This is a genomic window from Pseudoduganella buxea, assembly GCF_009720835.1.
In the GTDB taxonomy this organism is placed as follows: domain Bacteria; phylum Pseudomonadota; class Gammaproteobacteria; order Burkholderiales; family Burkholderiaceae_D; genus Rugamonas; species Rugamonas buxea.
The window spans coordinates 57,312-103,882 of sequence record NZ_WNKZ01000009.1; the positions used below are offsets into that span (position 1 = coordinate 57,312).

General features: G+C 66.2%; 39 protein-coding genes (1 of these 39 only partly in view). 11 read left to right on the forward strand and 28 right to left on the reverse strand.

Translation table 11 applies throughout. From position 1 onward, the window contains the following. The 3 genes from GM672_RS05505 to GM672_RS05515 form a co-directional block, all read right to left on the reverse strand. On the reverse strand, positions 1-146 hold the 5' portion of the coding sequence (locus tag GM672_RS05505; protein WP_155469525.1) for an aspartate aminotransferase family protein. It extends 1,264 nt beyond the left edge of the window; 146 of the gene's 1,410 nt are visible here — the first part of the coding sequence; it begins with the start codon at positions 144-146; its stop codon lies beyond the left edge, outside the window. Positions 147-237: 91 nt separating this feature from the next. Further along, on the reverse strand, positions 238-1,608 hold the full coding sequence (locus tag GM672_RS05510; protein WP_155469526.1) for a glutamine synthetase family protein: 1,371 nt from the start codon (positions 1,606-1,608) through the stop codon (positions 238-240). Positions 1,609-1,728: 120 nt separating this feature from the next. Next, positions 1,729-2,493, reverse strand: a complete 765-nt coding sequence (locus GM672_RS05515; protein WP_155469527.1) for a gamma-glutamyl-gamma-aminobutyrate hydrolase family protein — start codon at positions 2,491-2,493, stop codon at positions 1,729-1,731. Between the two features lie 225 nt (positions 2,494-2,718). Here GM672_RS05515 and GM672_RS05520 point away from each other — a divergent pair, with 225 nt between their 5' ends. Then, a complete protein-coding gene (locus tag GM672_RS05520) occupies positions 2,719-3,858 on the forward strand; it encodes an MFS transporter (RefSeq protein WP_155469528.1) in 1,140 nt (379 codons plus the stop codon). A 58-nt stretch (positions 3,859-3,916) separates the two neighbouring features. Here GM672_RS05520 and GM672_RS05525 read toward each other — a convergent pair whose 3' ends face one another. From GM672_RS05525 to GM672_RS05535, 3 genes are read right to left on the reverse strand one after another with little or no spacing between them, the layout of a single operon-like run. Beyond that, positions 3,917-5,392: an ATP-binding protein gene (locus GM672_RS05525; RefSeq protein ID WP_155469529.1), complete on the reverse strand. Its 1,476-nt coding sequence runs from the start codon at positions 5,390-5,392 to the stop codon at positions 3,917-3,919. After that, positions 5,385-6,095 carry a response regulator gene (locus GM672_RS05530; protein ID WP_155469530.1) on the reverse strand — a complete coding sequence of 237 codons (711 nt, stop codon included), beginning with the start codon at positions 6,093-6,095 and terminating at the stop codon, positions 5,385-5,387. The genes GM672_RS05525 and GM672_RS05530 overlap by 8 nt, the downstream gene beginning before the upstream one ends. Before the next feature lie 53 nt (positions 6,096-6,148). Next, entirely contained in the window at positions 6,149-7,402 is a 1,254-nt protein-coding gene (locus GM672_RS05535; protein ID WP_155469531.1) for an ABC transporter substrate-binding protein, read from the reverse strand. A gap of 362 nt (positions 7,403-7,764) precedes the next feature. Between GM672_RS05535 and GM672_RS05540 the strand changes: the two genes are divergently transcribed. The 6 genes from GM672_RS05540 (at position 7,765) to GM672_RS05565 (ending at position 13,886) form a co-directional block, all read left to right on the forward strand. Further along, positions 7,765-9,036, forward strand: a complete 1,272-nt coding sequence (locus GM672_RS05540; RefSeq protein WP_155469532.1) for a maltoporin — start codon at positions 7,765-7,767, stop codon at positions 9,034-9,036. Between the two features lie 43 nt (positions 9,037-9,079). Next, the gene (locus tag GM672_RS05545; protein WP_155469533.1) at positions 9,080-10,330 is read left to right on the forward strand and encodes an ABC transporter substrate-binding protein; all 1,251 of its coding nucleotides are present in this window, start codon (positions 9,080-9,082) and stop codon (positions 10,328-10,330) included. 127 nt (positions 10,331-10,457) lie between these two features. Beyond that, positions 10,458-11,456 carry a carbohydrate ABC transporter permease gene (locus GM672_RS05550; protein ID WP_229417564.1) on the forward strand — a complete coding sequence of 333 codons (999 nt, stop codon included), beginning with the start codon at positions 10,458-10,460 and terminating at the stop codon, positions 11,454-11,456. After that, the gene (locus tag GM672_RS05555; protein WP_155469534.1) at positions 11,446-12,324 is read left to right on the forward strand and encodes a carbohydrate ABC transporter permease; all 879 of its coding nucleotides are present in this window, start codon (positions 11,446-11,448) and stop codon (positions 12,322-12,324) included. The genes GM672_RS05550 and GM672_RS05555 overlap by 11 nt, the downstream gene beginning before the upstream one ends. A gap of 22 nt (positions 12,325-12,346) precedes the next feature. After that, complete coding sequence (locus GM672_RS05560; protein WP_155469535.1) at positions 12,347-13,483, forward strand: ABC transporter ATP-binding protein; 1,137 nt, start codon at positions 12,347-12,349, stop codon at positions 13,481-13,483. 100 nt (positions 13,484-13,583) lie between these two features. After that, positions 13,584-13,886 carry a hypothetical protein gene (locus GM672_RS05565; RefSeq protein ID WP_211517333.1) on the forward strand — a complete coding sequence of 101 codons (303 nt, stop codon included), beginning with the start codon at positions 13,584-13,586 and terminating at the stop codon, positions 13,884-13,886. Positions 13,887-13,934: 48 nt separating this feature from the next. Here the strand turns inward: GM672_RS05565 and GM672_RS05570 are convergent, their stop codons facing one another. The 18 genes from GM672_RS05570 to hemH form a co-directional block, all read right to left on the reverse strand. Next, entirely contained in the window at positions 13,935-16,622 is a 2,688-nt protein-coding gene (locus tag GM672_RS05570; RefSeq protein ID WP_155469566.1) for a nitrate reductase, read from the reverse strand. 17 nt (positions 16,623-16,639) lie between these two features. Continuing rightward, positions 16,640-17,848, reverse strand: a complete 1,209-nt coding sequence (locus GM672_RS05575; protein WP_155469536.1) for an NAD(P)/FAD-dependent oxidoreductase — start codon at positions 17,846-17,848, stop codon at positions 16,640-16,642. A 10-nt stretch (positions 17,849-17,858) separates the two neighbouring features. Further along, the gene (nirD, locus tag GM672_RS05580) at positions 17,859-18,209 is read right to left on the reverse strand and encodes a nitrite reductase small subunit NirD (RefSeq protein ID WP_155469537.1); all 351 of its coding nucleotides are present in this window, start codon (positions 18,207-18,209) and stop codon (positions 17,859-17,861) included. Between the two features lie 10 nt (positions 18,210-18,219). Beyond that, positions 18,220-20,739, reverse strand: coding sequence for a nitrite reductase large subunit NirB (nirB, locus tag GM672_RS05585; protein ID WP_155469538.1), 2,520 nt, complete (start codon positions 20,737-20,739; stop codon positions 18,220-18,222). A 35-nt stretch (positions 20,740-20,774) separates the two neighbouring features. Next, positions 20,775-22,076, reverse strand: coding sequence for an MFS transporter (locus GM672_RS05590; protein WP_155469539.1), 1,302 nt, complete (start codon positions 22,074-22,076; stop codon positions 20,775-20,777). A 307-nt stretch (positions 22,077-22,383) separates the two neighbouring features. After that, positions 22,384-23,517, reverse strand: coding sequence for a CmpA/NrtA family ABC transporter substrate-binding protein (locus GM672_RS05595; RefSeq protein ID WP_155469540.1), 1,134 nt, complete (start codon positions 23,515-23,517; stop codon positions 22,384-22,386). A gap of 33 nt (positions 23,518-23,550) precedes the next feature. Then, a complete protein-coding gene (locus GM672_RS05600; RefSeq protein WP_155469541.1) occupies positions 23,551-24,150 on the reverse strand; it encodes an ANTAR domain-containing response regulator in 600 nt (199 codons plus the stop codon). Between the two features lie 84 nt (positions 24,151-24,234). Beyond that, a complete protein-coding gene (locus GM672_RS05605; protein ID WP_371867035.1) occupies positions 24,235-25,131 on the reverse strand; it encodes an ABC transporter permease in 897 nt (298 codons plus the stop codon). Then, complete coding sequence (locus tag GM672_RS05610) at positions 25,128-25,958, reverse strand: ABC transporter ATP-binding protein (RefSeq protein ID WP_155469542.1); 831 nt, start codon at positions 25,956-25,958, stop codon at positions 25,128-25,130. The genes GM672_RS05605 and GM672_RS05610 overlap by 4 nt, the downstream gene beginning before the upstream one ends. A 1-nt stretch (position 25,959) precedes the next feature. Continuing rightward, the gene (locus GM672_RS05615) at positions 25,960-26,964 is read right to left on the reverse strand and encodes an ABC transporter substrate-binding protein (protein WP_155469543.1); all 1,005 of its coding nucleotides are present in this window, start codon (positions 26,962-26,964) and stop codon (positions 25,960-25,962) included. Between the two features lie 16 nt (positions 26,965-26,980). Then, complete coding sequence (locus GM672_RS05620; protein WP_155469544.1) at positions 26,981-27,925, reverse strand: TauD/TfdA dioxygenase family protein; 945 nt, start codon at positions 27,923-27,925, stop codon at positions 26,981-26,983. A gap of 91 nt (positions 27,926-28,016) precedes the next feature. Beyond that, on the reverse strand, positions 28,017-29,534 hold the full coding sequence (locus tag GM672_RS05625) for a UdgX family uracil-DNA binding protein (protein WP_155469545.1): 1,518 nt from the start codon (positions 29,532-29,534) through the stop codon (positions 28,017-28,019). Further along, complete coding sequence (locus tag GM672_RS05630; RefSeq protein WP_155469546.1) at positions 29,531-30,760, reverse strand: putative DNA modification/repair radical SAM protein; 1,230 nt, start codon at positions 30,758-30,760, stop codon at positions 29,531-29,533. The genes GM672_RS05625 and GM672_RS05630 overlap by 4 nt, the downstream gene beginning before the upstream one ends. Positions 30,761-30,946: 186 nt before the next feature. Continuing rightward, positions 30,947-31,627 (reverse strand): carbonate dehydratase, encoded by a 681-nt coding sequence (gene can, locus GM672_RS05635; protein ID WP_155469547.1) that lies wholly within the window; start codon positions 31,625-31,627, stop codon positions 30,947-30,949. Between the two features lie 303 nt (positions 31,628-31,930). Further along, complete coding sequence (dnaJ, locus tag GM672_RS05640; protein ID WP_155469548.1) at positions 31,931-33,061, reverse strand: molecular chaperone DnaJ; 1,131 nt, start codon at positions 33,059-33,061, stop codon at positions 31,931-31,933. A gap of 108 nt (positions 33,062-33,169) precedes the next feature. Beyond that, the gene (gene dnaK / locus GM672_RS05645; protein WP_260098585.1) at positions 33,170-35,185 is read right to left on the reverse strand and encodes a molecular chaperone DnaK; all 2,016 of its coding nucleotides are present in this window, start codon (positions 35,183-35,185) and stop codon (positions 33,170-33,172) included. Between the two features lie 41 nt (positions 35,186-35,226). Further along, complete coding sequence (grpE, locus tag GM672_RS05650; RefSeq protein ID WP_155469550.1) at positions 35,227-35,781, reverse strand: nucleotide exchange factor GrpE; 555 nt, start codon at positions 35,779-35,781, stop codon at positions 35,227-35,229. A gap of 271 nt (positions 35,782-36,052) precedes the next feature. Next, on the reverse strand, positions 36,053-37,162 hold the full coding sequence (gene hemH, locus GM672_RS05655) for a ferrochelatase (RefSeq protein WP_155469551.1): 1,110 nt from the start codon (positions 37,160-37,162) through the stop codon (positions 36,053-36,055). 156 nt (positions 37,163-37,318) lie between these two features. Here hemH and GM672_RS05660 point away from each other — a divergent pair, with 156 nt between their 5' ends. Further along, positions 37,319-38,095 (forward strand): hypothetical protein, encoded by a 777-nt coding sequence (locus tag GM672_RS05660; RefSeq protein WP_155469552.1) that lies wholly within the window; start codon positions 37,319-37,321, stop codon positions 38,093-38,095. Between the two features lie 131 nt (positions 38,096-38,226). Here GM672_RS05660 and GM672_RS05665 read toward each other — a convergent pair whose 3' ends face one another. The 4 genes from GM672_RS05665 to GM672_RS28890 form a co-directional block, all read right to left on the reverse strand. Beyond that, the gene (locus tag GM672_RS05665) at positions 38,227-38,652 is read right to left on the reverse strand and encodes an RcnB family protein (protein ID WP_170299938.1); all 426 of its coding nucleotides are present in this window, start codon (positions 38,650-38,652) and stop codon (positions 38,227-38,229) included. Positions 38,653-38,790: 138 nt separating this feature from the next. Beyond that, complete coding sequence (gene recN / locus GM672_RS05670; protein WP_155469554.1) at positions 38,791-40,437, reverse strand: DNA repair protein RecN; 1,647 nt, start codon at positions 40,435-40,437, stop codon at positions 38,791-38,793. Between the two features lie 14 nt (positions 40,438-40,451). Then, entirely contained in the window at positions 40,452-41,363 is a 912-nt protein-coding gene (locus GM672_RS05675) for an NAD kinase (protein WP_155469555.1), read from the reverse strand. A 199-nt stretch (positions 41,364-41,562) separates the two neighbouring features. Continuing rightward, on the reverse strand, positions 41,563-42,480 hold the full coding sequence (locus GM672_RS28890; RefSeq protein ID WP_229417565.1) for a DUF3667 domain-containing protein: 918 nt from the start codon (positions 42,478-42,480) through the stop codon (positions 41,563-41,565). A gap of 159 nt (positions 42,481-42,639) precedes the next feature. Here GM672_RS28890 and GM672_RS05685 point away from each other — a divergent pair, with 159 nt between their 5' ends. The 3 genes from GM672_RS05685 to GM672_RS05695 all read left to right on the forward strand — a co-directional run. Then, the gene (locus GM672_RS05685; RefSeq protein WP_155469557.1) at positions 42,640-42,927 is read left to right on the forward strand and encodes a hypothetical protein; all 288 of its coding nucleotides are present in this window, start codon (positions 42,640-42,642) and stop codon (positions 42,925-42,927) included. Positions 42,928-42,951: 24 nt separating this feature from the next. Beyond that, a complete protein-coding gene (locus tag GM672_RS05690; RefSeq protein ID WP_155469558.1) occupies positions 42,952-44,265 on the forward strand; it encodes a PQQ-dependent sugar dehydrogenase in 1,314 nt (437 codons plus the stop codon). A 160-nt stretch (positions 44,266-44,425) separates the two neighbouring features. Beyond that, positions 44,426-46,571: ankyrin repeat domain-containing protein (locus GM672_RS05695; protein WP_503826357.1), on the forward strand; the 2,146-nt coding region annotated here is incomplete at its 3' end.

Here is a 46,571-nt window from a genome sequence, read left to right on the forward strand (position 1 = left end):
TAGATGCCGTCGCCGCGCACCATCACGCGTACGCCCTTCTCGGCCAGCGCCTGGTGATCGGTAAACGGGTGCAGGAAATGGGCGGCATCGAGCCGCTGCAGGGCTTGCGTATCGGGCAGCTCCGGCACTTGCGGGATGGTCGTCATGATCGACTCCTGGGGTGACTGCGGTGGGTGTTCGGCTGTGCAGTAATGCACTGCCGCGGCGCCGCCCGGCGCCGCTGACCTGCCTGGGCTTCTAGACGTGCAGCAGCAGGTGCTCGCGCTCCCACGGGCTGATGACGGTCATGAATTCCTGGTGTTCGAGGTCCTTGATGGCAGAGTACACGTCAATGAAGCGTTCGCCCAGTACTTCGCGCAGCCGGTCCTCGCCGCGCAGGCGCTGCAGCGCCTCGGGCAGGCCTTGCGGCAGCTCGTATTCCATCTCGTAGGCGCTGCCGGTGGTGATGGCGGTCGGTTCCAGCTGTTCCGTCATGCCCAGGTAGCCGCAGGCCAGCGTGACGGCCAGCGCCAGGTAGGGATTGGCATCCGAGCCGATGATGCGGTTTTCCACGCGGCGGTCCTGCACACCCGATTCCGGCACGCGGAAGCCGACGGTACGGTTGTCCACGCCCCACTGGATATTGATCGGCGCGGCCGTGTGGCGCACCAGGCGGCGGTAGGAGTTCACGTAGGGCGCGACGATCGCCAGCGCGGCCGGCATGTAGCGCTGCAGGCCACCGATATAGTTCTTGAACAGGGGCGACGGCGAGCCGTCCTGGTTGCTGAAGATGTTCCAGCCCGTCTTGGCATCGACCACGCTCTGATGGATGTGCATCGCCGATCCCGGCTCGCCCGCCATCGGCTTGGCCATGAAGGTGGCGTACATCTCGTGCTTCAGGGCCGCCTCGCGCAAGGTGCGCTTGAAGAAGAACACCTTGTCGGCCAGGCCGAGGGGCTCGCCGTGCAGGAAGTTGATCTCCATCTGGCCGGCGCCGATCTCGTGGATCAGGGTATCCACGTCCAGCCCCATCATGTCGCAGTAATCGTAGATGTCCTCGAACAGGGGGTCGAATTCGTTGACGGCGTCGATACTGTAGACCTGGCGCGACGTTTCGGCGCGGCCGCTGCGGCCCACCGGTGCGCGCAGCGGCAGGTCCGGGTCGGAGATCTTCGCCGTCAGGTAGAACTCCAGTTCCGGCGCCACCACCGGTTTCCAGCCCTTGTCAGCGTACATCTTCAGCACGCGGCGCAGCACGGAACGGGGCGCGAAATCGACCAGGCGGCCGTCGGAAAAATAGCAGTCGTGGATGACCTGGGCGGTGGGGTCGGTTGCCCACGGCACCATCGTGATGGTGGTGGGGTCGGCCTTCAGGATCATGTCGCGGTCGGTGCGGGAAATGGCCCGGTCGTAGGCCGGATCGTCGGTGGGCGAATTACCCGTGACGGTCATGCCCAGCACGGCCTCGGGGATGCGCATGCCGCGATCCTCGGTGAATTTCACACGCGGCAGGATCTTGCCGCGGGCCACGCCGGTGAGGTCGGGCACCAGGCATTCGATTTCCGTGACTCGCTTTGCATTGAGCCACTCATCCATATCGGTATAGGTAAAATTTTCGCGAATAGCCATTTCTTGCTCCAAAAAAGTCATTGATCGCGGCCGTCATCACCTGCTCGGCCGCGTACCCGTGAACTGACTCTGGCAAGAACAGCTAAGGGATACCGCCGGACGGAATGAGGAACGTCTTCATCAGGCCCGCTCCTGTCGCCTTGCCTGGTATTCGCGGCACGCGTTGCCGAATGCCAGGAACATCTTCATGGAGTCGGGGTTTTCCGTGATGCGCCACTCGGGGTGCCACTGAACCGCCAGCGAGAAACCCTGTGCCGCATCGATCGTGTAAGCCTCCACCAGCCCGTCGTGCGCCACCGCTTCCACGGTGAGGCCCTGGGCCAGCACATCGACACCCTGCCCATGCAGGGAATTGACGATGATTTCTTCCGGATCGCCCAGCATCCGGGCGAACTTGCCGCCCGGCGTCAGCCGGATCGGGTGGGCCGGCCCGTACTGCACGTCGAGTGCATCGTCCTCGCGGTCGCGGTGATCCATCATGCCCGGCACTTCCTGCACGGCCTGGTGCAGGGTGCCGCCCAGCGCCACATTGATTTCCTGGAAGCCGCGGCAGATGCCCAGCAGGGGGATGCCCCGCTTCACGGCCGCGCGGATCAGCGGCAGGGTGGTGGCATCGCGGGCCGCATCGAGCGGCAGCGCCGGATTGTGGATCGGCTGGCCGTACAGGTCGGAATGCACATTCGAGGCCGAGCCGGTCAGCATGACGCCATCGGCCACCGCCAGCACCGCTTCCATGTCCGTCAGCTCGGCCAGCGCGGGCAGGATCAGCGGCATGCAACGGCCGCCCAGCACGACGGCATTGACATACTTGTTTTGCGCGGCGTGATTGGGAAAGTGACCAATCTGCCGGGTGCACGCAGGCACGAGGACGATGGGACGGCGCATGGATGTCAGCTCTGCTTTCAAATGGCCCGACGCGAAATGCACGCTACGCTTTACGCAACCGTGTGCCGGGCAAAAGCGCCCCGGCGGCACGCAGCACGTGCTCCGCGTTCTCGAACGACCGATGACTTAATTTATCACAAATTCACTTTTGTTATCATTACAGCTACGCACAATCGAATCGCCCCCATTGACCTCCCTCACCTTCTTCACCTTCCGCGCCGCGCCATGAAGGACCTGCCCTGGCGCGATTTTTCCGCCCTCGTCATCAGTATCGGCATCGTCGGCCTCGGCCTCGGCGCCACCATTCCCCTGACCGCGCTGGCGCTGGACGGGCGTGGCGCGGGCACCTTTGTCATCGGCCTCGTCACGGCTGCCAGCGCGCTCGGCATCCTCGGCGTGGCACCCTTCGTGACGGGCTGGGTGGCCCGCTTCGGCGCGCGCGCGACGATGATGGGCGCCGTCTGCATCGCCGGCGGCGCCACGGTCGCCATGCAGCTGCACGGCGACGTCTGGCTGTGGTGCCTGTTGCGGGCCCTGTTCGGCGCCGCCATGGGGGTGCTGTTCACCATCGGCGAAGCGTGGGTCAACCGCATCGCGCCGGACCGGTCGCGCGGCAGAGTCGTCGCCCTTTACACCACCAGCTTCACCTTGTTCCAGCTGGCCGGCCCCACCCTCGTCGCCCTATTGAACGGCAAGCTGGCCTGGCCCTTTGCCGCCTGCGGCCTGCTGTTCGTGGCCGCCCTGCCCGGCCTGATGCTGCTGGACGGCACGCGCCTGCCGGCCGACGATGAAATCCACGCGCGCTGGCAGGACGTGCTGCCGCACATGCCGATGATCGCCATGGGCGCGGCCTTCTTCGCGCTGTTCGATACCTTGATCCTTGCGCTGCTGCCGGTCTACGCGATGCGCCAGGGGATCGTGACGGAACTGGCGCTCATTTCCGCCACCGTCGTGCTGGTCGGCGACACGGCGCTGCAGTTCGCGATGGGCGCGCTGGCCGATCGTTACGGGCGCTGGCGCGTGCACGTGGGCTGCGGCGTCGCCGTCTGCCTGCTGCTGCCGCTGCTGCCGCTGGCGGCCGGCATTCCGTGGTTGTGGTGGACCCTGCTGCTGGCGCTGGGCGCGGTGGCCGGCGCCATCTACATGCTGGCCCTGGTGGCCTGCGGCGAGCGTTTCAGCGACGCCTCGCTGACCACCGCCTCGGCCATCGTCAATGCCTCCTGGGGCATCGCCAGCGCCGCCGGCCCGCTGGCCACGGGCGCGATGATGCACAGCGTCGGCATCAACGCGCTGCCGGCCGTGCTGTTCGGGATGTGCGCCCTGTTCCTGGCCAGCGCGTGGTGGGAGCGGCGCACCGTGAAATAGTTGCCGCAAAAATGGGGACAGACCCCATTTTTCGAGCAACTTTATCGAACGCGCGGCGTCAGCCCGGGTTGAACAAGCCGCCCGGCAGCACGATCGTCGCCTGGAAGCCGCCATCTGGCGCATTGGCCAGCAGCAGCTCGCCGCCGTGGGCCTGCACGATGCCGCGCGCGATACTGAGGCCCAGGCCCATGCCGCCGCTGTTCCTGCTGCGGCCGTGTTCGAGACGCACATACGGCTGGCCCAGGCCGGCCAGGGCTTCCTCGGGCACGCCGGGGCCGTGGTCGCGCACGACGATTTCGATATTGCCGGCGTTTTCGCCCACCGCCAGCTCGACCCGCGCGCCGTAGTAGAGGGCGTTGTTGAGGAGGTTGCCGATGGCACGCTTCAACGCCAGCGGCTTGGCCGTGACCATCTGGCCGGAAGCGGTGAACGACACTTCGTGGCCGGCCAGCTGGGCGTCGCGCACCATCCGGCCCAGCAGCGCGTCGAGCCGCACCTCGGTGGCGTTCTCGTGGATGTCGCTGTCCTTCACCGTCTGCAATGCGCCCTTGACCATCATGTCCAGCTCATCGAGGTCGTCGTGGAATTCGTCGCGCATCGCTTCCTCGTCGAGCAGCTCGGTGCGCAGCTTCAGGCGCATGATGGGCGTGCGCAGGTCGTGCGAGATCGACACGAACAGGCGCTCGCGGTCTTCCATGTAGCGCTGGATGCGCTTGCGCATGTCCTCGAAGGCGCGCGCCGTCGTGACGAATTCGCGGCTGCCCGTCTCCGGCAGCGCGGGCGGGTTCTCGCCCTTGCCGAAGGCCGTCGCCGCCTCCGACAGCGCGGCCAGCGGGCGTATGATCCAGCGCACCACGAGGATCGACACCAGCAGCACCGCCGCCAGCGACAGGGCCTGCAGCAGCAGCCGGTCGCGCGTCAGCGGATTGCCCGTTTCGAGGAAATACGGGTTCGGCATCAGGGTGGCCAGGTACATCCACGTGCCCGGTTCCAGCTCGACCTGGATCAGCAGCACCGGCGCCGGTTTCGGCAGCATGATGTGCTGGGTCCACGTCTCCGGCATCTCAGCCAGCAGGATGCCCTCGTCGTCCACCGGCAGCCGGTCCGGCCACGCGAACGCGATCTGCAGCTTGCGCGCGTTGGGCAGGTCTTCCTTCAACGTGGCCCGCACCTGCGCGAGCGCCGTGTCGGTCAGCTCCTGGCCGCCCAGCGAACGCACCGGCACCGGCGCACGGTTGATATTGACGAGAAAGCGCGTGCCGCCCATCTCGCGGAACTGCTGGATGATCAGGGGCCGGTAGTTCGGCGGCAGGCTGAGGAAAAATCGCACGGCGCTGGACGCACTGTGCGCCAGGTGCTGCGCGGCCGTGCGAACTTCCTCGCGCGCCTCGGCGCGACGTTGCGCGGCCCAGATGATGTTCCCGGCCAGTTGCGTCAGCAGCACGCCGATCACCATGACGAGGGTCAGCCTGCCTTGCAGCGACGACGGCAGGATGTGCCCGGGCAGCCGCAGCCGCCGCAGCCTGTCAAGCATGGGAAGTCGTCACGTCCGCCGAGAACACGTAGCCGACGCCGCGCACCGTCTTGATCAACAGGGGATTGCCGCCGCCGTCGTTCAGGCGCAGGCGCAGGCGGCTGATCTGCACGTCCAGGAAGCGGTCCATCGGTCCCGCGCCGCGTCCGCGCGTGCCTTCGCACAGGGCGCTGCGGTCCAGGATCGTGCCGGCATGCTCGACGAAGTATTTCAGCAGCTGGAAGTCCAGCCCCGTCAGCGGCACGGGGGCGCCAGCGGGGTCGGTGACGGTACGCGCCACCGTGTCGAGCGTGAAGCCGACAAAGTGGAAGTAGCGCGGCGCGGCCGTGTTGTCCATCCCGGTGCGGCGGTGGATGGCCTTGATGCGCGCCACCAGCTCGCGCGGGCTGTAGGGCTTGGAGACATAGTCGTCCGCGCCCAGTTCCAGGCCCACCACGCGGTCGGTCTCGTCGGAACTGGCCGTCAGCATGATGATGGGGACGTTCGAGCGCTGGCGCACCGTGCGGCACAGCGCGAAGCCGTCCGTATCGGGCAGCATGACGTCCAGGATCACCAGCGACAGCTCGTCCGCACTGCGGTTGAACTCGGCCAGGAAGGTGGCACCGTCGTGCGCCAGGTCGACGGCATACTGGTTCTTCTCCAGGTAGGTCTTCAGCAGGGTCCGGGTTTTCTGGTCGTCGTCGACGATTAATATCCTGCGCATGGTAATACTGAACTCACTTATCTGGCTTGTTTGGCTTGTTTGGCTTACTTGGCTTATTTGGTCTTCGTGAAGGTGCTGGCAATGGTGCCCAGCCGGCGCTGGGCATCGGCCACCGTCACGCTGTCGTCGAGGAAGAAGCGGTGGACCTCGGCCACGATGGCATCGCGCACGATCTCGTCGGTGGCCATGCGGTGCACCAGGCTCGGTACCTGCGCCTCGGCGCTGCTGGCGAACAGCTTCCACGAAGCGCGCGCGCAGGCATCCATTTTCGCCAGGGCCGGATTGCGCAGCACGGGAATCGAACCCTTGATGTGATTGTAGTCCGCCTGCACCGCCGGCGACAGGGCCAGCGCCGCCAGCTTTTCCTGGGCCGGGCGCAGCTCCGGGTGCGTGCCCAGCATGCTGAGCGTGTCGATGTTGTACAGGTGGTAGCGCGCCGTGCCGGGCGAGGCCGCGCAGCCGAAGTCCTCGTCCACCGCCAGGCCGCGCACTACCAGCTCGCCCTTGGCCCAGTCGCCCATCACCATCATCGCGGCGCGGTTCTCGGCCACCTCGCGCACGCTGCCCTCCCACCGGCGTTCCTGGATCGGGCTGCCCATCCACCGCTTGGTGGAGCGCAGCCGCGCCAGCGCCGCGGCCAAGCGCGGGTCCGCGTAGGCCGCCGCGCTGCGCTTCTGGAACAGGTTGCGGTACAGGTCCACGCCTTCGGCCAGCACCAGCGTCTCGAACAAGGTGGCGACCTGCCACGGCTCGCTGCTCTGTGCCAGCGGCACGATGCCGGCCTGCTGCAGCCTGGCGGCGACGCGCTCGAATTCCTGCCACGTGGTGGGCACCGGCTGGCCCACGCGCGCCAGCAGCTTGCGATTGTAGAACAGCGTGTTGATGCGGTGGATGCCCAGCGGCGCGGCGTAGACGTGGCCGTCGTACTGGATGGTGCTGGCCACGGTGGGCAGCAGCAGCTTGTTCCAGTGGCCGGCGGCGGCTACGGTGTCCAGTTCCAGCAGCAGGTTCAGGCGCGCCCAGTCGCGGATCACGATGCCGTTCAGTTGCGCCACTTCCGGCGCATCCTTGGCCAGCATGCGGCTGCGCAGCACGATGCCGGCGCCCACGCCCGAGCCGCTGGGGATCATGCCGTCGCGCCAACCGATGTCCTGTTCGCCCAGGCGCTGCGCGATCAGGTCGACCGCCTTGCGTTCGCTGGTGGACTTCCACCAATGCAGCACCTGCAGCGACTGCTCGCGCGCCATCGCCGCCCCGCCGCAGCAGACAGTGAGGCACAGGGCCGCCAAGGCCTTGCGCAAGGGCATGTGTTTGGTCTCCTTCATCGCTCCGGGCCGCCTGCTGGGGCAGCTTATAGTTTGAACAACGTGTGCCGAGTGTGGACTATAACCCAAAGTTTTCGTTAAACGCAGGTAACTATTCGACACATTTTGAAAGGAAACGTCAGGAATTGTTGCGAAATGTTGCGGCGCGCGCAGCCATATCACTTTGGCATGTAAGTTTATGTGAGCAAACTTCACGCGTGACGATTAAAAAAACCATAATAATCATGCACTTAAATCGACGCAACGGGTCTTGACGAGCCCGGTGGTATCACAATTTGGCCGATGTTAATGTCCGCTCCGGCAGCACAAACCAATAACTAAACAAACTAAACACCGGAGACAGCATGATCAAACAGTTCGCCCTCAAACCCCTTGGCGCGTCCCTGGCCCTCGTATTGGCGTGTGGTTCGGCCGTTGCCGCCGAACGCGACGTGGAAGGCTTCCATGGCTACGTGCGCGCCGGCGTCGGCAACAGCAACCACGGCGGTTCGCAAAGCTGCTACGGCCTGGGCGGCGTCTCGATGACCTACCGCCTCGGTAACGAATGCGACAGCTTCACGGAACTGGGCTACACGAAGGAAGTGGCAAAGGCCGACAACGGCGTCAGTTTCGTCGCCACCGTCTGGGCCACGGCCTACAAGAACAGCTCCGACTTCGGCGACGCCGACCTGGAAGTGACGAAGGCCTATGTGGAAGCGCGCAACCTGCCCTTCCTGAAGGGCGGCACGGCCTGGGCCGGCAAGCGCCACTACCTGCGTCCCGACATCCATATCCTGGATCTGCAGTACATCAACATGAACGGCACCGGCGCCGGTATCGACCGGTTCCCGCTGGGCCCGGGCAAGATCAGCTACGCCTTCTTCAAGGACAACGATCTGAATAACACCGACCCCGTGACGGGCCGCGTGACCGATTCGACCTCCGCCACGCGCCAGAACATCCTGTACGAAGACCTGCCGGTCAACACCAACGGCACCATCGACCTGGCCGCATCGATCATCACGGCCGAGGGCCAGGACAAGACCACCCACGACGGCTGGCAGCTGTCGATGTTCCACCACCAAAAAAACCTGCCGGGCAACGGCACCAACAAGTTCGGCCTGCAGTACGGCGTGGGGCCCGGCACCGGCATCGGCGGCGCCTGCTGCTCGCGCATGGGCCCTTCGGGCAGCACGCTGCTGGGATCGGACTACACCCGCGTGCGCGTCTTCGACGAAATTTTCCTGCAGCCGACGCGCGACTTCGGCGTCTCCCTCGTCGCCTTGTACCAGCGCGACAAGAACGGCGCCAACGGCTCGACCACCTGGGCCACCATCGGCGGCCGTCCATCGTATGCCTTCACCGACAACTTCAAGCTGCAGGGCGAACTGGGCGTGAGCACGCTGAAGTCCGACTCTACGCCGGGCACGGCACGCCTGACCAAGCTGACCATCGCGCCGACGATCGCCCTGTCGCGCGATTTCTGGTCGCGCCCCGAGCTGCGCCTGTTCGCCACCTACGGCAAATGGAATGACGCCGCCATCCCTGCGCTGAACGCCTTCAACAATTCCGGCGCCGTGTACGGCAACGACACCAGCGGCTTCTCCTACGGCGTCCAACTGGAAGCGTGGTGGTAACAGCAAGGCCGCAGCACCACCGAACAACACAAGGAGACAAGACATGAAACTGAAAACGACCGTACAAGCCATCCTGGCATCGACCGCCCTGCTGGGCGCCGCCGCGCAGGCCGCACCCCAGGTGGAAGTGCTGCACTACTGGACTTCGGGCGGCGAGGCCAAGTCGGCCGCCGAACTGAAGAAGATCATGGAATCGAAGGGCGTGGCGTGGAAGGACTTCGCCGTGGCCGGCGGCGCCGGCGAGAATGCCGCCACCGCGCTGAAGGCGCGCGTGATGGCCGGCAGCCCGCCGACGGCCGCCCAGATCAAGGGCCCGTCGATCCAGGAATGGGGCCAGGAAGGCGTGCTGGCCAATATCGACCAGGCCGCAGTGGAAGGCAAGTGGGATGCCAGCCTGCCGCCGGTTGTCACGAACATCATGAAGTACAAGGGCCATTACGTGGCCGTGCCCGTCAACGTGCACCGCGTGAACTGGCTGTGGGTGAACCCTGCCGTGCTGGCCAAGGCCGGCGCCAAGGCACCCACCAGCTTCGCCGAGTTCTTCGACGCGGCCGACAAGATCAAGAAGGCCGGCATGGTGGCCCTGGCCCACGGCGGCCAGCCATGGCAGGACGCCACCTTGTTCGAGTCCGTCGTTCTGGGCACGGGCGGCGCGGAGTTCTACAAGAAGGCCCTGGTGCAGCTGGACCCGGCCAGCCTGACCAGCCCCACCATGGTCAAGAGCTTCGAGACCCTGGCGCGCATGAAGACCTATATCGACAAGGACGCGGCGGGCCGCGACTGGAACCTGGCCACGGCCATGGTCATCAACGGCAAGGCCGGCATGCAGTTCATGGGCGACTGGGCCAAGGGCGAATTCACCGCCGCCGGCAAGGTCGCGGGCAAGGACTTCCTGTGCGTGGCCGCGCCGGGCACGGACAAGGCGTTCACCTTCAATATCGACTCGCTGGCCATGTTCAAGGTGAAGAACCCCGAACAGCAGAAGGCCCAGCTGGTACTGGCGAACGCCGTGATGAGCCCTGGCTTCCAGGAGACGTTCAACCTGAACAAGGGTTCGATCCCCGTGCGGGCCGGCGCCGCGCGCGACAAGTTCGACAGCTGCGCCACCAAGTCGATGGATGACATGGCCGCCACCAGCAAGACGGGCGGCCTGGTGCCCTCGCTGGCGCACGGCATGGCCATCGACACGGCCAAGGCCGGCGCGATCCAGGACGTGATCGCCCGCTTCATGAACAGCACCATGACGCCGCAGGCCGCGGCGCAGGCACTGGCCAAGGCCGCGAAGACCATGTAAGCCTGCCGGTTCCGGGTCCACCCCCATGGTGGCTGCGCCGCACGTGCCGCAGCCACCGTTTCCGCTCGCGCGGACGGGCCCGGGCCAAAGCCGTCCCCCGCAGTCTTGCCGCTTCTGGAGAACTCCCATGTCCGTCATACCGCTTCACACCGCCGGCAGTCCGCCCGCGCCGGCCGCGCCGCCCCCTGGCAAGCGCCCCGCCGCCAACGACAGCGCCGCCCGCCCGCCCCAGCGTTCCGGCAGCCGCTTCGGCGCGCTGGCCGACGCCTGGCTGCCCCGCCTTGTGCTGTCTCCCACCATCATCGCGTCACTTGTCTTTGTCTACGGCTTCATCGCGCTGACGGCCTACCTGTCGCTGACCGAGTCGCGCATGATGCCGAACTTCGAGTTCGCCGGCTTCGCACAATACGAACGACTGTTCGAGATCGAACGGTGGTGGGTTGCCGCCACCAACCTGGGCATCTTCGGCGGCCTGTTCATCCTGTTCTGCCTCGCCATCGGCCTGGGCATGGCCATCCTGCTGGACCAGCGCATCCGCCACGAGGGCGCACTGCGCGCCATCTACCTGTATCCGATGGCGCTGTCCTTCATCGTCACGGGCGCGGCCTGGAAGTGGATCCTGAATCCCGGCCTGGGCCTGGAAAAGATGATGCACGACTGGGGCTTCACCAACTTCACCTTCGACTGGCTGGTCAACTCCGACATGGCCATCTACACGGTGGTGATCGCCGGCGTGTGGCAATCCTCCGGTTTCGTCATGGCCCTGTTCCTGGCCGGCCTGCGCAGCGTGGACGACAGCATCATCAAGGCCGCCATGGTCGATGGCGCCAGCCTGCCAACGATCTACCGGCGCATCGTCATCCCGTCGCTGCGCCCCGTCTTCTTCAGCGTGCTGCTGGTGCTGGCCCATATCGCCATCAAGAGCTTCGACCTGGTAATGGCGCTGACTGCCGGCGGACCCGGCACCTCGTCGGACGTGCCGGCCATCTTCATGTACCAGTTCTCCTTCACCCGCGGCCAGCTGGGCCTGGGCGCGGCATCCGCCATGATGATGCTGGCCACCGTGCTGGCCGTGCTGGTGCCCTTGATGTACCTGGAAACGAAAGGAGCGCGCCATGGCCGCTGAATTCCACGGCGAAGGCGGGCGCATCACGCCGGGCCGCATCGCCATCTACGCGCTGCTGGTGCTGGTGGCGCTGTACTACCTGGCGCCGCTTTACGTGATGCTGACTACGTCCGTCAAAACGCTGGACCAGATCCGCCAGGGCAACCTGCTGGACTTCCCGCTGGCGCCCACGACGGCCGCCTGGTCGAAAGCCTGGTCCGGCGCCTGCACAGGCGTGCGCTGCGAGGGCCTGGCGCCCTACTTCTGGAACTCGATGCAGATGGTGATTCCGGCCGTGCTGATTTCCAGCCTGATCGGATCGCTGAACGGCTATGTGCTGGCGCACTGGCGCTTCCCCGGCCATAACGTCGTCTTCACGGCGCTGATGGTGGGCTGCTTCATTCCCTTCCAGGTGGTGATCCTGCCGATGGCGCGCGTGCTGGGCATGGCCGAACTGGCCAATACGACGACGGGCCTGGTACTGGTCCACATCATCTACGGCATCGCATTTACCACGCTGTTCTTCCGCAACTACTATGTGACGGTGCCGGACGAACTGGTGAACGCGGCCCGCATCGACGGCGCCGGCTTCTTCATGATCTACCGCCGCATCATCTTCCCGCTGTCGCTGCCCATCTTCATGGTCTGCTTCATCTGGCAGTTCACGCAGATCTGGAACGACTTCCTGTTCGGCGTCGTGTTCGGCGGCGCCGATGCGCAGCCCGTCACGGTGGCACTGAACAACCTGGTCAACACGTCCACCGGCGTGACCGAATACAACGTGAACATGGCGGCAGCCATCATCGCGGCCCTGCCGACCCTGGTGATCTACCTCATCGCAGGCAAATACTTCGTGCGCGGCCTGACGGCCGGCGCGGTCAAAGGCTGAAACAAGCCGACTGGAGACAAAGATGGCAAGTTTAACGATCCGTAATGTGCGCAAGGTGTATCCGAACGGCGCCGAAATCCTGAAGGGCATCGACCTCGATATCGAGGACGGCCAGTTCCTGATCCTGGTGGGCGGCTCCGGCTGCGGCAAATCCACCCTGCTCAACATGATCGCCGGCCTGGAAAGCGTGTCCGAAGGCCAGATCTGCATCGGCGACAGGGTGGTCAACAACGTCCCGCCGAAAGAGCGCGACATCGCGATGGTGTTCCAGTCCTATGCGCTGTACCCGACCATGACGGTGCGCGAGAACATCTCCTTTGGCCTGGGCATCCGCAAGGTGCCGAAACCCGAGCAGGAAAAGATCGTCGCGCGCGTGGCCGAGACCTTGCAGATGACGCACCTGCTGGACCGCAAGCCGGCCATGCTGTCGGGCGGCCAGCGCCAGCGCGTGGCCATGGGCCGCGCGATTGCCCGCGACCCGTCGCTGTTCCTGTTCGACGAACCGCTGTCGAACCTGGACGCCAAGCTGCGCGTGGAAATGCGCGCCGAGATCAAGCTGCTGCACCAGCGCCTGGGCGCCACCATCGTCTACGTCACGCACGACCAGATCGAGGCGATGACGCTGGGCGACCGTATCGCCGTCATGCGCGACGGCGTGGTCCAGCAGTTCGGCAGCCCGCAGGAGATCTACGACCATCCGACCAATCTGTACGTGGCCGGCTTTATCGGCTCGCCGTCGATGAACTTCCTGCGAGGTAAACTCGTCGACCAGAACGGCCCGGCCTTCGCGCTGGAACACGGTGGCCGCACGGCGCTGCTGCCGGTACCGACGCCTTCGGCCGCGCTGCTGAAGTGGCTGGGCAAGGAAGTCATCCTGGGCATCCGCCCCGAGCACGTGACGGACGCCGACAGCGCACGCCGTGCCTGCACGTCGGCCGACTACCACCCGACGGAAGTGGATTGCCGCGTCGAGATGACGGAGCCGACCGGCCCGGACACGCTCGTCTTCAGCTGGTTCAACGGCGTACGCACCACCTGCCGCACCCACCCGCGCGCCAACGCCCTGCCGGGCGGCGACGTCAAGCTGGCGTTCGACTTGTCGAAGGCGGTGTTTTTCGATCCGGAGACGGAGTTGCGGATCGGCTTAACTTCGGGCTGAAGCCGGGCTGAAAACTTAAGCCGGCGTTAGCGCCGCGGTCGGGCGATTGCGGCGTATCGATGACAGGTGTATAACTCCGAACAACCCACCCGGAGGCACCATGACGACGATCACCGCACCGACCCGCTCGAAACAGGCCAGCCGCCGCATGCAGGCCGCCATCCTGCTCGGCACGGCCTTGCTGCTGCAGGTTCCGCTATTGGGGATGCTGCTGACGGGCTACGTGAACTGGGGCCTAGGCGACTTCGTCGCCGCCGGCGTGCTGCTGGCCGGGACCGGGCTGGCCTACGAACTGGGCACGCGCCGGTTGAGCCGGCGCAGCCACCGGTTGCTGGTCGGTGCCACGCTGGGCAGCTTGCTGCTGGTGGTGTGGGCCGAGCTGGCGGTAGGGCTGTTCCACTGACAAAAGTTGCTCGAAAAATGGGGTCTGTCCCCATTTTTTAAGCAATAATCAGCTGGCGGCCGTTTCCGCCGCCTCCGCCCGTACCACCGCGATCAGCTGCCGGATCTCCGGCACGCAGGAGCCGCAGTTGCCGCCTGCCTTGACGCAGGCGGTGACTTGCGCCGGCGTCGTCAGCTCGCCTTCGCGGATGGCGTTGCAGATGGTGTTCCTGCCCACGCCGAAGCAGGAGCAGACCGTCGGCCCCGCGTCGGCACCCTGGCGCAGGGGCCGCCCGGCCAGCAGGCCGGAACGCTCGGTGTCCGTCAGGACGTCGTTGGCGAACAGGCCGGCCAGCCAGGCCCGTTCCGGCAGGTCCGGGCGGGGCGACACGAACACGCATTGGACGATGCGGTCGTCGACCAGGTGCACGGCGCGGTAGACGCCGGCGCTGCGGTCGCTGTATTCCAGCCAGTCCGCATCTTCGTCCTTCACTCCCAGCAGTTCGCGCGCCCAGGCGCTGAAGTCGCCGATGCGGTTGCGGCCCGCCAGTTCATAGCGGGCAAAGCCGGCGCCCTGGGCTTTCGTCCAGTAGGCCACCTGGTCCAGCGCCAGCGCATCGCGGCTCAATACGAAGCCGTGCCACTGCACGGGGAAGCGGTCCACCATCACCGGCGTGTGCTTGAATTCCGGTTCGCCCGACACGGGATCGACCACCGGGTTGACCAGGCCGCCGACGCGGGCGTCGGATGCGGTCTGGCCGTTCCAGTGGATCGGGATGAAGACGCTGCCGCGGGCGATGCCGCCGCCGTGGCGTACCCGTGCCACCATGCTGCCCCAGGCCGAGCCGATGCGGGCCAGTTCGCCCTCGCGCACGCCGCACAGCAGCGCATCCTGCGGGTGCAGGTCGACGAAGGATTCCGGCGTGTGTTCGGCCAGCTTCGGGGCCCGGCCGGTGCGCGTCATCGTGTGCCACTGATCGCGCATGCGGCCCGTGTTCAGCACCAGCGGGTATTCGCTGTCCGTGCGGTTCACGGGCAGCCGGGGCGGCGTGGGCACGAAGCGGGCGCGCCCGTCCGGATGGGCAAAGCGGCCGTCGGCGAAGACGTCCTTGCCGACCGGCCAGCGCACCGGCTCCAGCGCGTCGTAGGCGGCGCGGTCCATGCCGGCCAGGTTGCCGATGTCGAAGACGCGCGGCAGCTCGTCCGGCGTATTACGCCAGGCCGACAGGCGTGCGTGCTCGTCGAAGATCTCGTGCACGCCCGTGTAGTCGAAGCCGGCGTAGCCCAGCCGACGGGCGAACTGCGCCAGGATCTGCCAGTCAGCGCGCGCCTCGCCCGGGGCCACCAGGAAGCGGCGCTGGCGCGAGATGCGGCGCTCGGAATTGGTGACGGTGCCATCCTTCTCGCCCCACGCCAGCGCCGGCAGCAGCACATGCGCCAGCGCGTTGGTGTCGGTGTCCTGCACCACGTCGGACACCACCACCAGCTCGCACCTGGCCAGTGCGCGGCGCACCTGGTCCGCGTCGGGCAGGCTGACGGCCGGATTGGTGGCGATGATCCACACGGCCTTCACCTTGCCCGATTCGATCGCGTGGAACAGCTCCACGGCTTTCAGGCCCGCCTTGTCGGCAATGGCGGGCGACTGCCAGAACTCGCGCACCGCGGCACGGTGCGCCGGCTTGTCCAGGTCCATGTGCGCGGCCAGCATATTGGCCAGCCCCCCCACTTCACGCCCGCCCATCGCATTGGGCTGGCCCGTGATGGAAAACGGCCCCGTGCCCGGCTGGCCGATGCGCCCGCCGACCAGGTGGCAGTTGATGATGGCGTTGACCTTGTCGGTGCCGGACGAGGACTGGTTCACACCCATCGAGAAGCCTGTCACCACCTTCGCGTTGGCGGCGAAGGCCTCGTAGAAGGCCAGCACGTCCTCCACATTCAGGCGGCAGGCCTGTGCCACCTCTTCCGGCGTGAGGGCGGCAGCTGCCAGCGCCTCTTCATAGCCGTTGGTATGGGCCGCAACGAAGCGGGGATCGACGGCGCCGATGCCGGCCAGGTAAGTGAGCAGGCCGTTGAACAGCCACACGTCCGTGCCCGGCTTGACCGGCAGGTGCAGGTCGGCCAGCTCGCAGGTGGCGGTGCGGCGCGGATCGACGACGACGATCTTCATGCCCGGCCGCGCTTCCTTGGCTTTCGACAGGCGCTGGTACAGGATCGGATGGCACCACGCCAGGTTCGAGCCCACCAGCACCACCATGTCGGCCAGTTCCAGGTCGTCGTAGGCGACGGGCACGATGTCCTCGCCGAAGGCGCGCTTGTGGCCGGCCACGGCCGACGACATGCACAGGCGCGAATTGGTGTCGATATTGGCGCTGCCGATATAGCCCTTCATCAGCTTGTTGGCGACGTAGTAGTCTTCCGTCAGCAGCTGGCCGGAGACGTAGAACGCCACGGCGTCCGGTCCGTGTTCGGCGACGATGTCGCGCCACTGGTTGGCGACCTTGTCCAGCGCCGTATCCCAGTCGACCTGGCGCAGCACGTCTTCCTCGCGCACCTGCGGGTGCAGCAGGCGCCCTTCCAGGCCCAAGGTCTCGCCCAGGGCCGAGCCCTTCACGCACAGCCTGCCGGCGTTCGACGGGTGCGCCGTGTCGCCGGCGATGCCGGCCTTCTGCACGCCCTCGGGCGTGGCGCGCACGCCGCAGCCGACGCCGCAATAGGGACAGGTGGTACGGACAGTCAGGTGTTCCTGGGACAGGTTCATCATCTTCTTTCAGCCAGTCAGGCCGCTTGAGGCACGGGCCCGAACAGCAAATGGTGGCGCAGCGTCGTCACGTCCGCGCCTTTCTGGATCAATTCGAAATACCACGGGCCGTCCTGCACGTCGCCATACAGCACGGCGCCGACCAGCCGTCCGCCGTCGAGCACGAGGCGCTTGTAGACGCCGCGCCGGGCATCGCGCAACACCAGGTCCTCGCTGCCTTCGCCGCCGATGAAGTCGCCCACCGAGTACAGGTCGATGCCGGTGACCTTCAGCCGCGTGGGCGCGGCCTGCTGCACGTAGCGGCGGTGGCCCGTGCCGGCCAGGTGGCCGGCGCAGACCTTGGCCTGTTCCCAGATCGGCGCCACCAGCCCGAACAGGGCGCGGCGGTGCTGCACGCATTCTCCCACCGCGTACACGCGCGGATCGAACGTCTGCAAGGTGTCGTCGACAACGATGGCCCGTTCGCAGTGCAGGCCGGCGCCCTGCGCCAGCGCGATATTCGGGCGCACGCCGGCCGTCATGACGACGAGATCGGCAGCGATCTCCGTACCGTCCTTGAAGCGGATGCCGGTGACGCGGTCCACGCCCGTGATCTCGCTGGTCTGGGCGTCCAGCAGGAAGCGCATGCCGCGCTTTTCCAGCGCCGATTGCAGCAGGCGCGCGGCCGGCTTGTCGAGCTGCTGGTTCATCAGCGAGTCGGTCACGTGCACGACGGTGACGTCCATCCCCTGGCGCATCAGGCCATTGGCCGCTTCCAGGCCGAGCAGGCCGCCGCCGATGACGACGGCGCGGCGGTGGTCGCGCGCGGCTGCGAGCATACCCTCGACGTCCTGGATGTCGCGGAAGGCCAGCACGCCGGGCAACTGGTGGCCCGGCACGGGAATGATGAAGGGCTTCGAGCCGGTCGCCAGCAGCAGGCGGTCGTAGCGCACTTCCAGGCCGGAGCGGGCGCGCACGACGCGGCGGTGGCGGTCGATATGCTCGACCGGGTCACCCGCGTGCAAGGTGATGCCGTTCTGCGCATACCATTCGCGCGTGTTGAGCATGATGTCGTCGACCGTCTTCTCGCCGGCCAGCACGGGCGAGAGCAGGATGCGGTTGTAGTTACCGTGCGGCTCGGCGCCGAACACGGTAATGTCGTACAGGTCCGGCGCCAGCGCCAGCAGCTCTTCCACCGTGCGCATGCCGGCCATGCCGTTGCCGATGACGACCAGGGCGGGTTTCATCGGGCAACCCTCACGCACCGACCCAGACCTTGCCGCCGTCGATGCGGGCCGGCCAGCTGGGCACGGAGTTCTCCGGCGCTTCCAGGCACTCGCCCGTGCGCAGGTCGAAGTGATGCTTGTACAGGGGCGAGGCGACGACGATGCGCTCGCCCAGGTTGCCCACCAGGCCGCGCGACAGCACGGCGGCATTCGCGTTCGGGTCGAAGTTGCCGATGGCGTAGACACGGGGTTCGGCGCCGTCGTTCAGGCGGAACACGGCGACCTGCTCGCCGTTCAGCAGCGCGGCCACGCCCGTGTTGGGCACGATGTCGTCGATGCCGCAGACGGCGATCCAGCTGGCGGCTTGATTATCACGTTTCATGGTCTTCTCCTCAGGCGACTTTGATGGGAATGCGTTTGCGTTCTTCGATCGTGGCCGGACGGATCTGGCCCCGCTCTTCCATGAAGACGACGTTGTCGTCCTTGGCATCGCTGTTGACAAAGGTGCGGAAGCGCGCGCGCGTCTCCGGATTGTTGACAGCTTCCTTCCACTCGCAGGCGTAGGTATCGACGACTCTCTGCATGTCCGCTTCCAGTTCGGCGTTGACACCCAGCTTGTCCTCGATGACGACCTGCTTCAGGTAATCCAGGCCGCCTTCCAGGTTCTCGCGCCACGTGCTGGTGCGCTGCAGGCGGTCGGCCGTGCGGCTGTAGAACATCAGGAAGCGGTCGATGTAGGCGATCATCGTGGCCTTGTCCAGGTCCGATGCGAGCAGCTCGGCGTGGCGCGGCTTCATGCCGCCGTTGCCGCACACGTAGAGGTTCCAGCCTTTTTCGGTGGCGATGATGCCGACGTCCTTGCCCTGCGCCTCGGCGCACTCGCGGGTGCAGCCGGACACGCCGAACTTGATCTTGTGCGGTGTGCGCAGGCCCTTGTAGCGGTTCTCCAGCTCGATGGCCAGGCCCACGCTGTCGTCCACGCCATAGCGGCACCAGGTCGAGCCGACACAGGATTTCACCGTGCGCAGCGACTTGCCGTAGGCGTGGCCCGTCTCGAAGCCGGCATCGATCAGCTCTTCCCAGATCGACGGCAGCTGCTCGACACGGGCGCCGAACAGGTCGACGCGCTGGCCGCCCGTGATCTTGGTGTAAAGGCCGTATTTCTTTGCCACCTGGCCGACGGCGATCAGGCCGTCCGGCGTGACTTCACCGCCCGGCATGCGCGGCACGACGGAATAGGTGCCGTCCTTCTGGATATTGCCCAGGAAGTAGTCGTTCGAATCCTGCAGGCCCGCGTGCTCCTTCTTCAACACGAAGTCGTTCCAGCAGGTGGCGAAGATGTTCGCCGCCAGCGGCTTGCAAACGTCGCAACCGAGGCCCTTGCCGTGGCGCGCCAGCAGGTCGTCGAAGGACTTGATCTGGCCTACCTTCACCAGGTGGAACAGCTCCTGGCGCGAATGGGCGAAGTGTTCGCAGACATGGTTGTTGACGTCCATGCCCAGCTTCTTCATTTCCGCCTTCATGATCTGCGTCACCAGCGGCACGCAACCGCCGCACGCGGTGCCGGCGCCGGTGCACTTCTTCAGCGCGCCGATCGACGTGGCGCCGCCGCCGACGGCCGCGCACAGCGTGCCTTTCGAGACGTCGTTGCATGAGCAGATCTGGGCGCCGTCCGGCAGCGCGTCCACGCCCAGACCGACCTTGGCCTTGCCGTCCGACTGCGGCAGGATCAGGAACTCGGGCGAGGCCGGCAGCTCCATCCGGTTCAGCATCATCTGCAGCAGGGTGCCGTATTCGGAGGCGTCGCCCACCATCACGCCGCCCAGCAGGTACTTGCCGCAGCTGGAGACGACCAGCTTCTTGTAGACCTGCTTGCGCTCGTCCGTGAACTGGTAGCTGATGCTGCCCTCTTCCTTGCCGTGCGGGTCGCCCAGGCTGGCCACGTCCACGCCCATCAGTTTCAACTTCGTGCTCATGTCGGCGCCCGTGAATTCGGCGTCCTGGCCCAGCAGGTGTTTGGCGGTGACGCGGGCCATGTCGTAGCCCGGGGCGACCAGGCCGAAGACCTGGCCGTTCCACAGCGCGCATTCGCCGATGGCATACACGTCCGGGTCGGAGGTGAGGCAGTGGTTGTCGATGGCGATGCCGCCGCGCGGGCCGACGGCGAGGCCCGCTTCACGGGCAAGCTGGTCGCGCGGACGGATACCGGCCGAGAACACGATCATGTCGACGTCCAGGTGGCTGCCGTCGGCGAATTCCATCCGGTGCGCGCCCTGTTCGCCGTCGACGATCTGCAAGGTGTTCTTGCCGGTATGGACCGTCACGCCCAACTGCTCGATCTTGTTGCGCAGCACGCGCCCGCCGCCGTCGTCGACCTGCACCGCCATCAGGCGCGGCGAGAATTCGACGACGTGGGTTTCCAGGTTCATGTCGCGCAGCGCCTTGGCGCATTCCAGGCCCAGCAGGCCACCGCCGATGACGACACCCGTCTTGACGCGGTTGCCCGCTTCCAGCATGGCTTCCAGGTCCTCGATGGTGCGGTAGACGAAGCAGTCCTTGCGGTCCTTGCCCGGCAGCGGCGGTACGAAGGGGAAGGAGCCGGTGGCCAGCACCAGCTTGTCGTAGGCCAGCACGTCGCCCGTGCTGGCGGTGACGGTCTTGTTCTGCAGGTCGATCGCCGTGGCCCGGGCGTTCAGGCGCAGCACGATATCGTCACGCTCGAAGAAGCCCGGCTTGACCAGCGACAGGTCATCGGCGCTCTTCCCGGCGAAGAATTCGGACAGGTGCACGCGGTCGTAGGCGGGGCGCGGCTCCTCGCACAGCACGGTGACGTGCGCACCGGAGTTCTGTTCCGCCAGCACTTCGAGGAATTTGTGGCCCACCATGCCGTGGCCGATAACGACGATCTTCATATCAGTACTCCCTAAACATTCGAACTCAGGACAACTCAGGCGGCGGCGCGGGCCAGCGCATGTTCTGCATTGGTGGAGGCAGAGAAGCGCAGGGCGATGGCGCACAGGGCCGATGCCGTCACGAAGATCCCCAGGATCACCAGCGTCTGCTGGGTGCTGCCCACGCCCTTCATCAGGAAACCGGCGGCGACGGCGCCCACGTTGCCGCCGGCGCCGATGATGCCGGTCACGCCACCCAGGGCACGCTTGTCGATGAACGGCACCAGCGCGTAGGTGGCGCCGCAGGCCATGTGGGTGCACATGCCGAAGGCCAGCATGGCGAAGATGGCCAGGCCCACGCTGTCGGCGTTGGCGAACCAGATCAGGCCCGCGCCTTCGCCCAGCATCAGCACGAACAGCAGGGTGACGCGGCTGTTCAAGCTGCCGCGCAGGGCCGCCTTGTCGGAGATGTAGCCGCCCAGGGCACGGGCGAACAGGGCCAGCAGGCCAAAGCTGCCGGCGGCCATGCCCGCTTCCTTCAGCGACAGCTTGAAGGTATCGACGTAGTAGACGGCGGCCACGTTGTGGATGAACAGCTCGACGCCGAAGCAGGCACCGTAGGTGACGAACAACAGCCAGACGCGGTAGTTCGACGCGGCGAGCTTGAAACTGTCCCAGCCGCCTTTCTTGCCGCCTTCGATCTCGATGCCGGCCGCGCGCAGCTCGGCGTAGTTCCCTTGCGGGCAATCCTGCGTGAAGCGCCAGTACATCAGGCCGACGATCACCATCAGCACACCCGGCACGATCAGGGCCAGGCGCCAGCCGAAGGCCTGGTCCACGCCCAGCATGACAATCGCCGCCAGGATCAGCGGCATGGTGGCCTGCGTGACGCCGCCGCCGGCATTGCCCCAGCCGGCCGTGGCCGCGTTGGCGGTGCCGACCACGCGGGGCGCGAACATCACCGACGTGTGGTACTGGGTGACGACGAAGCTGGCGCCGATGGCACCGATCAGGGTGCGGAAGAACAGGAAGCCTTCGTAGCTCTGCGCGCTGGCCACGCCGAAGACGGGAATGGCGCCCAGCAGCAACAGGCCCGTGTGGGTCTTGCGGGGACCGTAGCGGTCGCACATGGGGCCCACCAGCATGCGCACGGCGATGGTGATGGTGACGGCGGCGATGTTGATATTGGCGATCTGCGCCACCGTCAGGCCGAACTGGCCTTTGATGACCGGCATCAAGGGGGCGCAGGCGAACCACGCGAAGAAGCAGACGAAGAACGCCATCCACGCCATATGGAAGGCGCGCATCTGCGGCGTGTCGAACGAGAAGAGTTTGATGCTTTGTGCTTTGCTGGTCATTTTCGCACCCCGTTATTATTTGAAGAAAAAAAAGGCGCCCGTGCAGTCCCGCTCGCAAGTGAGCGGTGACCGCACGGACGCCGTTGTCCTGGTGCCGGGTCCGTCGTTGGACCGGCTGTGCAAATAATCTGGAGGATCGCCTTTGACCCCTTGCCTCCTACGTTGCAAGAGGCGTGCCAGCCGATTTCAAGGGGCCGGCACGGGCAGCGGGATCAAGGTGGGGTGGAAAAGCGGTGGAAAACGGGTCGGTTGCCTGTTCCCGGTGCATGGTTGCGGTGCACCCGCCCAAGTATGGTGCACTGCAGCGTTAACGCAGCTGGAAGGGGAAGGAGGTGGCGTAGCGCTCGGGATCGGTGCCGTCCCACACGCGGCCGTCGACCAGGGTCGAGCTGCGCGTGGCCTGTGCCGGCACGGCCACGCCGGCCAGTTCGGCCGCCTCGCCGTACAGCTGCATGCGCGTGACGGCGCGCGCCGTGCGCTCGTAGTCGGGCTGGCCCTTCAACAGGCCCCAGCGGTGGAACTGGGTCATGAACCACATGCCGTCGGACAGGTAGGGATAGTTGGCCGCGCCGTCCTGGTGGAAGCACATCGGGTGGCTGTCCTGCCACTGGCGGCCCATGCCGTCGTCGTAGCGGCCCAGGATGCGCGGCAGGATGGCCGCCTTGTCCGTATTGACATAGGCCTGGCCGGCGATGATCTCGGCCATCGCGCGCCGGTTCTCGTCGCTGGCGTCGATCCAGCGGCCCGCTTCCAGCACGGCGGCAATCAAGGCGCGGCAGGCGTTCGGGTGGGCGTCGACAAAGGCGGCCGAGGCGCCCAGCACCTTTTCCGGATGGTCGGGCCAGATCTGCTGGCTGGTGGCGACGGTGACGCCGATGCCGTCCATGACGGCGCGGTGCCCCCACGGCTCGCCCGCGCAGAAGCCGTCCATATGCCCTTCGGCCAGGTTGTAGACCATCTGCGCCGGCGGCACCGTGATGGCGCGGGCGCCCCGCAGCGGGTCGATGCCTTGCGCGGCCAGCCAGTAATACAGCCACATCGCGTGCGTGCCGGTCGGGAAGGTCTGGGCGAAGACATACTGCCGGCGTTCAGCCCGCATCAGCGCGGCCAGCGACGGGCCATCGACGGCGCCAGCCTCCATCAGCCGCTTCGACAGCGTGATGGCCTGGCCGTTGCGGTTCAGGTTCATCAGCACGGCCATGTCGTGGCACTGCGAGCCGATGCCCAGCTGGGTGCCGTAGACCATGCCGTACAGGGCGTGGGCCGCATCGAGTTCGCCCGTTACCAGCTTGTCGCGCACGCCGGCCCAGGAAGTCTCCTTGCTGAGGACAATGCGGATGCCGTGCCGCTCGTCGAAGCCCAGCACGGACGCCATCACGACGGAGGCGCAATCGGTCAGCGGGTTGAAGCCGATCCGCACGGTCTGTTTTTCAATCTGCATATGCTTTCCCCCGGGGTGCACCAGTATTGTGCATCATCCCAGCAAATCCTCGACATCCAGTATGCGTTGGGCGATATCCGCCAGTTTCAATTTCTTGTTCATGGCCATCGTGCGCAGGCGCTGGTAGGCCTGCTCCTCGGTCATGCCGTGGCGCGACATCAGGAGGCCCTTGGCGCGGTCCACCACCTTGCGCTCGGCCAGCTTGTGCTTCGTGTCGGCCAGCTCCAGCAGCAGCTTTTCCTCCTTGCGAAAGCGCGCCAGGGCCACGTTCAGCACGGGCTTGATGCGCTCGGGCTTCAGCCCGGCCACGATATAGGCCGACACGCCCGCCTCCAGCGCGGCCTCCATCGACGAGGTCTTGTCGTCCTCGGTGAACATGACGATGGGGCGCCGCTCGTCGCGGGTGGCGATGACGATATGTTCGAGCACGTCGCGCGCATCCGATTCGGCGTCGACGATGATCATGTCCGGCTGCAGCTGGGCGATCCGCTCGGGCAAGTGGAGATCGGCCGGCAGCGACGCCACCAGCTCATAGCCTGCTTCCAGCAGCCCCGCATGCAGTGCGCAGGCGCGCTGGGAAGCGTCGCTTTCATGGTGCGGATGGACGAGGACGATGCGGAGGTTGCGGCTCATGCCCCAAAGGTGAGCAAGAATCGCGCCAGCATGCGGTCAGACGCGTCAGGTCTGCCTGCCAGTCTCGTGGCTTGGCCCGGACTGCTACCCGGCACTGCGCTGCATGCCCCAGCGCCGCACGGTGACGCGTTCCAGGGTGGCAAACAGCAGGTTGTCCACGGCCAGCCCGATCAGGATGACGGCGGCCAGGCCGGCGAAGACCTTGTCCGTGTACAGCTCGTTGCGGTTCTGGAAGATATACCAGCCGAGCCCGCCCTTGCCGGACGAGGCGCCGAACACCAGTTCGGCCGCGATCAAGGTGCGCCACGCGAAGGCCCAGCCGATCTTCAGGCCCGAGACGATGGCCGGCAGCGCCGACGGCACCAGGATCTGCACGACGAAGGGCAGGCCCCGCAGGCCGTAGTTGCGGCCGGCCATGCGCAAGGTCTCCGGCACGGACTGGAAGCCGCTGTAGGTGCCCAGCGCGAGCGGCCAGAGCACGGCGTGGACGATGACGAACACGAGGCTGCCGTTGCCCAAGCCCAGCCACAACATCGCCAGCGGCAGCAGCGCAATCGCCGGCAGCGGGTTGAACATGGCGACCAGCGTCTCCAGCAGATCGCGCCCGAAGCGGTTCGACACGGCCAGCGCCGTCAGCACGAAGGCACAGGCGATGCCGGCCACGTAGCCTTGGGCCAGCACGGCCAGCGACACGCGTACCTTGGCCAGCAGCTCGCCCGTGACGAGGCCCTCGCCGAAGGCGCGCGCCGTCTGCAGGAAGGTCGGCAGCAGCAGGTCGTTGTCCTGCCATCGTGCCACCAGCTCCCACAGCACGGCCAGCGCCACCAGCAAGGCGCCCTTGCGCAGCCAGGCCTGGTCCCACAGCCGCGTGGCCAGCGGCAGGCACCGCGTCAGCCGGGCCGTGTCGATGGCGGGCAGCTCGTAGCCGATCTCCTGGCGGATCGGCGGCAAGGGCTGCAGCAACTGATCGGTCGTGCTCACAGGGCGATCCTCTCAGGCGGCGCGGTGGCCGGCGTGTCCACGCCGAACAGCAGGTCATGGATGCGCTGGGCGGCGCCCTGGAATTCGGCGCTGCCGCCGCTGGACAAATCAAACTGGTGGCTGTTCAGCTCCGCGCGCACGCGGCCAGGATGGGGCGACAGCAGCAGGATGCGGTTGCCCACCACCAGCGCTTCCTCGATCGAGTGGGTGACGAAGAGCAGGGTGAAGCGGGTTTCTTCCCACAGCCGCGTCAATTCTTCCTGCATGGTGCGGCGGGTCAGCGCGTCCAGCGCGGCGAAGGGCTCGTCCATCAGCAGCACACGCGGCTGCATTGCCAGCGCGCGGGCAATCGCCACGCGCTGCTTCATGCCGCCGGACAGCGTGTGCGGATAGGCGTCCTTCACGCGCGCCAGGCCGACGCGGTCGATCCAGTGCAGCGCCCTCTCCCGCGCTTGCGCGCGCGGCAGCCGGCGCGTGGCCAGCAGGGGGAACATCACGTTCTGCAGCACCGTCTTCCACGGCGGCAGCTGGTCGAATTCCTGGAACACGGCCATGCGGTCCGGCCCCGGCGCGGTAATGACCCGCCCATCGAGTTCGATGCTGCCGGCGGCCGGCGCGACGAAGCCGCCCACGGCTTTCAGCAGCGAGGACTTGCCGCAGCCGGAAGGGCCCAGCAGCACGAAGCGGTCGCCGCCGAAGACGTCGAAGCCGACGTCCTGCGTGGCGCGCACGGTGCCGCCGTTGCCGCGATATTCCAGCGTGACGTCGCGCACCCGCAGCAGGGGCTCGGGTCCGCCCGGCGTGCGCACCACCTGCAGCGGCGCCATGTCAGCTGCCCTCTTTGACGAGCGGGTCGTCGAAGAAGTAGTCGCGCCACGTGCCGGCCCGGTTCCTGGCCGCGCCGACGCGGTGCATGAACTGCGCCAGCCCCAGCGTGTTCTGCGGCGCGATGCGGAACTGCACTTCGGGGTTCTTGAAGATCTTCACGAGCAGGGCCCGGTCGACCTTGCTCTTGTTGACCTTCAAATAGATGTCGGCCGCGCCTTCGGGATTCTTCGCCGCGTAGTCGGCCGCCTCGGCCAGCGCCTGCACGAAGGCGCGATACGTCTTCGGGTTCCCGGCGCGGTATTTTTCGGTGGCGTACAGCACGGTGGACGACGACGGCCCACCCTGCACGTCGTAGGATTTCAGGATCACGCGCGCGTTCGGATTCTGCGCCAGCTCCTGTTCCTGGAACGGTGGCGTGGCGAAGTGGCCGGTGATCTCGGTGCCGCCGGCAATGATGGCGCTGGCCGCATCCGGATGCGGCAGGGTCTGCGTGATCTTGTCCAGCCGGGCGAACTCCTTCTCGCCCCACTGCTTGGCAACGGCCATCTGCAGGATACGCGCCTGCACCGACACGCCGACGGCCGGCAGGCCGATGCGGTCCTTCTCCGTGAAGTCGGCCAGGGTCTTGACCTTCGGGTTATTGGTGACGAGGTAGTACGGGAAGCTGCCCAGCGCGGCCACGCCACGCACGTTCTGGCGGCCCTTGGTGCGGTCCCACAAGGTCACCAGCGGGCCGACGCCGGCGCTGCCGATGTCGATGGCGCCCGACAGCAGTGCGTCGTTGATGGCGGCGCCGCCGGAGAGCTGCTTCCATTCGACGTCGATGTCGACGCCGGCCTGCTTGCCGTATTTTTCGATGAGCTTTTGCTCCTGCGCGATATTGAGCAGCAGGTAGGTCACGCCATACTGTTCGGCGATGCGGATCTTGCCCTCGGCGTGGGCGTCAACGGCAAACAGGAAGGGAATGGCGGCCACCGTGGCGGCGGCGATGCGAAGTGCTTTCATGTTTTTCTTATCCTGGTCAGAACGGGACGTCGCCCTCGATGGTGGTGCGATACAGCTTGCGGCGCTGGTCGGCCGGACAGCCGGCCGCCAGGTGCATCAGCGAGCGGTTATCCCAGAACACCATGTCGTGCGGCTGCCAGCGGTGGCGGTAGATGTGCTCGGGCCGCACGCTGTGGGCGAACAGCTCGGCCAGCAGGGCCGTGCTTTCGTCCTCGGGCAGCCCGACGATGCGGGTGGTGAAATGCTCGCTGACGAACAGCGCGCGCCGGCCCGTTTCGGAGTGCACGCGTACCACCGGGTGGACCACGGCCTTCACTTCGTCGACCTGGGCTTGGGTCAGGTTCGGACGCCACGGGCTGCGCTTCTGCAGCTCGGCATACTGTTTCAGGTAGCTGTGCTCGGCGCGCAGGCCCTCTACGGCATTGCGCAGCGCCGCCGGCAGGGTGTCGTAGGCCAGGTGCATATTGGCGAACAGCGTGTCGCCGCCCTCGGCAGGCAACTCCTGGGCATGCAGCATCGAGCCCAGGCTGGGCTTTTCCTTGTACGACAGGTCGGAATGCCAGAAGTGGCCGGCGTCGCCCAGGCCGATCGGCTTGCCGTCTTCGACGATGTTCGATACGACCAGCACTTCCGGGGTTCCCGCCAGCTGGAAGTTGCGCAGTACATGGATCTGCAGTGGACCGAAACGGCGCGAAAACGCTACCTGCTGTGCCGGCGTGATGCGCTGGTCGCGAAACACGAGGACGTGATGTGCCAGGTGGGCCGCATGGATGCGCGCAAAGCTCGCGTCATCCACGGGGCCTGCGCCCAGGTCGAGGCCAACCACCTCGGCGCCCAGGGGACCGTCGAAGGCACGAATGACAAGGGGGACTTGGGCATCGTGCGCGACGGGCGGGACTGCACCTCGAATGACATCGAGATCGTCACGAACTTCGCGGACTTCACTGAACACTGCGGCCATGGACACGCTCCAGCTGACGGGAATTCCAGTCTAGGCGCGCTCCGATGGAAACAAAACGAATCGATTCGGCTATCGTTATGCGATTCCCGCGTCAAGCGCGAGCGGCGCCGCCGGCCAGGTCCTGGGCCGTTTTCAAGGCCGCGACGATATTGGCGACGGCCTCCTGCCGCGCTTCGGCGCTGGGCACGCGCAGCGCATAGGCCGGGTGGTAGGTGACGACGACCCAGCGCCCTTCGTGCTGGAAGGGCGCATCCATATATTCCTTCATCGTCACGCTGCCCGACTGCAGGATGGATTTCAGGGCCGTGCTGCCCAGCGCCACGACGACCTGCGGCGCCACCTGCTCCAGCTCCGTCTCGAGCCAGTAGTGGCAGGCCATCACTTCCTTCTGCGCCGGGGTCTTGTGCAGGCGGCGCTTGCCGCGCGGCTCCCACTTGAAGTGCTTGACGGCGTTGGTGACGTACACGGTCTTGCGGTCGACGCCGGCCTCGATCATGGCCTTGTCCAGCAGCGCGCCGGCGGGGCCGACGAAGGGCTTGCCAGCCAGGTCTTCCTGGTCGCCAGGCTGCTCGCCCACCAGCATGATCTTCGCGTGGCGCGCGCCCTGCCCCGCCACGGCCTGCGTGGCGTTCTGCCACAGGTCGCAGCGGCGGCATTCGTCCAGCGACGACGGCTGCTGACGCTCGGGCGCGGCCTTCTCGGCGGCGATGGGAATGGTCGTGCCGGTGCGGCGGCCGACCGTATCGAGCTGGCCCACCTTGCGCGCGCCGGCCGCGGCCTGCGACACCATGTGCGGCACGACGGCCGCTTCCGGCAGGTTCTTCCAGAAGCGCGAGCGGATATGGCCATGCATGATGCCCGCGTTCAGGCGGGCCGGGTTGAAGATGCTGCGGTAGTAGGTCAGCCACAGGGCCTCGCCGCTGTCGTCGATATCGGCCGCGCTGCGCATCAGGGGGCCGGTGGCGTGCAGTTGCTGGCCGTCCCACAGCACGGTGGCCTCGGGCGTGCCGATCATCCAGCTGGTCTTGCCCATGCGCCTGGCGAAGTGGCGCGCCACTTGCGGCAGCACGTCGTGTGCCGGCTCGAACCAGGCGACGAAGCGGGGGTCGCCAGCCTCGGGCGGCCGCTCGCGGAAGCGCAGGTAGGCATGCATATCGTGTTCTTCATGGTGCACCGCCTTCACCATGTGCTGCAGGCGGGCGCCGTCTTCGTCGGCCATCGACAGGATCTCCTGTTGTCCCTGCTGCCAGCGCCACAGCACCTTGTACAGGAAGGACCAGCGGTCCGGGGTGCGGTAGCAGGCGGCGCTGTGCAGCATCTCCATCAGCTTGCGGGGAACGTGCGGCGGCGGCGCGGGCGGAACGTCCAGCACCGTCGCTGGAACGATTGGCGGCGCGGCACTCAGCAAATCACCGCCACCGTCCTGGCCCGCCCATTGCAGGGATTCGGGCCGGATGCGGCGCACGATCAGGTCGCGCGCGGCCAGGCGCCATTCGGCGAAGGTGGTGACGGGGATGGGCTGGCCGGCCAGGGTCAGGGCGACGGCGTCGATGGGCTCGATGGCATCGAACGTATCGTCGCCCGGGCCGTCGTCCTGCGGCGCGGTCATGCCGCCTGCAGCTCCGGCCACAGCGGCATCTGCTCGGGCACGTCGGCCATGGCCCGGCGCAGCACTTCGGAGGCCGTCGTGTCGCGCACGGGCCGGTAGTCCGCCGTGATGATGAAGGGTGCGATCTTCTTCATGCTGCACTTCAGGCGCGTCAGGTCGGCATAGCGCACCTGGCGCATGCGGCGCAGTTCGACGATGCGCTTGGCGTTGCGCAGGCCGATGCCGGGGATGCGGGCGATCATGGCCGGCTCGGCGCGGTTCAAATCCATCGGGAAGTGCTCGCGGTTGGCCAGGGCCCACGCCAGTTTCGGGTCGATGTCGAGGGCCAGGTTGCCGGCTGCGGGCAGCAGCTCGCCCACCTGGAAGCCGTAGCTGCGCAGCAGGAAGTCGGCCTGGTACAGGCGGTGCTCGCGCAGCATCGGCGGCGGCGCCAGCGGCACCGACTTCGGGCTTTGCGGAATGGGGCTGAAGGCCGAGTAGTAGACGCGCTTGAGCTTGTAGCTGCCGTACAGGGTTTCGGCCGTGGTGAGGATGCGCTGGTCGTCGCTGGCGTCGGCCCCGACGATCATCTGCGTGCTCTGGCCGGCCGGCGCGAACTTCGGCGCCTTCGGCTCGGCTTCCTTCTCGTCCAGTCGCAGGCGGATATTGCCCATCGCCAGCTTGATCGTGTGGACGTTCTTTTCCGGTGCCAGGCGCTGCACGCTGTCCTGCGTGGGTAGTTCGATGTTCACCGACAGGCGGTCGGCATAGCGGCCGGCCGCATCGATCAAGGCCGGGTCCGCATCGGGAATCGTCTTCAAATGGATATAGCCACGGAACTGGTGTACTTCGCGCAGCTCGCGCGCAATCGCCACGAGCTGCTCCATCGTGTAGTCGGCCGACTGGATGATGCCGGAGCTGAGGAACAGGCCGTCGATGTAGTTGCGCAGGTAGAAGTCAACCGTCAGCTTGACCACTTCCTGCACCGTGAAGCGGGCCCGCGGCACGTTCGACGTGCGGCGGTTGACGCAGTACTGGCAGTCGTAGACGCAGAAGTTTGTCAGCAGGATTTTCAGCAAGGACACGCAGCGGCCGTCGGGCGTGTAGCTGTGGCAGATGCCCATGCCATTGGTGGCGCCGATACCGTCCTTGCCTTCGGACGAACGTTTCGGCGCCCCGCTGCTGGCACACGACGCGTCATATTTCGCCGCGTCGGCCAGGATTTCCAGTTTGTCGTTCAGTTCCATGGCGGCGCTCCAGCTGTATAGGCATACAGTATACCGGAGTTCCACGGCGGGACCTCACCCGCCGCCCCGGGGAGCGGGGCAATGACGGGTCAGGACCTGGGTGTTGCTCGAAAAATGGGGACAGACCCCATTTTTCGGGCAATAGTTGCCAAATAAATGGGGTCTGTCCCCATTTCCAGGCAACTTTTACGACTGCACTTCCTCGTTGTAGCGGACCAGGCGGTTCGACAGGCGCGGGGCCAGGTCGGCGTGGTTGCTGACGGTCATGCCCAGGTCGTGCAGGTGGCCGTCCTTCAGGCCGTAGACCCAGCCGTGCACGCTGACGGGCTGGCCGCGGTCCCAGGCATCCTGCACGATGGTGGTGGAGCAGACATTGACGACCTGCTCGACGACGTTCAGCTCGCACAGCTTTTCGCTGCGCTTCTGCTCGTCCAGCACGGAGCCCAGGTAGCGCTCGTGCTTCTGGCTGACGTCCTGAACGTGGCGCAGCCAGTTGTCGACCAGGCCGACGCGGGCACCCGTCAGCGCGGCGTGCACGCCCTTGCAGCCGTAGTGGCCGACGATGATGACGTGCTTCACCTTCAACACGTCGATGGCGAACTGCAGCACGGACAGGCAGTTCAGGTCGGAATGGACGACGACGTTGGCGATATTGCGGTGGACGAAGACGTCGCCCGGCGCCAGGCCCAGCAGTTCGTTGGCGGGCACGCGGCTGTCGGAGCAGCCGATCCACAGGTATTCGGGCGAAGCCTGCGCGGCCAGGCGGCGGAAGAATTCCGGGTCGCGCTCGACCATGGAGTCGGCCCAGCGGCGGTTATTGTTCAGCAGGTCGTTCAGGTCGGCAGGGCTATCGATACGGTCGCTCATGGTGTTCCTCTCAGACGTGAAAAAGCCGCCAACTGCTTCGATGCAATGGCGGCCGGTATGAAGCAGGCGGTAGTTTAGCCGATCCGGGCCTTGTCGGCCGAACGTGCTTTTTTTTCAGCATCGGCCCAAAGGCGCAAAAGCTACAATCGCTAAATGAAGCCGACCCTACGCACGGATCAGGGCCTCGAGAAACCGTAGCGAGCGGCGTCAGGTCTGGTCGAGAAGCACAGCCGTACTTCAGTACGGCGAAGCATCGCAGGCCGGAGCTGGCGTCGCGCAGCAGGTTTATCGAGGTCCCACTGCTTACTCGAAGAAGTCCTTGACCTTGTCCATCCACGACTTCGACTGCGGGCTGTGCTTGGCGCCGCCTTCGTTGGTGGCCCGTTCGAACTCGCGCAGCAGTTCCTTCTGCTTTTCCGTCAGCTTGACGGGCGTTTCGACAGCCACGTGGCAGAACAGGTCGCCCGGGTAGCCGGAGCGCACGCCCTTGATGCCCTTGCCTTTCAGGCGGAAGGTCTTGCCGGACTGCGTGCCTTCGGGCACGGTGAACGACACCTTGCCGGACAGGGTCGGCACTTCGATTTCGCCGCCCAGCGCCGCCTTGGCGAACGAGATCGGCATTTCGCAGTGCAGGTCGTCGCCTTCGCGCTGGAACACGGCGTGCGGCTTGATGTGGATTTCCACATACAGGTCGCCCGGTGGCCCGCCATTCGTGCCCGGTTCGCCGTTGCCGGACGAGCGGATGCGCATGCCGTTGTCGATGCCGACCGGGATCTTCACTTCCAGCGTCTTGTTGCGCTTGATGCGTCCGGCGCCGGAGCACGATGGGCACGGTTCCGGAATGATCTTGCCGGTGCCGTGGCATTTCGGGCAGGTCTGCTGGATGCTGAAGAAGCCCTGCTGCATGCGCACCTGACCGTGGCCGCCGCACGTGGAGCAAGTGACCGGCGACGTGCCCGGCTTGGCGCCGGAGCCGTGGCAGGTATCGCACTTGTCCCAGGACGGCACGCGGATCGTCGTGTCGAAGCCGTGCGCGGCCTGTTCCAGGGTGATTTCCAGGTTGTAGCGCAGGTCTGCGCCGCGGTACACCTGCGGACCGCCGCCGCCACCGCGACGGCCGCCGCCGCCGAAGATGTCGCCGAAGATGTCGCCGAACGCGTCGCCGAAGCCGCCCGCGCCGAAGCCGCCACCGCCGCCACCCATGTTGGGATCGACGCCGGCGTGACCGTAACGGTCATACGCTTCGCGCTTCTCCGGATTGGCCAGCATCTCGTAGGCTTCCTTGGCCTCCTTGAACTTCTCTTCCGCTTCCTTGTTGTCCGGGTTGCGGTCCGGGTGATACTTCATCGCCAGCTTGCGATAGGCCTTCTTGATCTCGTCATCCGAGGCATTTTTTGCCAGGCCGAGAATCTCGTAAAAATCACGCTTTGCCATAGGGAGGCACCTTGCTTACAGAACTGATGTCATTATGCGAAAAAGCCGAGCGGGCCCCGTATTTACGGCAGCACCGCTCGGCGGGTCAGGGGCTGGGCCGACCGGGACTTACTTGTTGTCCTTGACTTCCTTGAAGTCGGCGTCCACGACGTCGTCCTGCTGCGCACGCGATTCCGCGCCGCCAGCCTGCTGGCCGGCACCGGCACCGGCTTCGGCACCCCCGCCCGCTGCCTGCTGCGCCTGCATGTCGGCGTACATCTTCTCGCCCAGCTTCTGCGCCGCTTCCGTCAAGGTCGCGATCTTGGCGTCGATGGTGGCCTTGTCGCCGGACTTGATGGAGCCTTCCAGGCCCGTGATGGCAGCCTCGATCTTTTCCTTCTCGCCCGCATCCAGCTTGTCGCCGTATTCGGTCAGCGACTTCTTGGTCGAGTGCACCAGTGCGTCGGCCTGGTTGCGCGACTCGGCCAGTTCCTTGACCTTCTTGTCTTCGTCGGCGTTCAGCTCGGCGTCCTTCACCATCTTCTGGATTTCCTCTTCCGACAGACCGGAGTTGGCCTTGATGGTGATCTTGTTTTCCTTGCCGGTGGCCTTGTCCTTCGCGCCCACGTGCAGGATGCCGTTGGCGTCGATGTCGAAGGTCACTTCGATCTGCGGCGTGCCGCGTGCTGCCGGCGGAATGCCTTCCAGGTTGAATTCGCCCAGCGCCTTGTTGCCGGCGGCGATTTCGCGTTCACCCTGGTAGACCTTGATCGTCACGGCCGGCTGGTTGTCGTCGGCGGTCGAGAACACCTGCGAGAACTTGGTCGGGATCGTCGTGTTCTTGTGGATCATCTTCGTCATCACGCCGCCCAGGGTTTCGATACCCAGCGACAGCGGCGTCACGTCCAGCAGCAGCAGGTCCTTGCGGTCGCCCGACAGCACGGCGCCCTGGATGGCGGCACCGACGGCCACGGCTTCATCCGGGTTGACGTCCTTGCGTGGGTCCTTGCCGAAGAACTCCTTCACTTTTTCCTGCACCTTCGGCATACGGGTCATCCCGCCGACGAGGATGATGTCGTCGATATCGGAGACCTTGACGCCGGCATCCTTGATGGCGGTGCGGCATGGCTCGATGGTGGCGGCGATCAGCTCTTCCACCAGCGACTCCAGCTTGGCGCGGGTCATCTTCAGGTTCAGGTGGACCGGCGCGCCGTTCGCCATGGCGATGTACGGCTCGTTGATCTCGGTCTGCTGCGACGACGACAGTTCGATCTTTGCGCGCTCGGCCGAAGCCTTGATGCGCTGCAGGGCGATCGGGTCCTTCTTCAGGTCCAGGCCGTTGATCTTCTTGAATTCGTCGATGATGTAGTCGATCACGCGCTGGTCGAAGTCTTCGCCGCCCAGGAAGGTGTCGCCATTGGTCGACAGCACTTCGAACTGCTTTTCGCCATCGACGTCGGCGATCTCGATGATCGAGATGTCGAACGTGCCGCCACCCAGGTCATACACGGCGATCTTGCGGTCGCCCTTGTCGGTCTTGTCCAGGCCGAATGCCAGCGCGGCCGCGGTCGGCTCGTTGATGATGCGCTTGACGTCCAGGCCGGCGATACGGCCGGCATCCTTGGTGGCCTGGCGCTGCGAGTCGTTGAAGTACGCAGGCACCGTGATGACGGCTTCCGTCACTTCTTCGCCCAGGTAGTCCTCGGCCGTCTTCTTCATCTTGCGCAGCACTTCGGCGGAGATCTGTGGCGGCGCCAGCTTCTTGTCGCGCACGCCGATCCAGGCGTCGCCGTTGTCGGCCTTGGTGATTTCGTAAGGCATCAGGGAGATGTCCTTCTGGACTTCCTTCTCCTGGAACTTACGGCCGATCAGGCGCTTCACCGCGTACAGGGTGTTCTTCGGGTTCGTCACGGCCTGGCGTTTTGCCGGCGCGCCGACGAGGATTTCGCCGTCTTCCTGGTAAGCGATGATGGAAGGGGTCGTACGCGCGCCTTCCGCGTTTTCGATGACCTTCGGCTGGCCGTTTTCCATGATGGCGACGCAGGAGTTGGTCGTGCCCAGGTCAATACCGATCATTTTGCCCATGATTTGTTCTTCCTTAACTTGTGTAGTTTCTGAATGTTTCTTATATGCGGAAAAGCGTATTTTTTTTCAAGGGGACGTGCCCCTCATATAGATGACCGCGCTTATTTTGGCTGGGCAGCCGTCACGATGGCCGGACGCAGCAGGCGCTCGGCGATCATGTAACCCTTCTGCAGCACGGCGACGACCGTATTGGCTTCCTGCTCGGCCGGCACCATGGCCACGGCCTGGTGCTTGTTCGGGTCGAGCTTTTCGCCGGCAGCCGGCACCACTTCGATCAGGCGGTTGCGCTCGAACGCGGAATTGAGCTGCTTGAGCGTCATTTCGACGCCTTCCTTCATCGACTCGATCGTTGGCGCTTCCACCTTCAGGGCCATCTCCAGGCTGTCCTTCACGGGCACCATGGCTTCGGCGAACGATTCGACGGCAAATTTATGCGCCTTGGCGACATCTTCCTGGGCGCGGCGGCGGATATTGTCGCCTTCGGCCTTGGCACGCAGGAAGGCTTCGTGCATCTCCGCCAGCTTGGCTTCGGTGGCGGCGAGCTGCTCTTCCAGACTGTTGGCGCCCTGGGCTGCCGGCTCGGCGGGAGTCGAAGGCTGGGCGGATGCCAGTTCCTCATCGGGATTCGGGCTGGCCTGATTTTCCTGATCTTGCATCTAGAGACTCCTACGATCTGTTTTGTTTGACATTGCGGATGAGGGGAACTGCATATCCCCGTTGCACTGGCCGCATATGGGCCTATCCCCTACCATTTCAAGGGATATTCATCAATCCCTTGTCTGTTCGGCTTGACACAGTGCGCGGCAACGAACCCGGTCACCGGGCGTGACACCCCCTTCGCTGACCGGTTATTTTAACAGGCTGGCACTCCTCCCCGGCAAGTGCTAACAACACTTGCCGGTATCGAAATTGCAACGATGGGAGGATTTATTCCGTTGCGCCCTTCGCCAGCGCCGACTCGCGGCCCTTGGCGGCATCCTGCTGGCGCAGTGCGCGCTCGCTTGGCGACATCATTGTTGGCCAGCCGATCATATGCTGCTCGGCAATTTCAGCCAGGGCCGTGATCCAGTGCGGTGTTTCGTTCAGGCAAGGAATGTACTGGAACTGCTTGCCGCCATTTTCCAGGAAGTCGTGGCGCACCTCCATGGCGATTTCTTCCAGGGTTTCCAGGCAATCGCTGGTAAAGCCGGGACAGATGACGTCGAGCCGGCGTACGCCGTCGCGCGCCAGCTGGGCCACGGTGGGTGCCGTGTATGGCTGCAGCCACTCGGCCTTGCCGAAGCGGGACTGGAACGTCACCAGGTAATCCTCGGGCTTCAGTTTCAAGCGGGCTGCCAGCAGCCGGGCTGTCTTGTGGCATTCGCAGTGGTAGGGGTCGCCCAGCAGCAATGTGCGCTTGGGCACGCCGTGGAAACTCATCACGAGCTTTTCGCCACGGCCGTGCGCGTCCCAGTGCGCCAGCACGCTCTGGCGCAACGCTTCGATATAACCCTCGTGGTCATGGTAATTGCGTATCAGCCGCAGCTCGGGAATATTGCGGATCTTGCGGTAGTGGGCGAACACGGCATCCCAGATCGAGCCAGTGGTGGTGCCGGAATACTGGGGGTAGGCCGGCAGGATGGCGATGCGCTCGCAACCGTCCGCCTTCAGCCGCGCCAGCACGTCCGGCAGCGACGGCGAACCGTAGCGCATCGCCATTGCAACCGTCACTTCGCCATGACCGCGCGCGCGCAGCGCGTCATGCAGCAGCATCGCCTGGTTGCTGGTGTGCACCCGCAGCGGCGAGCCGTCGCGGGTCCAGATGGACGCGTATTTTTTTGCCGACGCGCCGGAGCGGAACGGCAGGATGACCCCGTTCAGGATGAACCACCACACGGCGCGGGGAATCTCGACGACGCGGGGATCGGACAGGAACTGCTTCAGGTAGCGCCGCACGGCGCCGCGGGTGGGCTCGTCGGGCGTGCCCAGGTTGACCAGCACGATGGCGCTGCCGCTGACGGCGCCGTGCTGGTGGGGTGGTTCTTTGGCGAATGACATGGCTGGGGTGGGATTGACTCGGATGGACAGCCATTATATGCCGCGCCACGGCCGAGCCGCTGCGGGAACGCCGGGCGCTCGCCGGCAAAATCGGTCGACGCGGCATATTGCCGGTTTTATCATTGGTATTTACAGATAAATAACAGGATGGTTAGCATGACGAAAGCCTCCGCCCTATCCGTGTTGCGCTGCGTGCTGGCTGTGGTCGGCGGCATGACGGCCATCGCGGCGCCCGCCCAGGAGGCGAGCCTGGTGCTTGCCGGATACCAGTTTGCTTACCGCGAACGTATCGAAACGGCTCCCGGCGACCTGCATGGCGAAACGACGGGGCAGATCGTCATCACCCGTCTCGACGGCAACGACACCGTCTACCTGGAACGCACGCACTTGCGGCCCGGCTGCGGCAGCGAGCCGACCATCGCCCCGATCGGGCCGGACGTCGTCGCCCTGTGCGGCCACCAGGGCGGCCGGCACTACACGAGAAAGCTGTTCCGGCTCGCGCCGCGGCCAGTGCCGCTGGCACAGATCGACTACTTCGACACCCCGGCCGCCATCACGGTCGACCCGGACGGCAAGCTGCGCACCCGCGTGTTGCGGCGCGACCTGTTCGGCTTGCCGGGACCGGTGTATTTTCCGTTCGTCCATGTACTGAACGACGGCATGGTGGTACAGGCCTTCGCGCCCGACTTCAGCGCCGGCGCCCGGCCCCATTATCTCGACTATTACCAGGAACTGAAACGGCAGGCCCAACCCGCCCTCCGCTATCGCGAGATGGCTGCGGCGCTGGTGGCGACAGGCAATACGGCGTTTGCCTGCCGCGAACTGGCCGCATTGCAGCGCGCGCTGCCGGCCACCGTCGACCTGGCGGCATGGCTGCGGGAACTACCGGCCGCCTATCCCGCCTTCGAGGGGCAGCCCTGCCCGGGACATTAGGGACAGCCGTCTTGCCGATATGTTCGCGCTGGCTTTATTGCCCAAAAACCGGTGTCGGATACGGTTTCCAAGCCACTGCGGCAGACCGGGCAGTTGCTCCGCGATGTGTTGCCCATGTGTCCTCACACGCGTCAGCACTTGCTGTGGAGTCGGCAGGCTTGCTTGCGGTGGCGCTGCAGGATGACTTTGGAGATGTGGCCGCTGCGGACGTCGACCAGGGCGAAATCGTTGCCGGTGCGGACCCAGCGGTGGCCGCGCCACGGGGCGGGCAGGTCGTTGGCGCGCCAGTTGCCGACGTCGTAGCGCTGGTGCCAGTAATAGCGCGGCAGCACTTCGCCCCGGTGGATATCGTGGCAGGGGCCGGCGCCGCCGGCACGGCGGTGGGGTCGGTGATTGCGCTCGTGCTTCCACGGGTCGCTGTAGTCGCACTGCTGGCGGGCGTGGCGCTCGTGGTGTTCGTGACGGTCGTAGCGGCCAGCGCCGGCAGCATGGGCATGGACGATGCTGGTGGCAAGGCAAAGCGCGGTGGCGGCGATGGCGAGGAAGGAGGTTTTCATGGCACGGTGCGGATGAGCTGGCGATGACTTCATTACACCGGAGCCGCCCCGCCCGCACCAGTGGTGAAACGGTAAGTACTGTTACAAGAAATGTCCGGCCACCAGCAGCACTGCCCTGCGCGGTGGCCGAGGTGCCTGTCAGGACGCCAGCAGCTCGCGCGCGTGCTTGCGCGTGGTGGCCGTGATTTCCAGCCCGCCCAGCATGCGCGCCACTTCCTCGACGCGGGCCTTGGCATCGAGCACTTCGATGCGCGAGGCCGTCTTGCCATTGTCGAGCGTGCTTTTCGCCACCTGGAAGTGGCTGTTGCCCTGGCTGGCTACCTGCGGCAGGTGGGTCACGCACAGCACCTGCCGTTCCTGGCCCAGGCGTTTCAAGAGGCGCCCCACGACTTCGGCCACGCCGCCGCCGATGCCGCTGTCGACTTCGTCGAAGATCAGGGTCGGCACCGTCGTTGCGTGCGAGGTGATGACGGAAATGGCCAGCGAGATGCGCGCCAGTTCGCCGCCCGAGGCCACTTTCGCCAGCGGGCGGGGCGCCACGCCGGCGTGACCGGCCACCATGAATTCGACCTGTTCCAGGCCCTTGGCGGACGGCTCGGACGGATGCAGCGCCACTTCGAAGCGCCCGCCCGTCATGTTCAAATCCTGCATTGCTTTCGTGACGGCCTCGCCCAGGGCCCGCGCCGCCGTGGCGCGCTGGGCCGACAGCAGTTTCGCCACCTCCAGATAGTCCGCCTTCAGCTTCTGTTCCTGCTTGCGCAGGCCGTCCATGTCGGTGGCATCGGCCAGGCGCGCCAGCTGTTCGGCCAGGCGGGCGTGCTCGGCCGGCAGCTCATCCGCGTCGACGCGGAACTTGCGCGCCGCCGAATGCAGCGCTTCCATGCGCGCATCGACCTGGCGCAGCCGCTCGGGGTCCAGCTCGACGCGGTCCAGGTAGGTGTTGAGCGCGTACACGGATTCCTGCAGCTGGATGCGGGCCGATTCGATCAGGTCCACCACGGGCTGCAGTTCCGTATCGACCGACACCAGCTTGGCCAGCTTCTGGTTCAGCGAGGCCAGTTGCGACACGATGGGCTGCTCTTCCGATTCGGAGATGACGGACAGAGCTTCCTGCGCGCCTTCGAGCAGGCTGGCCGCGTGGGACAGGCGGCTGTGCTCGTTGCCGATCTCGGTCCACTCGCCCGGCTTGGCGGCCAGCTTGTCGAGCTCGCCCACCTGCCATTCGATGCGTTCGCGTTCCAGCAGCACGTTGGCGGCATTCGTTTCGAATTCCTCCAGCTGTTTCGCCACGCCGCGCCAGGCCTTGTAGGCAATCGACACGTCGCGCACATTGGCGCCGGCCTGGTTGTCCAGCAGCTCGCGCTGCGCTTCCGTCTTCAGCAGCGACTGGTGGGCGTGCTGGCCATGGATGTCGACCAGCAGGTCGCCCAGCTCGCGCAATTGCGCGGCCGTGGCGGCCACGCCGTTGATGTACGCCTTCGAGCGGCCGGCATTGTCGATCACGCGGCGCAGCAGCGCACCGCCATCCTCGGAAGTGAACTCATGCGCGTCGAGCCAGGCCTGGGCCTGGGCCGTGACGGCGAAGTCGGCCGTGATGTCGGCGCGGCTGGCGCCTTCGCGCACGATGGACGCATCGCCCCGGCCACCCAGCGCCAGGGTGAGCGCGTCGATCAGGATCGACTTGCCGGCACCCGTCTCGCCCGTAAACACCGTGAAGCCGGCGGAAAATTCCAGTTCAATTACATCGACAATGACGAAGTCGCGGATGGACAGTGTACGAAGCATAGGTTCCAGATTGATCAGATTTTCCCGTCGCCGGACGGGTACTCGTTCCAGTGCAGTTTTTCCCGCAGCGTGTTGTAGTAGCTCCAGCCTTCCGGATGCAGGAAGGTGATGGTGTGCGGCGAACGGCGGATGTGAATGCGGTCCTGCGCCGTCAGGCTGGCGAAGGTCTGCATGTCGAAGTTGACGGTGATGTCGCGGCCGCGCTTGATCTCGATGACGATCTCGCTCGACTCGGGCAGCACGATGGGCCGGTTCGACAGCGCATGGGGCGCGATCGGCACCAGCACGATGCCGCCCAGCGCCGGATGCAGCAGCGGCCCGCCGGCCGACAGCGCATACGCCGTCGAGCCCGTGGGCGTGGACACGATCAGCCCGTCCGAGCGCTGGTTGTACATGAAGTGTTCGTCGACATCGACGCGCAGCTCGACCATGCCGGACCCGGCGCCGCGCGCCACCACCACGTCGTTGACGGCCAGGCCGATGTGGATCGGCTTGCCGTCACGCAGCACGCGCCCTTCCAGCAGCGAGCGGCGTTCGGCCTTGTGCGTGCCGCCCAGGATCTTGGCCAGCACGGGCAGCATGCCGTCGCGGGGAATATCGGTCATGAAGCCCAGCCGGCCCTGGTTGATGCCGATCAGCGGCACCTCGTAGGGTGCCAGCTGGCGCGCAATGCCCAGCATGGTGCCGTCGCCACCCATGACGATGACGACATCGGCCTTCTCGCCGATGCCCTGCGCGCTCATCGACGGGATGTCCGGCATGTTCAGGTGCTCGGCCGTTTCCGTCTCGAACACGACGCTGTAGCCGGACTGCTTCAGGAAGTCGAGCACATCGCGCACGGAATCCTCGATGCCGGCCGTATTGGGCCGCACGACCAGCGCGATCGTGTTGTAGATGGACGAAGCGACGGCAGGCGTGGCGGACATAGAAACTCAGCAGTTTAAGTAAGAGGCCACCCCTGTGGCGACACGCCGAAGAGTAAACCATTCCAGATTGTTCTGCCACGGGTTCCTCCCGCACGCGACCGCCACCGCGCCGCTGCACCGGCACGGCGCTGGAAATACTGTATGTTTAGCCAGTATAAGTGCTGCTGGACGGAACCGCAAGCGCCGCCCGGCAGGCGGCTCAATGGAAGAAGGCGACCCCCAGCCCGAGCACGGCCAGCACGGCCGCCACCAGCGAGACCGCGTGCAGCAGCACCAGTACCAGCCAGCGCCACGCCGTGCCCCAGCGCCCCTTGCGGTAGACGCGCTGCATGGCCCACGGCAGGTAGCCCAGCAGCCAGCAGAACAGCACCAGCTTGACGAAGCCGTCCGGCATCAGCATGAAGGCGCCGAACATGGCGAAGGCAAAGGCGTTCGTGTGCAGCGCGAACAGCACATGCTCGCCATAGCGCCGCCCCGTGCCCAGGTACAGCAGCTTCAGGTAGAAGGCGAACAGGGGCATCAGGCAGAACATGGCGTATGGCGCGTACTTGAAGAAACTGGCGTGCAGGATCGCGCCCTGCTCCTTGCGGTCCAGCTTTTCGAAATCGTCGAAGGCCTGGCGCAGCCCCGGCGCCACCCGTTCCAGCGGCGCCGGCAAGGTGGTGTGGCGCGGCATGTCCGCCGGCAGGTCGTCCGCATCGCCGATGACGGGCGCGGCGGGCTTGCCTTGCGCCGGGGCGCTGGCCGTGACCCGGGCATCCTCCGGGCCCATCTGCACCATCTCGGCGCCCGAGAGCTTCATCGCGGCAAAGAACAGGATGGACAGCGACAGGTACAGCCGCAGCGGCTCGACATAGCGGCGCCGGCGCCCGGCCAGGTATTCATTGGTCAGCGCGCCGGGGCGGAACAGCAGGCGCGCGAAGGTGCCCCACAGCCGCCCCTCCAGCGCCACGTAATGGCCGACGAACTCGTGCACGAATTCGAACAGGCTGGGCATGTGCAGCCGCGTTTCCTGGCCGCAGGCGGCGCAGTAATTGCCGTGCACGGGGGCGTGGCAGTTGCGGCAGTTGGCAGGCACGTCGTGGTGGCCGGCCGGGTCGATCGTCGCTGGGTTCAAGCTCGTTCCATGGAATGGCGGTGAATTCTCCATGCTAAACATTTCATGCGAAAAATGCATCATGGCTTAGGCGCCAAACCAACAGTTCAAGCGCGCGACCGGGTGCGGGTTTCGTCGATATGATGTGATTCAGTCAAGTTTCATTGGAAGGACACCATCATGAGCACCGAAAACAATCCGAACGATCCGCAGCCGAACGAACGCGACCGCCAGGTCAATACCGATGTCCAGGTCGGCCAGACGGGCGGCAAGCGCCTGCCGCACGAACGCGACGAGTCGACCCAGGGCGCCGAACACCAGGTGCCGCGCACCCGCATCCAGCAGGCCGCCGAGGATATCGAACAGGGCCTGGTCGATACGGACCTGCGCGAACAGCGCGGTATCCAGAAGCCGCCGCCGGACACCGGCGCCGAAGCCAATCCCCTGCCCGGCGTCAAGCGCGACTGAGCCAACCACCGAGGACCGCATGCCATGAACCGCACTCTCGCCCCCCTTACCCTTACCCTGCTGCTCGCCGGCGGCGGCGCTGCCGCCCAGGCGCCGCAATACCCGGTGGGCTACGGCCCCAATCCGAAGCTGCCCGAGCCGGAAAAAAGCCTGATCCCCACCGTCAACGTGGCCGAGACAAACGTATGGAAGGGTGACGAGAAACCCGTGGCCGCCGCCGGCTTCACCGTCACGGCCTATGCGCGCAACCTGGACCACCCGCGCTGGCTGTACGTGCTGCCCAATGGCGACGTGCTGGTGGCCGAAACCAATGCCCCGCCCAAGCCGGAGGACAGCAAGGGCATCAAGGGCAAGATCATGCAGATGCAGATGAAGAAGGCCGGTGCCGTGACGCCGTCCGCCAACCGCATCACCTTGCTGCGCGACGTCGACGCCAACGGCGCGGCCAAGACACGCCAGGTCTTCCTGAAGAACCTGAACTCGCCGTTCGGCATGGTCCTGGTCGGCAAGGACTTCTACGTCGCCAACTCGGACGCCGTGATGCGCTTCCCCTACGAGGAAGGCAAGACGGCCATCGCGGCTTCGGGCGTGAAGGTGATGAGCCTGCCCGCCGGCCCCCTGAACCACCACTGGACGAAGAACATCACGGCCAGCCCGGACGGCAAGTTCCTGTACATGACGGTGGGCTCGAACAGCAATGTCGCGGAAAACGGCATCGACAAGGAAGAAGGCCGCGCCGCCATCTGGGAACTGGAACGGGCCACCGGCAAGTCGCGTCTGTTCGCCACGGGCCTGCGCAATCCGAACGGCATGGCGTGGGAACCGAAGACGAAGGCCTTGTGGACCGTCGTCAACGAGCGTGACGAGCTGGGCAACGACCTGGTACCGGACTACCTGACGTCGGTGAAGGACGGCGGCTTCTACGGCTGGCCCTACAGCTGGTTCGGCCAGCATGTGGACGCGCGCGTCAAGGAGCCCCGGCCGGACCTGGTGGCCAAGGCCATCGTGCCGGACTACGCGCTGGGCGCCCACACGGCCTCGCTGGGCCTGGCCTTCTACGACAGCAACCTCTTCCCCACCAACTACCGGGGTGGCGCCTTCATCGGCATGCACGGCTCGTGGAACCGCAAGCCCCACAGCGGCTACAAGGTGGCGTACGTGCCCTTCGCCGACGGCAAGCCGTCCGGCCCGCCGCAGGACTTCCTGGCGGGCTTCCTCGGCAAGGACGAAAAAGCCAAGGGCCGCCCCGTCGGCGTGGCCGTCGCCAAGGACGGCGCGCTGCTGGTGGCCGACGATGTCGGCAACGTCATCTGGCGCGTGGCGCCTGCGGTGAAATAAGTTCGACTCCGGTGCGGTGCACGCCGTACCGGAGGGGATCGCCCCCCTCAACCGGAGCGTGGCCCGACATAATCTCTCCGATTGTCACAATCGCGGCAGTAGTCGCACCACGCACCATTTTGCTTTATATTCCTTGCTTTTTTAGTAAGCAAGGACAGCAATGAAAACCATCGTGCTGGCCACGGCACTCCTGGCCGGTGGCGCCGCGGCGGCCACCTCGCCATGCGCGCAGATCGCCAAGGGCATTCCGTTCGCCGACGCGGCGACGGGAAAAACCGAGGCCACGGCCCAGGTGCAGGCCCTGTTCGATGCCGCCAATGCCGGGGACGAAGCGGCTTTCGCTGCCCTGCTGGCCGCCGTGCCCAATCCGGATGACTACGTGGTCGGCAACGACAAGCTGCTGCACCGCCTGTTGCGCCCGGCGCGCAGCCTGGTCGAGGACGAAGCGGCCTGGCGCAAGGACATCGCCAACACCTACGACAAGGCCCACTTCGCGGGGCAGCAGCGCAAGCATGCGGCCCTGTACGCCGCCAAGACGCGCATGCTGGCACTGGCCCTGCAGGCCGGTGTCTCGGTCAAGGAAGCGGGCGATGGGGGCACGGCCCCGCTGCACCTGGCGGCGCTGTACGGCACGGCCGAGATGGTAAAGATGCTGGTCGCCGCCGGTGCCGATGTGCGGCAGGTGACGAGCAGCTGGCCCCAGGAGGAAGCACTGGAAGCGGCCTTGCGCCAGGAACGGGCCGGCCAGCTGGAAAGCATCGTCACGCCGGCCGAGCGCACGCGCGTGGTGCTGGCCCTGGTCGATGCCGGGGCGCCCCTGCCGGGCAAGCAGATGGACAAGTACCAGGCCTGCGAGCGCAAGGCGCGCAAGGAAGACGACAAGGCGTTCGACCGGCCCGGTGCCGACTACCTGCTGTGGGACGACCTGCTGGCGCTGACGCAGGGCCGCGAGGTGCTGGACCGGATGCTGGCCCTGGGCACCCGCCCCTACACGGACGAAGGTGCCGGGTCCCTGTTCGCCCATGCCGCGGCGGCCGGCAATGTCGAAGGCGTGGCCTGGCTCAAGGAGCGCGTGCCGCGCCATGACAAGGATGGCACCGACCTGTGGGTCGAGGGCGCCATGTGGGCCCTGATGGCCCCGCCGGAAGCGGCCGACCGCATTCTCCACGAGCTGCTGGAGCCCGCGATGCCGTGGCAGCAGAACGGCCCGCGCCACATCGATCATCACGGCCGGGCATGGCGCCATGTGCCGCGGAACGAGACCGCCAACGCGACGCTGCTGGAGCGCGCCATCCTGGCCGGCCGGAGCGACGTGGTGCGGCGCCTGGTCAAGCTGGGCGCCCCGGTGGCCGATGACGATGCCGCGCTGCTGGCGCGTGCCGTGGCGGCAGGGGACGTCGCGATGGTGCGCACGCTGCTGGAATTGGGCGTCTCGCCCCTGGCCGGCGAAACGCCGGCGCTGGAAGTCGCCGTCGCCGGCAAGACAGGCACTGACTTCGACAGCAAGGCCGGTGGGCCGACACCGGCCCGGCGCGGCGAGATGCTGGCCCTGCTGCTGGCGGCGTTGCGCCAGCGCCAGCTTGCCGTGCCGGACGACTCGCGCCTGCTGGACGAGGCCTTGCGCTATGCGACCAGCGCCGAGCGGGCCAGCCTGGCGCGCATGGTGCTCGACGCTGGCGTGCCGGCCCGTAACTTGTCGTTCGACGGCATCCAGACGGCCCTGCGCTCGCCGGACCGGGCCTTGTTCGGCACCCTGCTGGCGCAGGGCTTCCTGCGCACGGGTGCGTCGGATGAGACCTCTGCCGAACGCCGGGAAGCGGCCAGCGCCGTGCTGCGCGAAGCCATCCTGGTGGGCCGGGCCGACCTGATCGCCCCCATGCTGGCCCTGCAGCCGGACCTGGGCTGGCGCGGCGAGGACGGCCTGGGCGCCCTGGACGTGGCGATCCGTCGAGGTGACGTCGCCGTCGTCGACGCGCTGCTGGCCGCGGGCGCCACGCTGGACGATCCGGCCGCGCTGGACCACGCGATCGTTTCCGGCAAAGCCGACATGGTGCGTTTCATCGCCGGCAAGAGCGGGCGGCAGGTGGGCCGCAGTTGCGTGCCCGACGGCGCCGCGCTGGCCGAGCTGGTCAAGAGCGCCGACGATGCATTCTGGACCGGCCTGCGGGCACAGGGCTTCGGCGCACGGGCCTGCCCGGACATGGCGCCGCGGCTGGTGGCAGCGTTCGCCGACAGCAAGGCGCTGCCGTACGCCGGCTGGCTGGGCGAACGGCTGCGCCAGCGCATGGCCGACCTGCGCGCCGACC

Coding starts and splice junctions, on each gene's coding strand:
- GM672_RS05510 (WP_155469526.1), bottom strand. CDS start 1,608: ATGGCTATTCGCGAAAATTTTACCTATACCGATATGGATGAGTGGCTC.
- GM672_RS05515 (WP_155469527.1), bottom strand. CDS start 2,493: ATGCGCCGTCCCATCGTCCTCGTGCCTGCGTGCACCCGGCAGATTGGT.
- GM672_RS05520 (WP_155469528.1), top strand. CDS start 2,719: ATGAAGGACCTGCCCTGGCGCGATTTTTCCGCCCTCGTCATCAGTATC.
- GM672_RS05525 (WP_155469529.1), bottom strand. CDS start 5,392: ATGCTTGACAGGCTGCGGCGGCTGCGGCTGCCCGGGCACATCCTGCCG.
- GM672_RS05530 (WP_155469530.1), bottom strand. CDS start 6,095: ATGCGCAGGATATTAATCGTCGACGACGACCAGAAAACCCGGACCCTG.
- GM672_RS05535 (WP_155469531.1), bottom strand. CDS start 7,402: ATGCCCTTGCGCAAGGCCTTGGCGGCCCTGTGCCTCACTGTCTGCTGC.
- GM672_RS05540 (WP_155469532.1), top strand. CDS start 7,765: ATGATCAAACAGTTCGCCCTCAAACCCCTTGGCGCGTCCCTGGCCCTC.
- GM672_RS05545 (WP_155469533.1), top strand. CDS start 9,080: ATGAAACTGAAAACGACCGTACAAGCCATCCTGGCATCGACCGCCCTG.
- GM672_RS05550 (WP_229417564.1), top strand. CDS start 10,458: ATGTCCGTCATACCGCTTCACACCGCCGGCAGTCCGCCCGCGCCGGCC.
- GM672_RS05555 (WP_155469534.1), top strand. CDS start 11,446: ATGGCCGCTGAATTCCACGGCGAAGGCGGGCGCATCACGCCGGGCCGC.
- GM672_RS05560 (WP_155469535.1), top strand. CDS start 12,347: ATGGCAAGTTTAACGATCCGTAATGTGCGCAAGGTGTATCCGAACGGC.
- GM672_RS05565 (WP_211517333.1), top strand. CDS start 13,584: ATGACGACGATCACCGCACCGACCCGCTCGAAACAGGCCAGCCGCCGC.
- GM672_RS05570 (WP_155469566.1), bottom strand. CDS start 16,622: ATGAACCTGTCCCAGGAACACCTGACTGTCCGTACCACCTGTCCCTAT.
- GM672_RS05575 (WP_155469536.1), bottom strand. CDS start 17,848: ATGAAACCCGCCCTGGTCGTCATCGGCAACGGCATGGCCGGCATGCGC.
- nirD (WP_155469537.1), bottom strand. CDS start 18,209: ATGAAACGTGATAATCAAGCCGCCAGCTGGATCGCCGTCTGCGGCATC.
- nirB (WP_155469538.1), bottom strand. CDS start 20,739: ATGAAGATCGTCGTTATCGGCCACGGCATGGTGGGCCACAAATTCCTC.
- GM672_RS05590 (WP_155469539.1), bottom strand. CDS start 22,076: ATGACCAGCAAAGCACAAAGCATCAAACTCTTCTCGTTCGACACGCCG.
- GM672_RS05595 (WP_155469540.1), bottom strand. CDS start 23,517: ATGCAGATTGAAAAACAGACCGTGCGGATCGGCTTCAACCCGCTGACC.
- GM672_RS05600 (WP_155469541.1), bottom strand. CDS start 24,150: ATGAGCCGCAACCTCCGCATCGTCCTCGTCCATCCGCACCATGAAAGC.
- GM672_RS05610 (WP_155469542.1), bottom strand. CDS start 25,958: ATGGCGCCGCTGCAGGTGGTGCGCACGCCGGGCGGACCCGAGCCCCTG.
- GM672_RS05615 (WP_155469543.1), bottom strand. CDS start 26,964: ATGAAAGCACTTCGCATCGCCGCCGCCACGGTGGCCGCCATTCCCTTC.
- GM672_RS05620 (WP_155469544.1), bottom strand. CDS start 27,925: ATGGCCGCAGTGTTCAGTGAAGTCCGCGAAGTTCGTGACGATCTCGAT.
- GM672_RS05625 (WP_155469545.1), bottom strand. CDS start 29,534: ATGACCGCGCCGCAGGACGACGGCCCGGGCGACGATACGTTCGATGCC.
- GM672_RS05630 (WP_155469546.1), bottom strand. CDS start 30,760: ATGGAACTGAACGACAAACTGGAAATCCTGGCCGACGCGGCGAAATAT.
- can (WP_155469547.1), bottom strand. CDS start 31,627: ATGAGCGACCGTATCGATAGCCCTGCCGACCTGAACGACCTGCTGAAC.
- dnaJ (WP_155469548.1), bottom strand. CDS start 33,061: ATGGCAAAGCGTGATTTTTACGAGATTCTCGGCCTGGCAAAAAATGCC.
- grpE (WP_155469550.1), bottom strand. CDS start 35,781: ATGCAAGATCAGGAAAATCAGGCCAGCCCGAATCCCGATGAGGAACTG.
- hemH (WP_155469551.1), bottom strand. CDS start 37,162: ATGTCATTCGCCAAAGAACCACCCCACCAGCACGGCGCCGTCAGCGGC.
- GM672_RS05660 (WP_155469552.1), top strand. CDS start 37,319: ATGACGAAAGCCTCCGCCCTATCCGTGTTGCGCTGCGTGCTGGCTGTG.
- GM672_RS05665 (WP_170299938.1), bottom strand. CDS start 38,652: ATGAAAACCTCCTTCCTCGCCATCGCCGCCACCGCGCTTTGCCTTGCC.
- recN (WP_155469554.1), bottom strand. CDS start 40,437: ATGCTTCGTACACTGTCCATCCGCGACTTCGTCATTGTCGATGTAATT.
- GM672_RS05675 (WP_155469555.1), bottom strand. CDS start 41,363: ATGTCCGCCACGCCTGCCGTCGCTTCGTCCATCTACAACACGATCGCG.
- GM672_RS05685 (WP_155469557.1), top strand. CDS start 42,640: ATGAGCACCGAAAACAATCCGAACGATCCGCAGCCGAACGAACGCGAC.
- GM672_RS05690 (WP_155469558.1), top strand. CDS start 42,952: ATGAACCGCACTCTCGCCCCCCTTACCCTTACCCTGCTGCTCGCCGGC.